Origin of the sequence: Duganella sp. CF517, assembly GCF_900110275.1 — a bacterium.
Taxonomy (GTDB): domain Bacteria; phylum Pseudomonadota; class Gammaproteobacteria; order Burkholderiales; family Burkholderiaceae_D; genus Rugamonas.
Genome location: NZ_FODC01000005.1, coordinates 228,281 through 285,951, shown reverse-complemented (window position 1 = coordinate 285,951; position 57,671 = coordinate 228,281). Strand labels below are relative to the sequence as shown.

At 65.3% G+C, this 57,671-nt stretch carries 41 protein-coding genes and 1 pseudogene (2 of these 42 running past the window's edge); 21 read left to right on the top strand and 21 right to left on the bottom strand.

Annotated features, from left to right (window positions below):
• Both BMX85_RS20595 and BMX85_RS30560 read left to right on the top strand, forming a co-directional pair.
• Positions 1 to 433, top strand: the 3' portion of a protein-coding gene (locus BMX85_RS20595; protein WP_090323845.1) for a hypothetical protein. It extends 14 nt beyond the left edge of the window; 433 of the gene's 447 nt are visible here — the last part of the coding sequence; its start codon lies beyond the left edge, outside the window; it ends in the stop codon at positions 431 to 433.
• An 88-nt stretch (positions 434 to 521) separates the two neighbouring features.
• Entirely contained in the window at positions 522 to 953 is a 432-nt protein-coding gene (locus tag BMX85_RS30560) for an apolipophorin (RefSeq protein ID WP_177196833.1), read from the top strand.
• 64 nt (positions 954 to 1,017) lie between these two features.
• On the opposite strand, the gene BMX85_RS20585 is transcribed toward BMX85_RS30560, so the two are convergent.
• The 4 genes from BMX85_RS20585 to BMX85_RS20570 all read right to left on the bottom strand — a co-directional run bounded on the left by BMX85_RS20585 (position 1,018) and on the right by BMX85_RS20570 (position 7,847).
• Entirely contained in the window at positions 1,018 to 3,111 is a 2,094-nt protein-coding gene (locus BMX85_RS20585) for a tetratricopeptide repeat-containing diguanylate cyclase (RefSeq protein WP_090323843.1), read from the bottom strand.
• Between the two features lie 171 nt (positions 3,112 to 3,282).
• Entirely contained in the window at positions 3,283 to 5,082 is a 1,800-nt protein-coding gene (locus BMX85_RS20580) for an ABC transporter ATP-binding protein (protein ID WP_090323061.1), read from the bottom strand.
• Positions 5,072 to 6,826 (bottom strand): ABC transporter transmembrane domain-containing protein, encoded by a 1,755-nt coding sequence (locus BMX85_RS20575; RefSeq protein WP_090323058.1) that lies wholly within the window; start codon positions 6,824 to 6,826, stop codon positions 5,072 to 5,074. The genes BMX85_RS20580 and BMX85_RS20575 overlap by 11 nt, the downstream gene beginning before the upstream one ends.
• Positions 6,827 to 6,965: 139 nt before the next feature.
• Entirely contained in the window at positions 6,966 to 7,847 is an 882-nt protein-coding gene (locus tag BMX85_RS20570) for a phasin family protein (protein WP_090323055.1), read from the bottom strand.
• Positions 7,848 to 8,115: 268 nt separating this feature from the next.
• Here BMX85_RS20570 and BMX85_RS20565 point away from each other — a divergent pair, with 268 nt between their 5' ends.
• From BMX85_RS20565 to BMX85_RS20545, 5 genes are all read left to right on the top strand, one after another.
• Positions 8,116 to 9,390 (top strand): amidohydrolase family protein, encoded by a 1,275-nt coding sequence (locus tag BMX85_RS20565; RefSeq protein WP_090323052.1) that lies wholly within the window; start codon positions 8,116 to 8,118, stop codon positions 9,388 to 9,390.
• 87 nt (positions 9,391 to 9,477) lie between these two features.
• Positions 9,478 to 9,999 carry a GNAT family N-acetyltransferase gene (locus tag BMX85_RS20560; RefSeq protein WP_090323049.1) on the top strand — a complete coding sequence of 174 codons (522 nt, stop codon included), beginning with the start codon at positions 9,478 to 9,480 and terminating at the stop codon, positions 9,997 to 9,999.
• A 4-nt stretch (positions 10,000 to 10,003) separates the two neighbouring features.
• Positions 10,004 to 10,528 (top strand): GNAT family N-acetyltransferase, encoded by a 525-nt coding sequence (locus tag BMX85_RS20555; RefSeq protein WP_090323046.1) that lies wholly within the window; start codon positions 10,004 to 10,006, stop codon positions 10,526 to 10,528.
• 103 nt (positions 10,529 to 10,631) lie between these two features.
• Complete coding sequence (locus BMX85_RS20550) at positions 10,632 to 12,260, top strand: methyl-accepting chemotaxis protein (RefSeq protein WP_090323044.1); 1,629 nt, start codon at positions 10,632 to 10,634, stop codon at positions 12,258 to 12,260.
• 115 nt (positions 12,261 to 12,375) lie between these two features.
• The gene (locus tag BMX85_RS20545; RefSeq protein WP_090323043.1) at positions 12,376 to 13,881 is read left to right on the top strand and encodes a putative bifunctional diguanylate cyclase/phosphodiesterase; all 1,506 of its coding nucleotides are present in this window, start codon (positions 12,376 to 12,378) and stop codon (positions 13,879 to 13,881) included.
• Here the strand turns inward: BMX85_RS20545 and BMX85_RS20540 are convergent.
• Complete coding sequence (locus tag BMX85_RS20540; RefSeq protein WP_090323041.1) at positions 13,871 to 17,206, bottom strand: alpha/beta hydrolase-fold protein; 3,336 nt, start codon at positions 17,204 to 17,206, stop codon at positions 13,871 to 13,873. The genes BMX85_RS20545 and BMX85_RS20540 overlap by 11 nt on opposite strands.
• Positions 17,203 to 19,059, bottom strand: a complete 1,857-nt coding sequence (locus BMX85_RS20535; protein WP_090323038.1) for a glycoside hydrolase family 13 protein — start codon at positions 19,057 to 19,059, stop codon at positions 17,203 to 17,205. Before BMX85_RS20535 ends, BMX85_RS20540 begins: the two co-directional genes overlap by 4 nt.
• A 621-nt stretch (positions 19,060 to 19,680) precedes the next feature.
• Here BMX85_RS20535 and BMX85_RS20530 point away from each other — a divergent pair.
• Entirely contained in the window at positions 19,681 to 22,356 is a 2,676-nt protein-coding gene (locus BMX85_RS20530; protein ID WP_229210588.1) for a TonB-dependent receptor, read from the top strand.
• An 88-nt stretch (positions 22,357 to 22,444) separates the two neighbouring features.
• Here the strand turns inward: BMX85_RS20530 and BMX85_RS20525 are convergent, their stop codons facing one another.
• From BMX85_RS20525 to BMX85_RS20510, 4 genes and pseudogenes are all read right to left on the bottom strand, one after another.
• Positions 22,445 to 22,810, bottom strand: coding sequence for a glutathione S-transferase C-terminal domain-containing protein (locus BMX85_RS20525; RefSeq protein WP_373923985.1), 366 nt, complete (start codon positions 22,808 to 22,810; stop codon positions 22,445 to 22,447).
• A 57-nt stretch (positions 22,811 to 22,867) separates the two neighbouring features.
• A pseudogene (locus tag BMX85_RS31520) lies at positions 22,868 to 22,975 on the bottom strand (glutathione S-transferase N-terminal domain-containing protein); the annotation flags it as partial.
• A gap of 320 nt (positions 22,976 to 23,295) precedes the next feature.
• Positions 23,296 to 25,125 (bottom strand): M2 family metallopeptidase, encoded by a 1,830-nt coding sequence (locus tag BMX85_RS20515; RefSeq protein ID WP_090323032.1) that lies wholly within the window; start codon positions 25,123 to 25,125, stop codon positions 23,296 to 23,298.
• Between the two features lie 62 nt (positions 25,126 to 25,187).
• Positions 25,188 to 27,617 carry a TIM-barrel domain-containing protein gene (locus BMX85_RS20510; RefSeq protein WP_229210587.1) on the bottom strand — a complete coding sequence of 810 codons (2,430 nt, stop codon included), beginning with the start codon at positions 27,615 to 27,617 and terminating at the stop codon, positions 25,188 to 25,190.
• A 205-nt stretch (positions 27,618 to 27,822) separates the two neighbouring features.
• On the opposite strand from BMX85_RS20510, the gene BMX85_RS20505 reads away from it, so the two are divergent.
• From BMX85_RS20505 to BMX85_RS20495, 3 genes are all read left to right on the top strand, one after another.
• Positions 27,823 to 29,148 (top strand): MFS transporter, encoded by a 1,326-nt coding sequence (locus BMX85_RS20505; protein ID WP_090323029.1) that lies wholly within the window; start codon positions 27,823 to 27,825, stop codon positions 29,146 to 29,148.
• Between the two features lie 149 nt (positions 29,149 to 29,297).
• Complete coding sequence (locus BMX85_RS20500) at positions 29,298 to 30,929, top strand: alpha-D-glucose phosphate-specific phosphoglucomutase (protein WP_090323026.1); 1,632 nt, start codon at positions 29,298 to 29,300, stop codon at positions 30,927 to 30,929.
• Between the two features lie 18 nt (positions 30,930 to 30,947).
• Positions 30,948 to 32,654: an alpha-amylase family glycosyl hydrolase gene (locus BMX85_RS20495; RefSeq protein WP_229210586.1), complete on the top strand. Its 1,707-nt coding sequence runs from the start codon at positions 30,948 to 30,950 to the stop codon at positions 32,652 to 32,654.
• Positions 32,655 to 32,687: 33 nt separating this feature from the next.
• Here BMX85_RS20495 and BMX85_RS20490 read toward each other — a convergent pair whose 3' ends face one another.
• From BMX85_RS20490 to pulA, 6 genes are all read right to left on the bottom strand, one after another.
• On the bottom strand, positions 32,688 to 34,562 hold the full coding sequence (locus tag BMX85_RS20490; protein WP_090323022.1) for a sensor domain-containing phosphodiesterase: 1,875 nt from the start codon (positions 34,560 to 34,562) through the stop codon (positions 32,688 to 32,690).
• A 285-nt stretch (positions 34,563 to 34,847) separates the two neighbouring features.
• Positions 34,848 to 37,157, bottom strand: a complete 2,310-nt coding sequence (locus BMX85_RS20485; protein WP_090323020.1) for a GH92 family glycosyl hydrolase — start codon at positions 37,155 to 37,157, stop codon at positions 34,848 to 34,850.
• Positions 37,158 to 37,202: 45 nt separating this feature from the next.
• A complete protein-coding gene (locus BMX85_RS20480) occupies positions 37,203 to 37,571 on the bottom strand; it encodes a DUF3325 domain-containing protein (protein ID WP_090323018.1) in 369 nt (122 codons plus the stop codon).
• Positions 37,568 to 39,151, bottom strand: coding sequence for a PepSY-associated TM helix domain-containing protein (locus BMX85_RS31095; RefSeq protein ID WP_090323015.1), 1,584 nt, complete (start codon positions 39,149 to 39,151; stop codon positions 37,568 to 37,570). The genes BMX85_RS20480 and BMX85_RS31095 overlap by 4 nt, the downstream gene beginning before the upstream one ends.
• A complete protein-coding gene (locus BMX85_RS20470) occupies positions 39,148 to 39,426 on the bottom strand; it encodes an iron transporter (protein WP_373923927.1) in 279 nt (92 codons plus the stop codon). The genes BMX85_RS31095 and BMX85_RS20470 overlap by 4 nt, the downstream gene beginning before the upstream one ends.
• Positions 39,427 to 39,689: 263 nt before the next feature.
• A complete protein-coding gene (gene pulA / locus BMX85_RS20465; protein ID WP_090323011.1) occupies positions 39,690 to 42,419 on the bottom strand; it encodes a pullulanase-type alpha-1,6-glucosidase in 2,730 nt (909 codons plus the stop codon).
• A gap of 290 nt (positions 42,420 to 42,709) precedes the next feature.
• Here pulA and cysC point away from each other — a divergent pair, with 290 nt between their 5' ends.
• Both cysC and BMX85_RS20455 read left to right on the top strand, forming a co-directional pair.
• A complete protein-coding gene (gene cysC, locus BMX85_RS20460) occupies positions 42,710 to 43,267 on the top strand; it encodes an adenylyl-sulfate kinase (RefSeq protein ID WP_090323009.1) in 558 nt (185 codons plus the stop codon).
• Entirely contained in the window at positions 43,257 to 44,141 is an 885-nt protein-coding gene (locus BMX85_RS20455) for a hypothetical protein (protein ID WP_090323007.1), read from the top strand. The genes cysC and BMX85_RS20455 overlap by 11 nt, the downstream gene beginning before the upstream one ends.
• Here BMX85_RS20455 and BMX85_RS20450 read toward each other — a convergent pair.
• Together BMX85_RS20450 and BMX85_RS20445 are read right to left on the bottom strand one after the other, a co-directional pair.
• Positions 44,107 to 44,499, bottom strand: a complete 393-nt coding sequence (locus BMX85_RS20450; protein WP_090323004.1) for a hypothetical protein — start codon at positions 44,497 to 44,499, stop codon at positions 44,107 to 44,109. The genes BMX85_RS20455 and BMX85_RS20450 overlap by 35 nt on opposite strands.
• Before the next feature lie 110 nt (positions 44,500 to 44,609).
• Positions 44,610 to 46,160 carry a POT-type proton-dependent oligopeptide transporter gene (locus BMX85_RS20445; protein WP_090323840.1) on the bottom strand — a complete coding sequence of 517 codons (1,551 nt, stop codon included), beginning with the start codon at positions 46,158 to 46,160 and terminating at the stop codon, positions 44,610 to 44,612.
• Between the two features lie 241 nt (positions 46,161 to 46,401).
• On the opposite strand from BMX85_RS20445, the gene BMX85_RS20440 reads away from it, so the two are divergent.
• The 4 genes from BMX85_RS20440 to BMX85_RS20425 all read left to right on the top strand — a co-directional run bounded on the left by BMX85_RS20440 (position 46,402) and on the right by BMX85_RS20425 (position 51,992).
• Positions 46,402 to 48,039, top strand: a complete 1,638-nt coding sequence (locus BMX85_RS20440; RefSeq protein ID WP_090323002.1) for an alpha-amylase family glycosyl hydrolase — start codon at positions 46,402 to 46,404, stop codon at positions 48,037 to 48,039.
• Between the two features lie 111 nt (positions 48,040 to 48,150).
• The gene (locus BMX85_RS20435; protein WP_090323000.1) at positions 48,151 to 50,025 is read left to right on the top strand and encodes a glucokinase; all 1,875 of its coding nucleotides are present in this window, start codon (positions 48,151 to 48,153) and stop codon (positions 50,023 to 50,025) included.
• Positions 50,026 to 50,289: 264 nt separating this feature from the next.
• Positions 50,290 to 50,727 carry a PadR family transcriptional regulator gene (locus BMX85_RS20430; RefSeq protein WP_229210585.1) on the top strand — a complete coding sequence of 146 codons (438 nt, stop codon included), beginning with the start codon at positions 50,290 to 50,292 and terminating at the stop codon, positions 50,725 to 50,727.
• 2 nt (positions 50,728 to 50,729) lie between these two features.
• Complete coding sequence (locus tag BMX85_RS20425) at positions 50,730 to 51,992, top strand: MFS transporter (protein WP_090322996.1); 1,263 nt, start codon at positions 50,730 to 50,732, stop codon at positions 51,990 to 51,992.
• Here BMX85_RS20425 and BMX85_RS20420 read toward each other — a convergent pair.
• A complete protein-coding gene (locus BMX85_RS20420) occupies positions 51,989 to 52,555 on the bottom strand; it encodes a hypothetical protein (protein WP_229210584.1) in 567 nt (188 codons plus the stop codon). The genes BMX85_RS20425 and BMX85_RS20420 overlap by 4 nt on opposite strands.
• 80 nt (positions 52,556 to 52,635) lie before the next feature.
• Positions 52,636 to 53,436 (bottom strand): class I SAM-dependent methyltransferase, encoded by an 801-nt coding sequence (locus tag BMX85_RS20415; RefSeq protein ID WP_090322994.1) that lies wholly within the window; start codon positions 53,434 to 53,436, stop codon positions 52,636 to 52,638.
• A 201-nt stretch (positions 53,437 to 53,637) separates the two neighbouring features.
• Between BMX85_RS20415 and BMX85_RS20410 the strand changes: the two genes are divergently transcribed.
• The 4 genes from BMX85_RS20410 to BMX85_RS20395 all read left to right on the top strand — a co-directional run bounded on the left by BMX85_RS20410 (position 53,638) and on the right by BMX85_RS20395 (position 57,231).
• A complete protein-coding gene (locus BMX85_RS20410; protein WP_090322991.1) occupies positions 53,638 to 54,555 on the top strand; it encodes a 2-dehydro-3-deoxygalactonokinase in 918 nt (305 codons plus the stop codon).
• A 2-nt stretch (positions 54,556 to 54,557) separates the two neighbouring features.
• Positions 54,558 to 55,178, top strand: coding sequence for a 2-dehydro-3-deoxy-6-phosphogalactonate aldolase (locus BMX85_RS20405; protein ID WP_090322988.1), 621 nt, complete (start codon positions 54,558 to 54,560; stop codon positions 55,176 to 55,178).
• A 25-nt stretch (positions 55,179 to 55,203) separates the two neighbouring features.
• The gene (locus BMX85_RS20400; RefSeq protein ID WP_090322985.1) at positions 55,204 to 56,088 is read left to right on the top strand and encodes an SMP-30/gluconolactonase/LRE family protein; all 885 of its coding nucleotides are present in this window, start codon (positions 55,204 to 55,206) and stop codon (positions 56,086 to 56,088) included.
• 153 nt (positions 56,089 to 56,241) lie between these two features.
• Positions 56,242 to 57,231: a glycoside hydrolase family 53 protein gene (locus tag BMX85_RS20395; RefSeq protein ID WP_090322982.1), complete on the top strand. Its 990-nt coding sequence runs from the start codon at positions 56,242 to 56,244 to the stop codon at positions 57,229 to 57,231.
• 18 nt (positions 57,232 to 57,249) lie between these two features.
• On the opposite strand, the gene BMX85_RS20390 is transcribed toward BMX85_RS20395, so the two are convergent.
• Positions 57,250 to 57,671 carry the 3' portion of a VOC family protein gene (locus tag BMX85_RS20390; protein WP_090322979.1) on the bottom strand. Its footprint extends 13 nt past the window's final position, so the window shows 422 of its 435 coding nt (coding positions 14-435); its start codon lies beyond the right edge, outside the window — the gene reads right to left on this strand; its stop codon occupies positions 57,250 to 57,252.

The following is a 57,671-nucleotide window of genomic DNA, read 5'->3' as shown; positions in this document are numbered from 1 at the left end:
GGGACAGGATTTGCCGCTGGAACGCCCCGACGCGAACGGACGCGCCGCGTTGTTCGTGCCGACGGCCAGCATCAAGGAGGACGTGCTGGAGACGGTGCGCAAGGGCTCGGCCATTGTCGGTTTCGGCAACCACGACCGGACGTTGACCATCTACTACGAGAGCAACCGCTTCAACGAGCCGAACCTGGTCAAGTGGGAGCAGAAGGCGCGCAAGGCGTTCGAACGCCTGGCCGACAACTTGCCGACCGTGTCCAAGATGGTCAGCAAGCCGGAGAATTTCGAGCAGGTCGGCTATATCAGCAGCAAGGGCATCCTGATCCGCCGCATGGAAAAATTGATGAACTGGCTGGAGACGTCGGACGCGAGCGATACCGCGCCGACGTCCGAAAACATCGTCTTCACGCCGCCACCGCCGCCCAAGAAAATCGCCTGATCCGCCGCCCTCCTGTCATGATGTCCCGTGCGCTGCATCGGCGCGGGATGTTGTATGTTAATGACAATGATTCTTGAGGGAGACTAAGATGGCTACTAATACAAGCACGACCATTCGCGGCGCCGGCGCCCTGCTGCTGGCGGTGGCGGCGCTATTGGGCGGTTGCCAGAAGGACGATCCGAGCGAGGCCGGTCCGGCCGAACGCGCGGGGCGCAAGGTCGACCAGGCCACGGCCAAGGCCGGCAGCGAATTGAGCCAGGTGCGCGACAACGCCGGTCAGCAGATGAGCGAAGCGGCCAGGGACACCGGCCAGAAGATCGACCGCGCCGCCGAGACGGCCGGGGCAAAACTGGACCGCGCCGGCGAGACGGCGGGCCAAAAGCTCGACAGCGCCGCCACGACGGCCGGGCAAAAGTTCAACGAGGCCACCGATGCCGCCGGCCGCAAGCTGGAACAGGCCGGCGAGAAGATGCAGGAAAAGGCGCGCGAGCGCGAGGCGGGCAGCACGCCGGCCAAGTGACGCGCGCGACGGCTGCAAGCTAGCGGCTGGACGATAACGGCCGGCGGATGGCGCGGCGGCAGGTTCAGGCGGCGGCCGGTGCCAGCGCCTGCGCCGCCGTCTCGCCCGACACCACGCTCAAATCGACGAAGCCGTCGCGCCACGCGCGTTCCAGGTCCTGTTCGATCGCCTCCATCGACGTGCGCTCGAGGTTGGCGAAGCCGCGCACCCCGTACGCGCGGTTGCGGCCGTGCGACTTGGCCATGTACAGCGCCATGTCGACCAGGTTGACCGCCCGTTCCCACGGCAGCGGCGTGCCGCCCGGCGTCAGCGGGAACGGCGAGAACCCCAACGACACCTTCACCGAGATCTCATGCCCCTGATAGCGGATCGTCTGCGACGAGATCCCCGTCAGGATCCGCTTGGCGATGTCGTCCAGGCCGTGGCGCGGGCTGGCCGGCAGGAACGCCAGGAATTCCTCGCCGCCCCAGCGCACGATCATGTCGGTCTCGCGCAGCGCGATGCGCAGATTTTCCGCGATCATCTTGAGCACCGCGTCGCCGGCGGCGTGGCCGTAGGTGTCGTTGACGTTCTTGAAATGGTCGACGTCGAGCAGGAACAGCGCGCCGACGATGTCGTTGCGGTGCTCGGCGCGCTTTTCGATTTCCGGCGGCAACTTGTCGTGCGGCTTGAGCCCGCGCATGAATTCCTGGAAGTGGCGCCGGTTGTACAGCGACGTTAACGGATCGAGCGTCGATTGCGCCTTGAGCTCGAGGTTTTTCTCCTCCAGCTGGGCGTTGGCGTTGCGCACCTTGCGGTACAACATGCCGATCATCAGCGAGGCCAGCCCGAACACCAGCGCCAGCAGCCACCAGATGCGCTGTTGCAGCCGGCGGTTATCGATTTCCACGCCCTTGAGCTGGTTCTCCCGGCTCAACAGTTCGATCTGGCGCTGCTTTTTCTCGGTCGCGTACTTTTCCTGCAGCTCCAGCACCGCTTTCTGGCGCTGCTTTTCGAACAGCTCGTTTGATAGCTCGCGCTCGCGGTGGTAGGCCGACAACGCACCGGCCAGGTCGCCCGAGCGTTCCAGCACCTCGCCATATTCGCGCAGCACCTGTTGCAGATAAGGCTTGTTGTTTTCCCGCTCATAGCGCGCCATGCCGGCTTCGTACTCGGCCTTGCCTTCGGCGATGCGGCCCATCGCCAGGTAGGCCTGCGCCAGGTTGATGCGCGCCACGGCGGTGCTCGATTCGTCGTTGCTGCGCTGTGTCAGGCGCAAGGCTTCCTGCGCGTACTGGGCCGCGCGCGGGTAATCGCGTTCCTTCAGGTAGCTGTCGGACAGGTTGACCAGGGTCGAGCCGACCATCCGTTCGGCGCCGAGCTTGCGCACCAGCTCCAGGGTGCGCAGCAGCGCCGCCAGCGCGCGCTTGTTTTGGCCGGAGTCGATCGCCAGGCCGTATTCGGTGGTCTTGGCCATCGCCATGCGGCCCGGCGAGTTCAGTTTTTCGGTCTCGGCCAACAAATCGGCCAGGCTGGCGGACGCCTTGTCGAATTCCTTCATCTGGGTGTACAGCGTGGTCAGCGCGTTGAGGGCGGCGGCCGGCATCGCCGGATCGTCCTTGACGGTGCGCGACAGGTCCAGCGCCCGCTGCAGCGTGATCAGCGCCGGCGGGAAGTTGCCCTGCTCGGCGTAGCACTGGCCGGCGGTGATGGTGGCCTGGGTGCGCAGCGCGGCGTTGTCGGTGCTCATGGCCAGTTTTTCCGCCTCGAAGGCGAGCGCGTGCGCGGCTTCGATGTCGGCCTTGGCGGACAGCACATACACCTTGTTGAGCATGCCCTTGGCGATGATGACGTTGTCTTTGAGGCTTTTGCCGTAGGCGATGACCTGCTCGGCGCCGGCCATGGCCCCGGCGTTGTCGCCCAGGCGCATGCGCGAGGCGCTGATCTGCACCAGCAGTTCGGCGCGGGTGTACGGGGATTTGCCGTCGGCTTCGGGCTGCAGTTTCAGCAGCTCGGCCAGCGCCTTGTCGGGGACGAAGCGGCTTTGCTCGCGGATGTCGAACAGGCGGCCGTTCAGCGTGGCCTCGTCCATCTGGGCGAAGGCCGCCGAGGGGCATAGCGTGAGAGCCGCCGCCAGTGCGCACGTACGCGCCTGGATCAACCACCAGCTGTTTCTCATCACCACCAACGCCAAGCCCCCTGAAAGCGCTCCGCCACTGCGGAGTCATCCGGGTAATTATATTCTTGTTGCAACTACCAAAGACGCAGTGCGCGTATTTTTCATCGAAAAGCGCACATGTTGACAAATCAAGATGACCAGGGCGGCCATCCCGTGGCGATCCCGTGCCGGTTACGCGGCCAATTGCTGCAACAGGTACAGCCGCTGGTACAGCCCGCCGTCGATCTGCATCAGTTGCTCGTGCGGCCCGGTCTCGGCGATGCGGCCGTGATTGAGCACGATGATGCGGTCGGCGTCGCGGATCGTCGACAGCCGGTGGGCGATGGCGATCACCGTCACCTTGCCGCGCAATTCGTCCATCGCCACCTGCACGATCTGCTCGGTTTGCGAGTCGATGTGCGAAGTCGCCTCGTCGAGCAGCAGGATGCGCGGCTGCCCCGCCAGCGCGCGGGCGATGGCGATCAGCTGCTTCTGGCCGACCGACAGGCGCGAACCGCCTTCGCCCAGCGGGGTGTCGTAGCCCTGGTCGAGCGCGGTGATGAAGTCGTGCGCGTGCGCCGCGCGCGCCGCCGTCTCGATCTGTTGCTGCGTCAGTCCGCGTCCCATGTCGATGTTCTCGCGGGCCGAGGCGGCCAGCAGGAACGGGTCCTGCGGCACCAGCCCGACCTCGGCGCGGAAGCGCTCGTTGTCGATCTCGTCGAGCGGCACGCCGTGGATGGCGATGCTGCCGTGGTGCGCCGGATAAAAGCGCAGCAGCAGCGACAGCAGGGTCGACTTGCCGCTGCCGGTGTGGCCGACGATGCCGAAGAACGCCCCCTGCGGGATCTCCAGCGACAGGTCGTGCAGCACCGTCTGGCCTTCGTTGTAGGCGAAGTTCAGATGGCGGATCGCCACCGCCGGCCGGGCGCCGTCGTCGTCGCGGTCGGCGCCGGCGTGGCGGGCGTTGCCCGGCGCCGCCGCGCTATGCTCGTTGGCGGCCGCCTCGTCGAGCAGGGTGGCGACGCGGGCGCTGGCCACCACCGCCTGCTGCAGTTGGCTGAACTGCATGGTGATCTGGATCAGCGGCTCGATCACGCGCGCCAGGTAGCTGATGAAGGCGTACAGCACGCCGACCTCGGAGGCGGTCATCTCGCGGTTGCCGAACATGAAGATCACGGCCGCCAGCAGGATGATGTTGAACAGGTCCAGCGCCGGGCGCAGCAGCCAGGCGTTGGCGCGCAGCTCGGCCAGGCGCGCCGTGTAGTGGTCGTGGTTGGTGGCGGCGAAGCGGGCGCCGAAGCGCGCCTCGGCGTTGTTCGCCTGTAGCACGCTCATGCCGCCGATCGATTCGGCCATCTGGCCGTTGATGTCGCTGCGCAGCGCGCGGGCGCGGGTGACGGCCGGCGCGCTCCAGCGCTGGTACAGCCAGACGATCACCAGCACCGCCGGCAGCAGCGCCAGCACCATCGACATCAGGCGCCAGTCCAGGAACGCCATGGCGGCGATGGTGCCGACCAATACGATGGTGCTGTCGAGCATGACGAACAGCACCTGGATGTACAGGTTCTTGACCGCCTCGGTGTCGTTGGTCACGCGCGAGACCAGCTGGCCGGTGATGGCGCGGTCGAAGAACGACATCGGCAGCAGCAGCACGTGGCCGTAGACCATCTGCCGCAGCCGCATCACCGAGCGCATCGCCAGGCCGGACAGGCGCACCAGCTGCAGGTAGCGCAGGCCGCTGGCGATCCAGCCGGTCAGCAGCAGGCCGGCCAGCAGCGCGGCCATGCGCGGCCAGTCCAGGTGGCGCGGCAGCAGGTGTTCGTCGATCAGCGCCTTGCCCATGATCGGGCCGAGCACCTCGAGCAGCGCGGCCAGCATCAGCCACATCACGGCCCAGCCCAGGTGGTGCTGGTCGGGGCGGGCGGCGCGGTGCAGCAGCGCGAACGCCTGGCGCGTCTGGCCGCCGGTTTTTGGTTCGGTATTAGAGGGCATCGAGACTGGCTTCCAATTGTTGATAGCGCCACTGGCTGGCGTACCAGCCGTCCTGCTCCAGCAGTTGTTCGTGGCTGCCGGTTTCGCTGATGCGGCCGTCGCGCAGCACGACGATCAGGTCGGCGTTGACGACGGCGCTGAGGCGGTGGCTGGCGATGACGGCGCTGCGGCCCGGGCGCGCCCGGCGCAATTCCTCCAGGTGTTCGAGGATGCGCGTTTCGGTGCCGGTATCGACCGCCGACAGCGCGTCGTCGAGCAGCAGCAGGTCGTTGTCGGCCAGCAGCGCGCGGGCGATGGCGACGCGCTGGCGCTGGCCGCCGGACAGGGTAATGCCTTTTTCGCCGACCTCGGTTTCATAGCCGTTCGGGAAGTTGAGGATGTCGTCGTGGATGGCGGCCAGGTTGGCGGCGTGTTCGACCTGCGCGCGGGTGGCGCCGGGACGGGCCAGCGCGATGTTGTCGGCGATCGACGACGAGAACAGGAACGACTCCTGCGGCACCCAGCTGATGGCCGCGCGCAGCGCGTGCAGCCGGTACTGGTCGAGCGCGTGGCCGCTCCAGCGCACGTTGCCCGATTGCGGCGTGAGCTGGCGCATCAGCACGCGCAGCAGGGTCGACTTGCCGCTGCCGGTGGGGCCGACCAGGCCCAGGGTCTGGCCGGGTTTGAGTGCGAGCGTGATGCCGCCCAGGGCCGGTGTCGATTGCTCCGGGTAGGCGTAGCCGACCCCGGACAGCGTCAGCGCGCCCGGCTCGACCTTGGTCAGGCTGCCGTGGTCGTCGATGGCCAGCGGCGCGTCGAGCATCGGCTGCAGGCGCGCCCAGGCGGCGCGTCCGCGCTCGATCAGCGACAGCACCCAGCCGGCCGCGAACATCGGCCAGATCAGCTGGCCCAGGTACATGGTGAAGGCGGTCAGCGAGCCGATGGTCAGCTGGTTCTGCCACACCAGGTAGCCGCCGACGCCGATGGTCAGCGCGCTGGCGGCGGTCAGGGTCAGGCCGACGGCCGGCTCGTACGCCGCTTCCCACACTTGCGCGCGCAGGCTGGCGTCGGACGCGTGGCGCGCCAGTTCGCCGAACTGCTCGGCGCTGCGCTGCTCCAGGCCGAGCGCGCGCAAGGTGCGCACGCCGGACAGGGTTTCCTGCACGTGGTCGTTCAGGTCGCTGAAGCGCTTGAGCGAATCGGTCGAGGCGGTGTGGATGTGGCCGGAAATGTACCAGAACGCCCAGCCCATCAGCGGGAACGGCAGCAGCGCCACGCAGGCCAGGCGCCAGTCGACGCCGAGCAGCATCACGCCGAGCACCAGCACCAGCGTCAGCGCGCCGTCGAAGCCGGCCAGCATGGCCTCGCCGGCGGCCATTTCGATGGCGTCGATGTCGTTGGTGGCCAGCGCCATCAGGTCGCCGGTGCGCTGGCGCTGGTAGAAGCCGGCGCCCTGCAGCGACATGCGGGCGTACAGGCGGGTGCGCAGCGACACGCCCAGCTTGTAGGCGGCGCCGTACAGGATCTGGCGCCACGCCACGCGCAGGAAATAAATGGACAGGCCGATCAGCAGCAGGCCGCCGATTTCCATCAGCAGGGCGCTGCCGGACAGGGTGTGGGCGGCCAGGCCGTCGATCATGGAGCCGACCTTGCGCGGCACCCAAACGGTGAGCGTCGCCACGCCGGCCAGCATCAGGCCGGAAATGGCATAGGCGCGGCTGTGCTGGCGTACAAAGCCGCCAATCAGCGCTGAGAGTGTAGACATGTTGCCTCGGAATAGCGTGGGGCCGGCGGAACGTTGCCGGCGCGTAGTCCGCTAGGATACAGCAAGGCAAAGAAAAGCGGGCCGGAGCCCGCTGGTTTGAAGCGTGTGCGTGGCGCGCGCGGCCGGTGCGCGCGGCCGGTTATTTCTTGCCTTTGTTTCCGCTGACCATGTCGAGCGGCTTGCCCGGCGCCGGTTTGCCTTTCGGCGCCACTTCCTTCAACTTGGACGGCTTGGCCTCGGGCGCCAGCGCGATCGGTTTTTGCGCCGGCGCGGGGAAGGACGATTTCACGGGGTCGGGTTTGACTTCGGCCTTGACCTCGATCGGCGCCGGCGGCTCGATCGGGGCGGCGGCCGGCTTCGGCTTGACCGACGTCTTGGCCGCTTTCTGCGGCGGCGAGGCCAGCGGTTCGTTGGCCGAGGCGGTCGACGCTTCGGCGATCACGGGGGCGTTGTCCGGCGTGGCGACGGCGGCCGAGACGGCGGCGGCCAAGGTCTGCGGCGGCGCGGCCGGTTCGCTGGCGTGCGCGGCGGGAGCGGCGGGAGCGGGTTCTGGCTCCGCGACGGGGGCGATCGACGCCAGCGGCGCCGGCTTGGGGACGACTGCCGGGGCGGCCGGCTGCGCCGCCCTGGCCGGCGCCGACAACGACGCCAGCGGCGCGGCCTTGGCCAGCTCCTGCGCTTGCTCCTGCGCCTGTTTGATGCCGCTCTGCGCGCTGTGCAGCAGCTCGGTCTGGGCGGCGGTGGCGATGCTCACCAATTGGCGGCCGTAGGCCAGCAGATTGTCGAAGCCGGTCGGCTGGCCCGCGTTCAGGCTGAACAGCTCCTGCGGCCCCTTGGCTTCCAGCAGCTTCCTGGCGGCGGCCGACGATTTCTCGACCGAGGCCTTGGTGGCGTTGAGGTTGAGCGCGATGACTTTTTCGGCGCTGTCGACGGCCGTGCTGGCGAAGGTGTTGAAAATCTTAAACTGTGCTTCCAATTGCGATTTCGTGACGGCGGAAAACTGTTCGGTAAGCGAAGACATGGTTTCTCCTGGACGACGGTGGAACGTCTGTTGCGATGCAATATGAGAACATTCTAGCGACGAACAACAGCCTTGGAAAGTTATTTTTTGGACCATTCAGGAAAGAGTGCTGTTAGGAAAAATGCGGGGTGGACACTATTTCACCGAAGTTTGATCCAGCGCAAAACATCGGTCGAACGCCGCGTGATTGCTGCGGCGCAACAAGTGGTGTGTTCGGGGGAAAGTGACTACAATCGGCTTACTGTATAACAACGCCGGGAGCGTCTCCATGGATGTGGTCATCCGCAATGCCAATCTGGCCGACGGCCGGCAAGGTGTCGATATCGCCATCGAAGCAGGGCGCATCGCCGCCATCGGGCCCGCGCTGGCGGTGACGGCCGGGCGCGAGATCGACGCCGGCGGCGATCTGGTCAGCGCACCGTTCGTCGACGCCCACTTCCATATGGACGCCACGCTCAGCTATGGCCTGCCCCGCGTCAACGCCTCCGGCACCTTGCTCGAGGGCATAGCGCTGTGGGGCGAGCTGAAGCCGGACCTGACGCAGCAGGCGCTGATCGGGCGCGCGTTGCAGTATTGCGACTGGGCCGTGGCGCGCGGGCTGCTGGCGATCCGCTCGCATGTCGACGTCTGCGACGACCGCTTGCTGGCGGTCGAGGCGCTGCTGGAGGTCAAGCGGCTGGTGGCGCCGTACCTGGATTTGCAGCTGGTGGCGTTTCCGCAGGACGGCGTGCTGCGCAGCCCGACGGCGCTGGCCAATCTGAAGCGCGCCATCGCCATGGGTGTCGACGTGGTGGGCGGCATTCCGCACTTCGAGCGCACCATGGCCGACGGCGCCGAATCGGTGCGCATCCTGTGCGAGTTCGCCGCCGAGCAAGGCTTGCGTGTCGATATGCACTGCGACGAATCGGACGACCCGCACTCGCGCCACATCGAGACGCTGGCGTACGAAAGCAACCGGCTCGGGCTGCACGGCCGGGTGACCGGCTCGCACCTGACGTCGATGCATTCGATGGACAATTATTACGTCAGCAAGCTGCTGCCGCTGATACGCGAGGGCGGCGTGGCGGCCATCGCCAATCCGCTGATCAACATCACCCTGCAGGGCCGCCACGACACCTATCCGAAGCGGCGCGGCATGACGCGCGTGCCGGAGTTGCTGGCGGCCGGCATCGACGTCGCCTTCGGCCACGATTGCGTGATGGACCCGTGGTACAGCCTGGGCTCGGGCGACATGCTGGAGGTGGCGCAGATGGGCCTGCACGTGGCGCAGATGACCGGGCAGGACGCGATGCGCGCCTGCTTCGAGGCGGTGACGACGACGCCGGCGCGCATCCTCGGACTGGAGCAGTACGGCATCGCGGTCGGCAACCACGCCGACCTGGTGCTGCTGGACGCGGCCGATCCGGTGGAGGCGATCCGGTTGCGGGCGGCGCGGCGCCTGGTGATGCGGCGCGGCGCGGTGATCGCCGAAGCGCCGCGCGCGAATGCGCGGCTCGACTTGCCGGGGCGGCCCGACAGCGTCAATTTCCGCCTGAACCGGTAGCGGCTGGACTTGCCGGCGGAAATCCATGACAATTGAATACGATTTTCCCGGATAATGACTCACCGTTTGCCGTCCCCTGGAGCCCACTTGAAAGAAATCGCCATCCGCGCCGCCACGGAAGCCGACTTCGGCGCCATGTGGGACATTTTCCAGCAACTGATCGCCAGCGGCGACACCTATTACTTCGCCGCCGACACCAGCCGCGACGATTGCCACGCCTACTGGTTCGGCCCGGGCGTGCAGTCGTACGTCGCGCTGCTCAACGGCGAACGCCTGCTCGGCATGTACCGCCTGATCGCCAACCAGCGCGACCGTGGCGCCCACGTCGCCAACGCCTCGTTCATGGTCAGCCCGGCGGCGCAGGGCGTCGGCGTCGGCAAGCTGCTCGGCGGCGATTGCCTGGACCGCGCCCGCGCCCAGGGCTACCTGGCGATGCAGTTCAACTACGTGGTCAGCTCCAACGTCGCCGCCGTGCTGCTGTGGAAAAAACTCGGCTTCTCCATCGTCGGCACCTTGCCGCGCGCCTATTACCACCAGTACCTGGGCTACGTCGACGTCTACGTCATGTACCAGCTGCTGGAAGACCCTTCCCATTGGCCCGACGCCTGAGCTCATGAACATACTGGATACCGAACGCCTGCGCCTGCGCACCATCGAAGTCGACGACGCCGCGTTTTATTACGACCTGGTCAACGACCCGACGTGGCTCGAATTTATCGGCGACAAGGGCATCCGCAGCCTCGCCGACGCGCGCGCCGCCATCATCGACGGCCCGCGCGCGATGCAGCAGCGCTGCGGCCACTCGCTGTATGTGATGGAGCGCAAGGGCGACGGCCGGGCGCTCGGCTTGTGCGGCCTGATCCGGCGCGATCCGCTGCCCGAGCCCGATATCGGCTACGCCATCCGCCCCGAGTTCTTCGGCCAGGGCTACACGCACGAGGCGGCGGTCGCCGTGCTGGCCTACGCGCGCGGCGTGCTGGGCATCAAGCGCGTGCTCGGTTTGACGGACCCGGGCAACGTCAATTCGATCCGCCTGCTGCACAAGCTGGGCTTGACCTTCGTCGAAACGCGGCCGTTGCCGCCGAATGATCGTCCTACCAATATTTACTGCATCGAGTTTCCTCCCCGGTCGATCTGATCTGTTGCAACGGAGCGAATCGGGCCGATTTCTGGCGTGCCGGTCTTGGCATCCTTGCGCGGCAAGCGCATGATGAAAGCCAATTCTTGCCACGGGAAAAATTATGAAACTCGGCGATTTGAAGATCGGCATTCGACTCGGCTTGCTGGGCGCGTTCTTTTTTGTCGCGCTGGCGGTCGTCGCCACCGGCGGCTGGCGGGCGCTCGACAGCAGCACGGCGCAAAGCGCGCAGGCCTTGCAGCGTTCGCTGGCGCTGAGCCACGCCATCGACACCGCGCGCGGCGCCCAGGTCGAGTTCAAGATCCAGGTGCAGGAGTGGAAGAACATCCTGATACGCGGCAACGATCCGGCGCAGCTGGACCGCTATACCAAGGCCTTCGTCAAGGCCGGCGAGGGCACCCGCGCCGCCCTGAAAAAACTGGACGGACAGCTCGGCGCTTTGAAGCTGGGCACGCCGCTGGTCGACGACGCCATCAAGACCCAAACCGAACTGGGCGCGCGCTATCTGGAGGCGCTCAAGCAATACGATTCCGCCAATCCGGCCAGCGCCAACGTGGTCGACAACCTGGTCAAGGGCATGGACCGCGAGCCGACCAGGAAGATCGACGACATCGTCGTCTACATCGGCAAGGAATCGAGCCGCCTGATGCAGCAGATGGAGGAGGAAAGCCGGGCCGCGCACGCGCAGGCCATACTGGTCATGGGCGTCACGCTGGCGGTGACCCTGGTGGTCGGCTGCGTGACCGTGTTGTGGCTGATCAAGAGCATCACCGTGCCGCTGCACGCCGCCGTGGGCGTGGCGCAGACGGTCGCCGGCGGCGACCTGCGCAGCGAGGTGCGGGTCGATAGCAAGGATGAGATCGGAGAGCTGCTGGGCGCGCTCAAGACCATGCAGAGCAATCTGAGCGGCATCGTCGGCAAGGTGCGCGCCGGCACCGAGACCATCCACGGCGCGACGGTGGAGATCGCCGCCGGCAACCTGGACCTGTCCGGCCGCACCGAGCAGCAAGCCAGCTCGCTCGAGGAAACGGCGGCGGCGATGGTGGAACTGACCACCACCGTCCAGCAGAACAACGCCAACGCCAACGAGGCCAGCAAGCTGGCCGACGTCGCCTCGCGGGTGGCCGCGCGCGGCGGCGACGCGGTCGAACAGATGGTGCAGACGATGGGCTCGATCAACGAGTCCTCGCGCAAGATCGTCGACATCATCGGCGTGATCGACGGCATCGCGTTCCAGACCAATATCCTGGCGCTCAACGCGGCGGTCGAGGCGGCGCGCGCCGGCGAGCAGGGGCGCGGTTTCGCGGTGGTGGCGTCCGAGGTGCGCAACCTGGCGCACCGCTCGGCGTCGGCGGCCAAGGAGATCAAGGAATTGATCGGCGACTCGGTCAGCCGCGTCGAGGCCGGCAGCCGGCTGGCCGGGCAGGCCGGCGAGACGATGGGCGAGGTGGTCAGCAGCGTGCAGCGGGTGACGGCCATCATCGGCGAGATTTCGGTCGCCAGCGGCGAGCAGCGCGACGGCATCGAACAAATCAGCATCGCCATCAGCCAGATGGACAGCGTGACGCAGCAGAACGCCGCGCTGGTGGAGGAGGCCGCCGCCGCCGCCGATGCGTTGACGCAGCAGGCGGCCAGCCTGTCGGAAGCGGTCAGCATCTTCAAGCTGCAGGAGCAGGGGCAGGGTCCCGCCGTGCGCCTGGCGCCGACACGGCGTCCGCTGTTGCCGGCTTGAGCGCCATCTGACGCGGGTTTGACGCCGGTCAAGCGGCCCGCCGAACGCCCATTGTTGACCGGCGGTATCCATTATGATTTCCCCTTCACCGCTGTAGCAAAAGAAGAGGGATCCCATGGAGCTGCTGTGGCCGGCATTGATAGGCATCGGATCGTGTCTGTTGGCGCTATGGTATGGCGAAATGCGCGCGCGCGTGCTGCGGCGCCGCTGCGCGCGTTTGCAGGGCGCGCTCGAAGCGCAGCGCGAGACCGAAATGCGGCTCGACTTCATCGCCCACCACGACTGCCTGACGGGCCTGCCCAACCGCCTGCAATTCCAGCTGCGGCTCGAGCACGGCGTGGCGTACGCGCGGCGCCACAAAAGCCTGCTGGCGGTGCTGTTCGTCGACATCGACCACTTCAAGCGGATCAACGACACGCTCGGCCACGACGCCGGCGACCATGTGCTGGTGCAGTTCTCGCAGCGGCTGCGCCAGTGCGTGCGCGAGGTCGACACCGTGGCGCGGCAGGGCGGCGACGAGTTCATCGTGCTGCTGACGGAGCTGCGCGAGGCCGACGACGCGCTGCAGGTGGCCGGGAAGATCATCGCCGCCCTCGGCGCGCCGTTCGCCATCCACGGCCAGTCGCTGGCGGTGGCCGCCAGCGTCGGCGTGGCGGTCTATCCGGATGACGACGAAAGCATCGACGAGCTGGTCGAGAAGGCCGACCTGGCGATGTACGCGGCCAAGCAGCGCGGCAAGGGCGCCAGCGTGCGCTTCGCGCCGAGCATGCAGGTCAAGGCGTACTCGCGCCTGATCCTGGAGACGGCGCTCCGGCATGCGCTCGACCACCACGAATTCGTGCTGGCCTACCAGCCCAGGCTCGACCTGCGCGCACAGCGCATCACCGGCGTCAAGGCGCTGCTGCGCTGGAACCATCCGGAGCTCGGCGTGGTGATGCCGCTCGATTTTTTGCCGGTGCTCGAGGAGAGCGCGCTGATCCTGCCGGTCGGCGCCTGGGTGCTGGCGACGGCGGCGGCGCAGGCGCGGCTCTGGATGGATAGAGGGCTGCCGATGACCGTGTCGGTGCATGTGTCGCCGCGCCAGTTCTACCAGAAGGACATCGCCCAGACCTTCGCCACGATACTGGCGCAGGCCGGCGTGCCGGGCCACTTGATCGAGCTGGAAATCAGGGAGGGCATGCTGATCGACCGCAACCAGAATTGCGAGGCGACGTTGCGGCAGCTGAAGGCGCTCGGCGTGCGCATCTCGATCAGCGATTTCGGCACCGGCTACGCCTCGCTCAATTACCTGCGGCGCTTCCCGGTCGACGTGGTCAAGATCGACAAGAGCTTCATCGACGAGCTGCAGGGCGTGCGCCAGCCGGCCGATGCGCCCGGCGCCGTCAATGCGGCCAAGGGATCTGGCGACGGCGCCATGGTGCGCGCCATCATCGCCATGGCCCACACGCTGGACATGCGGGTGATCGCCGGCGGCGTCGAGACCGGCGAGCAGCTGGCGCGCCTGATGGCGATGGACTGCGACGAGGCGTTCGGCTTCTGCCTCGGCCCCGCCGTCCCGCCCGGCGAGGTCGACACCTTGCTGGCCAACCGCGAACGCCGCATCGAACTGATTACTTCGTAGCGGCGAAGAACCAGGTCAGCGGCAGATGCGCGCGCGCGGCCCACGATTTCTCGTTGTGGACGCCGTCGGGCGACTCGTAGAAATATAGATCCTCATTCAGCTTGTAGCCTTGCGCCAGCATGGCGTCGCGCATTTTGAGCGTGTGCTCGATGCCGTCCTTTTTGGAGCCGGCGTCGATGTAGAACCTGACCGGCTGGCGCGCCGGCACGTTCTTCATGAACGCGCCGTCATTCCACCAGAACGAACCGGATACGCCGCCGGCCTTGGAGAAGATCTCCGGATGCCGTTGCGCGATGTACACCGAGGCCAGCCCGCCCAGCGAAGAACCCATGATGGCCGTGTGCTCGCGGCCGGGCAGGGTGCGCAGGTTGGCGTCGGCCCAAGGTTTGACCGTATCGACGATGAAGGCCATGTAGGCGTCGATTTTTCCGCCGCCGTGTTTCGGATCGCAGCAGGGCGTGTATTCGTCCATGCGGTCCTTGGTGTTGTCGATGCCGACCACGATGGCCGGTTCGATGGCGCCTTCGGCGATCAGGCGGTCCATCGTGGCGCCGATGTCCCAGGCGACGCCGAAGGCTGCGGTCCTGGCGTCGAACAGGTTTTGGCCGTCGTGCATGTAGAGCACCGGATAGCGGCGCCGCGGCGTGTTTTCGTAACCCGGCGGCAGGTAGATGCGCAGGTTGCGGCTGTTGCCCAACTGCGGCGACGCGAAATTTTCGACGATGCGGACGGCGCCGGCCGGCGCGCTGGAGGCGTCGGCGCTGGAGCCGGCGGCGGCCTGCGGGGCGACCGGCATCACGCGCACGCCGTGGATGTCGAATTTGTTCGACGCCCCCTTCACGCCGCCGGCGTCGCTGTAGGTGGTGTTACTTTGCAGGTAGGTCATGTTGTAGTGGTCCTCCAGTTCCAGGCGATAGCTGCCGGCTTTGAGCGCGGCGCTGATCGGCGTCGAATACGACGGGCCGGCGTGCTCCGGCGAATGCGGCAACTGCACCACGCCGGCGGCCACGATCTTGCCGCTGTCGTCCTTCAACGACAGCCATTTTACGCCGCCGCTGATGCCCAGGTTGATCTGGTGCGCGGTGTTGCGGTATTTGACCTGCACAGCGTAGCTGCCGTCGTGCGCCACCTTGATGTCGCGCACCGCGAACTTGTCCGCCGGCGCGCCCCAGCCGGCGATGCGTCCGCCGCCGGCCGCGATGCTGGACTGGACGCGGGCGTCGCCGGCGCCGATCTCGATGCCTGTCTCCAGGCAGACCGGCGCGCTGTGGTGGCTGCGGTTGCCGGAGCCGGCGTACATCGCCTCCACCGCGTAGCACAGGTTGCCACCGCCGCCCTGGCCGGCGCGCGGCGCGCGGCGGTCGGCCCACTTGTTCGCCGTGATGCGCTGCGACGCCGGTTCGCCGTTGCGGTAGATGTTGTACACCACGCCCTTGCTGGCGCCCGGATAGGCGATGTGCAGGGTAGGGAAGCCGTAGGTGCCCCGTTCCAGCTTGACGATGCGCGGCTCGGACGGCGCGTACACCGAAGGGTCTTCGGCCAGCGGCTTGGCGCGGACGTCGTGCTTTTCCTGCCGTCCCGGCAGCAGATCGCCCAAACGGATGTCGATCTGGTTGTCGTCGGCCAGCGCGGACCAGTCCAGCGATTGCGTGGCGGCCTTGCCGTTGACCGTCACGCTGTCGATCGCGTAGTAGCCTTGCGTGCCGGATGGCGCGGCGGCGGGGAGCAGCAGACGCACCCGCAGGCGCTTGCCGCGCACCGTCAGGTTGTCCAAGGTCGCCACGTCGTTGCCGGCGAAGGCCTCGCGGCGCAGCTTGGCCGTGACGAAAGGCCGCAGCGCGATGCCGGTGTCGGTCGTCCGCACGCCGAACACCTCGCCCACCACCATGCCCAGATAAGCGCCCACGGACCACAGCTGCCGGCGCGAATTGACCACCGGTCCGCTCAGGTCGGCCTGCTTGCCGTCCACCTTGCGCTTATCCTCCAGCATCGGCTGGCCGGAGATCCATTCCAGGTTCTCCATGTTCGACAGGTTCAGCGCGGCGCCGCGCATCAGCGTGTCGTAGGCCGCGTCGGCCACCGCCACGTTGTCGTGCATCGCCGCGGCCTTGAGGCCATAGGCCGTCACGAAAGGCCACATGGCGCGGTTGTGGTAGACGGCCATGCCGGCCTGCTGCGGAAAGATCACCGGCGCGCCGAGCGGACCATGCGGATAGCGCGCCAGGATGCTTTGCGCCTGCCGTTCGTCGGCGATGCCGGTGACGATGGCCAGCGACTGTCCCAGCCAGTCGTACTTGTACAGCGGCGCGCCGTCGAAGTGGCCGGCGGCCAGGCTGCTGTACATGCCGGTGTCGGCCTGCCAGAAGCGCTGGTTGATGGCGCGCTTCAGATCCGCCGCCCACGCCGAATATTTATCCGCCAAGGCCTGGTCGCCTTGCTCCGCCGCCAGTTGCGCGGCCAGTGTCAGCGCCTTGTAATGGCCGGCGTTGGTGGACAAGGCCTTCGACGTCGCCATGCTGGCCAGGTCGCCCGGGATCCACGCCGCATAGCTTTGCTCGCGCCAGTCGAGGAACGATTCTTCGCCGTTGTACAGGCCATCGGCGCGGTCGTAGACGGCGATCCGGTCGTTTTCCAGCGTGTTGGTCAGCGCCTTGAGCGCGGTGGCGGCGAACGCGCGGCGCTCGTCCGGCGCCAGCGCCTTGAGCGCCTCGTCGGCGCCGAAGGCCCAGCTGACGCGGTCGGTGCTGACCGGCCAGCTGCCGCCGCTGCCGGTGTCCTGGATGATCTGCGGGCCGTCCGCACCGCCGGCCACGTGCGCGCCCGGCTTGACGCCGTCGCGATAGCCGGAGAGCTTGAACAGCAGCGAGTTGCGCACGCGCCGCGGGTCCAGCATGCCGAGGCCCAGCGACGCCGCGTAGGACAGGTCGCGGGTCCACACGTAGTGCCACAATTCGCCGGTCTCGAAACACTCGCAGGCAATGGCGTTGCCGCCGTTGTAGCTGCCGTCGCGGATCTCGCGCACCGAGTCCTGCGTCATCTCGACGCCGGCCAGCGCGAACAGCGCGTCGAAGGCCAGGCTGCCGCTGCGAACCGTCGGCAGCGCCGCCGATTCCCGATACGCCACTTCTTGCTTGCCGCCTTCGCGCACGCGCATCGTGGTCGCCTGCGTATAGCTGCGCAGCGCGGCGCCCGCATCCGGCGTCGCATAGCGCACGGTTTCCTGTTTGCCGTCCCAGGTCGGATAGTTGGCGGAGGCTGTCGTCGCGGCCGATGCCGGCGTGGCGAGGGACATGGCGGCGCACAGCGCGGTCAGGCGAATAATCATTGTTCTATCTCCAGTATCAGCGCCGAACGCGCCGGCAGTGTTATTTCACCATCCAGCGCGACGCGCCGGCCGGTCGGGACATCGACGCCGGCGCGCGCGGCGCCCAGTATCTCGCGGAAGCGCGCCGTCTTCAGTACCGTGTCGGTCTTGTTTTTGTTGAGGGCGACCATCACCTTTTTTGTATCGTCGTAGCGGAAGTAGACATAGGTGTTTTGCTCCGGCCCGAAGTGCATGGTCCGGCCATGGTGGATGACGGCCGCGCCCTTGCGCCAGTTGAGCACTTTCTTCACCCAGGCCTGCGCGGCCGCCTGCGGCGCGCTCAAGCCGGCGCCGGTGAAGGCGTTGACGGCGTCGCCGCGCCAGCCGCCGGGTAAGTCCTGCCGGTACGACGGATCGTCGCGGCCCTTGGTGGTGCTGGTCATCAGGATCTCGCTGCCGGTGTAGAACTGCGGAATGCGCGGCGCCGTCGCCACGAAGGCCATCGCCATGCGGAACAGGCCCTCGTCGGCATGCAGTTCGCTGTAGATGCGCGACATATCGTGGTTGCCTTCGAAGAGCACCAGATTGCCCGGGTCCGGATACACGTGATCGAGCGACAGCGCCTCGTACAAATCGGTCAGGCCGCGCTCATCGCCGTCCGGCGCCGCCAGCGCGCGGCGCAGCGCGTCGGTCAGCGGGAAGTCCATCATGCTCGGCATGTGCGACACGTAGCCGTCGAAATTCCGTTTGCCCCGCTGCCAGTGGGCGACCACCGGCGCCAGCGTGCTCCATTCCTCGCCCACCAGGTTCAGTCGCGGATACTCGGCCATCAGGCTGCCGGACCAGCGGCTCAGGAAGGCGGTATCCGAGTAGCCGTAGGTGTCCACGCGCAGGCCGGCCAGGCCGGCGTACTCGATCCACCAGATATTGTTCTGGATAAGATAAGTGGCGACGAAGGGATTGGCCTGGTTCAGGTCCGGCATGCCGCGCGCGAACCAGCCGGCGGTGAAGTTGCGCCTGTCCGCGGCGGACGCATAGGGGTCCTGCACCGCCGTGCGGTGGTGCGCGGTCGGCACGAACCGGCCCTGGTAGGTCAGCCAGTCCGGCGTCGGCAGGTCTTGCAGCCACCAGTGCCTGGCGCCGATGTGGTTGAGCACAACGTCCTGTATCACCCCCAGTCCCTTGGCGCGCGCACGCGCCACCAGGTCGCGGTATTCGGCGTTGCTGCCGTAGCGCGGGTCGATGCGATAGTGGTTGGTGGTGGCGTAGCCGTGGTACGAATGGGCCGGCATGTCCGATTCCAGCAGCGGCGTGGGCCAGATGACGGTGTAGCCCATGTCCGCCACATAGTCCAGGTGATCGGCGATGCCCTTGATGTCGCCGCCATGCCGGCCGGAGCGCTCGGCGCGGTCCGCTTTGTCGGCCATCGCGGCGACGCTGTCGTTGGCGGGATCGCCGTTGGCGAAGCGGTCCGGCATCACCTGATAGATGGCGTCGGCGCTATTGAAGCCGATGCGTTGCGCCGAGTTCCGGTCGCGGGCCAGCAGCTGATAGGGATGGCGGAGGATCTGGCCGGCGCGGCGGAAGGTGAGGTCGAGCTTGCCGGGGGCGGCATCCGGCGCGATGTCCACGTCGATAAACAGGTAGTTTTTATTGGCCACGCGCGACACCGAGGCGATCCGCACGCCCGGGTAATCCAGCGACGGCTCCAGGTCGGCGATGGCCGGACCGTGCACCATCAGCTGCAACTTGCCGCTATGCATGCCGGTCCACCACAGCGGCGGCTCCATGTGCTCGATGCGGTAGCCGGCGGTGTCGGCAAACGCCGGCAGCAGGGCGCCCAGCAGCACGCCGGTCATCAGGATTTTCTTCATACGGTCTCCGCGTACCGCCTCAAGTAGTCGTACTACACGGCGGTTTTTCGTCTGTGGTGGATGCTTTATTCTCGTTTGGGCCAGAGAATACTCTAAATGCCGGCGCGTATCAAACAAGCCGCCAAACCGAAATTTACTCGAAATACAAAAATCTTGTGGTTTTCCGGCCGCATCGGCGTATCGCCCGCTTTTTCGCGGAGCGCGGTGGCATCGGGACGCCTTCAACCAGGCAATAAACTGACATTTGCTTTCAAAAACACGTCGTTTTTTCGGAAAATATGTAGTTCTACTACATATGATTCGGTCGCATCTTGTAGTGGAAATACAACGGGAAAAGCGTTCTCATAGGGAAGCCGCATGTCTCCGGGCCCGGCAATCCGTAGGTAAACAGAAGTTCAATTGACAGTGAATCTAGTTTTAGTACAAAATTCTTGCCAGAACGTCTTGAGAACGTCAGCTTTCCTTGGATTCCCGTGTAGTTGTGACGCCCCGATGCGGTGCGCCTGATGTTGCGGGAAATTAATTTATGTCGTGTTGAGGGGACATTGAATGAGTATTTTCGCAAATAAGCGCAGCAAGACCGCTGCATTTCCATTAAAGCCGGTCGCAGCGGGTTGCGCTTTGTTTGTAGCCGCGCTCGCCAGCCCGGCGTACGCACAGACCAGCGCCGCCGACCAGGCTCCGGCGGCGACCGAGGCGCCGATCGCGTCCGTCGTCGTGTCCGGTATCCGTCGCGGTATCGAGGGCGCCATTTCGGTCAAGAAGGATTCCAATTCCATCGTCGAGGCGATCTCGGCCGAAGACATCGGCAAACTGCCGGACGTTAGCATCGCCGAGTCGATCTCGCGCCTGCCGGGCCTGTCCGCCCAGCGCGTCGCCGGCCGTGCCCAGGTCATCAGCGTCCGCGGCCTGTCGCCGGACTTTTCCACCACCTTGTTGAACGGCCGCGAGCAGGTCAGCACCGGCGACAACCGCAGTGTCGAGTTCGATCAATACCCGTCCGAGCTGATGAGCGGCGTGACCGTCTACAAAACCCCCGACGCCGGCCTGGTCGGCCAGGGCCTGTCGGGCACCATCGACATGCAGACCGTGCGTCCGCTGAACTTCTCCAGCCGCACCGTGGCGCTGAACGCCCGTGGCGAGAAGAATTCGCTGGGCAAGATCGGCAACGCCAAGGACACCGGCAGCCGCTTCAGCGCCAGCTACATCGACCAGTTCGCCAACCGCACGATCGGTATCGCGCTCGGCTACGCGCGCCTGGAAACCCCGATCCTGTCCAATGAAACCGGACTGTACGAGCCATGGAAACGCGACGCGCGCAACGGCCTGCCGGCCGGCACCTTCGCCTCGAACGGCATCAAGGCCGTGGCCCGCAGCGGCGAGAACCAGCGCGACGGCGTCATGGGCGTGCTGCAATACCGTCCGAACAAGCAATGGACCAGCATCCTGGACGTGTACGCGTCGCGCTTCAAGGCCGAGGAAACCGCCAACCAGCTGGAAATCTCGCTGGAGCAGAGCGAATCGAACTACAACCCGGTCCAGGTCAACAACGGCACCATCGCCGGCGGCACGCTCAACAACGTGCGCCCGCTGGTGCGCGGCATGTACAACAAGCGCAAGGACGATATCCGCGCGGTGGGCTGGAGCAACGAGTTCCGCAACAACGACTTCACCATCTTCGCCGACCTGAACTACTCGAAGGCCAAGCGCAACGAGCTGAGCCTTGAAAACAACCTGCAATACAGCAACGGCGGCGCCTCGGCGCTGCTGGACAAGGTCAACCTGGGCTACGGCAACGGCGGCTACTCGCAGCTGACCACGGGCCTCAATTACAGCAACCCGGCCAACCTGTTCGTCGGTAACACCATCTACGGCTCCGGCTACGGCAAGGTGCCGAGCGTGGAAGACGAACTGAAAGGCGCCAAGCTGACCGCCAACGTGCGTGCCGCCGGCGCGCTGGAAAAAGCGTTCTCCAGCTTCGACTTCGGCGTCAACTACGCCGACCGCAGCAAGAGCAAGCGCCAGCCGGAAGGCAGCATCAACCTGGTCGGCGCGCCGGTCTCCGTGCCTGGCAGCCTGCAGTATGGCAATGTCGACCTCGGCTTCGCCGGCGCCGGTTCGATTCCAACCTGGAACGTGCCGGGCATGGTCAGCCAGTTCATGTCGTTCCAGCCGAGCGAAGACCTGACCTACCTGATCCCGAAAGCGTGGACGGTCAACGAGAAAGTCGTCACCAGCTTCGCCAAGGCCAACATCGAAGCCGAGCTGAGCCCTTCGGTCAGCCTGCGCGGCAATATCGGCGTGCAGATGCAAAACACCAGCCAGTCGTCCGATTCGCGCTATGTCGACAATAGCGCCCCGGTCGGCAGCCAGATCAAGCCTGTCCACGACGGCAAGAGCTACACCGACTTCCTGCCAAGCATGAACCTGGCCTTCGGTTTCGACCACGACCAGACCGTGCGCGTCGGCCTGGCCAAGCAACTGGCGCGTCCACGCGTCGACCAGATGCGCTCGGCGCTGGAAATCAACGTCGACACCACCAAGCGCGAGCCAAGCGCCAGCGGCGGCAACGCCCAGCTGGACCCATGGCGCGCCAAGGCGTTCGACATCTCGTACGAGAAGTACTTCGCCAAGAAGGCGTATGTCGCCGCCGCCGCGTTCTTCAAGAAGCTGGACACCTACATCTTCACGCAGACCAAGAGCTACGACTTTTCCAACTACTTCCCGGCAGGCTACCTGATGCCGGACGGTCGTCCGCTCGCTTCGCGCATCGGCAACTACACCGCCGCCTACAACGGCAACGGCGGCATCCTGAAAGGCGTGGAGCTGTCCGGTTCGATGCCGCTGAACATGCTCACGCCGGTGCTTGACGGCTTCGGCGTGAGCGCCAGCACCACCTACACCGAGAGCAAGATCGCCATCGAAGATCCAAGCGGCAGCATCGGTTCGAACATCCCGCTGCCGGGCTTGTCGAAGCGCACCACCAACCTGACCGCTTACTACGAGAAGAATGGTTTTGAAACGCGCATCAGCCAGCGTCGTCGTTCCGACTTCGTCGGCGAGATCGGCAACTTCTCGAACGACCGCGCGCTGCGCTACGTCGTCGGCGAGAACGTCGTCGACTTCCAGATCGGCTACACGTTCAACAGCGGCGCGATGAAGGGCGTTGGGCTGGTCCTGCAGGTCAACAACCTGCGCAACGCCGCGTATGAAACCTATAACGGCGACCGCGCCCAGCAGCTGGAATACGCGAAGTACGGCCGCACCGTGATCGCGGGCATGAACTACAAGTTCTAAGCCGGTTGCATCTCCGTTCCTCAGCCCCCGCCAGCGCAAGCCGGCGGGGGTTTTTTTACGTGTTTAAATACTTATCGGCGTCCGACTGTCAATGCTGGCCGCTGCGCTGCTTGACGCTAGGGCGCTCCGAGATGCGCGCGTGCCAGGACGCCAATGCCGTCAATTCGTCCGGGATGCCGACGCCGGCGGCCGCCGCATGCAGCAACGCGCCGTAGGCCGTGATGTCCGCCATCGAAAAGCGTTCGCCGGCGATGTACGGCTGCGTGCCCAGCACGCCGTTGAAGTAGTCCAGCCCGCGCTGGAACTTGGCGAACTGGCGCTCGCCCCATTCCTTGCGATGCGCCCACTCCGGGCTCTTGTACGCTTCCAGGACCGGTCCCAGGCCCGGCGTCGCGTGATGGAACCAGTTGCCGATGGCGTCGATCAGCTGGTCGTCGGCGCGCTTTTGCATCATGTGGATGACGGCCTTTTCGCGCGGCGTGCTGCCGGTCAGGATGGGATTGCCATCGAGGTTGTCGAGGTATTCGGTGATGGCGACGCATTCGGAAATGAAGGTGCCGTCGTCAAGTTCGAGCACCGGCACCACGCCGGACGGATTCTTCGAGAGGAAGGGAGCCCAAGATGGCGCCGGCGGCGGTTAAATCGTGGGCGTTTGCGGTGTTCTCGGCGGTGGAGGGGGCGCAGCTGGTGGCGCGCGGTTGCGATGATGTGGCGGTGTTCGATCGGACCCTGGAGGCGTATCGGGCGGCGGGGTTGCTGCCCTGAGCGCGGTGGGGGCGAGAGCGGCAACGTGATTCCGCGGCACTTGAACTCTCGGGGAGATACGTAGGGCGGATTAGGCGGAACGCCGAAATCGGCCATGTGCGAGCCGCTGTCGGCGCTTGCATGGTCGATTACGCTGCGCTAATCCGCCCTATGTGTTTCCGTGGCTTTTTTCGCTTACTGCTTCTGCGCGGCGGCGAAGGCCGCGTTCTGCTGGTCCAGCCAGGTTTTCAACGGCGCGAAATACTCCAGCAGCGCGCCGCCGTCGATCTTGTCCTCGCCCGATATCGCCTTCAGCGCTTCCGGCCACGGCTTGCTCGCGCCCATCGCCAGCATTTGCTGCAGCTTGGCGCCGGCCTTGGCGTTGTCGTACACCGAACAGCGGTTCAGCGGACCCGTATACCCGGCCTCGCGGCACAGCGCGCGGTGGAACTGGAACTGCAGCATGTCGGCCAGGAAGTAGCGCGCGTACGGCACGTCCGCCGCCACGTGGTACTTGGCGCCGGCGTCGAAACCGCCGGCCACCATCGCGGCCGGACGCTTCATCCCCATGTACTGCTCGCGCAGCTGCCACCAGGTTTTGTCGTAGTCGTCCGGCTTGGTCTTGCCGGCATAGACATCCCAGCGCCACTTGTCCACCGAGTAGGCGAACGGCAGGATCGCCACCTTCGACAACGCGCGCTTGAGCAGGTCGCCGACATCGGCGTCGGCTTCCGGCGCCTGCTCCATCAGCCCGGCCTTCTTCAGGTAATCCGGCGTGATCGACAGCGCGACCGTGTCGCCGATGGCTTCATGGAAGCCGTCGTTGGCGCCATTGCGGAACAGGAAGGGCTGCTTGTTATAGGCCAGGAAGTAGTACACGTGGCCGAGTTCGTGGTGGATGACGGTGAAGTCCTCCGCCGTCGGCGTGATGCACATCTTGATGCGCACGTCGTCCTGTTCGTTCAGCGGCCAGGCGGAGGCGTGGCAGACGACGTCGCGGTCGCGCGGCTTGGTCAGCAGCGAGCGTTCCCAGAACGTGGCCGGCAGCTTCTGCATGCCCAGCGAGGTGTAGAAACGCTCGGCGTATCGCGTCATCTGCGTGGCGTCGGTCTTGCGATCTTCCAGCACCTTGGTCAGGTCGTAGGCGCTGGCGCCCGTCTTCGGCTTAAGGATGGGGTACAGGTTGTCCCAGCTCTGGCTCCACATATTGCCGAACAGGTGCGACGGAATGGGACCGGTCAGCGGCACCACGTCCGGGCCGTAGGTTTCGCGCAGCTTGTGGCGGGTGTAGGTGTGCAGCGATTCGTACAGCGGCTTGACCTGCTGCCACAGGCGCTCCATCTCGGCGGCGAAGGCTTCCGGCGGCATGTCGTACTGCGCGCGCCACATGGCGCCGGTGTCGGCGAAGCCCATTTGCTTGGCGCCCTTGTTCGACAGCGCGATATATTCGGTGTACTTGTTCTTGTACGATGGCGATTGCGCGTGCCAGCCCAGCCACATTTCCTTGAGCTTGGGCTCTTCGCGGCTGTTGGCCAGCACCTTTTCCATTTCGCCCAGCGCCATGCAGGCGTCGGCGGTGCCGTCGTCCTTCTTGACGCAGTATTTGGCCTTGCCGTAGGCGCCGTTCATCGCCGCCTGGAGCTGGGCGTATTGTTCGCGTTCCTTCGGATCGGCGAAGACCAGCGTTTGCTGCAGCAGCATCAGCTTGCGCGCCGCTTCGGCCGGCAGTTTCAGGCCGTTGAAACGGCGCGCGCCGATCGCCGCCTCGCCGGACGCGGTCAGATAGCGTTCGGCGAAGTAGGAGGCGATCGCCTCGGTGTCGTCGGTGATGAAGTTGGAACCAACCCAGGCGCCGCGCGCCTGTTCGTTGTTCAGCTTATTGAGGCGTTCTTCCGTGTCGGCCAAAAAGCGTTCGGCTTCGGCGACGGTGGGTTTTTTTGCGGGGGCGGCCAGCGCGGTAACGCTGGCGGCTGTCATGGCGGAAGCCGCGAGCAGCGTGCTGATAATTTTTGGTGTCAAGTGCATCTCCCTGGGTAGTCGTATCGGCGATCGGATCCCTGGATTCGATCGCAGATAATCATACACGCTTACAGGGCGATGGAGACGGTCCTTGAAGGCATGGCGCTGGGCGGCAGCACCAGTGTCAGCAGCTTGCTGCCGGCGTCCCAGGCGAACGTCGCCACCTTGCCGTCGACCCGCACCGACGCCGGCCTGGCGCCGACATTGTGCACCGTCAGGTCGACGCTGCGCTCCGGCCGGCGCCAGTTGTCGCCGATGGCCGAATCGATGTTGATGGACAGGCCGCGGCGATACACCTTGCTGGTGAAGGTCACCAGCTCGTACTTGCCATGCTCGAAGGCCCGCGCGGTCAGGCCGTCGTCGTCATACAGCTTGCCGGCGGCGGTTTTCACCGAGGCGTCGTGGTAGTAGTGCAGCTCGATGTTGCTGGTGGTGTAGTCGCGCGTGGTCTGCACCACGCGCGTCATCGGGATGAAGGCGCCGGCGCGCACGTACACCGGCACGTGGTCGGCGCTCAGTTTCACCGAGCGGGTGGCGCCGCCGGCCTGCCGCTCGCCGGTGTAGAAATCGAACCACGCGGCGGTGGCGGGGAAGTACACGTCGGCTTTGGCGGCGCCGGCCTTCATCACCGGCGTGACCAGGAAGTCCTTGCCCCACAGGTAGGTCGACGACATCGCCCGCACCTTGGCGTTGCCCGGCTCCTCGTACACCATCGGGCGCATCAGCGGCAGCCCTTTCTGGTTGTTGTCGAAGGCGAGCGTGTAGTTATATGGCAGCAGGCGGTAACGCATGCGGATGGCGTCGCGCGCCAGCGCCTTGGTCTTGTCGTCGCGGAAGATCGGCTCGGACGGCACTTCCTCCTGCGCGTGCGGGCGGAACACCGGCTGGAACACGCCGTACTGCAGCCAGCGCGCATACAGTTCGTTGTCCAGCACCGGGTTGGCGAAGCCGCCCAGGTCCGAGTGCATGTAGCCGGCGCCCTGCATCCCCATTTGCAGCGAGATCTCCGGCTGCGATTGCAGTCCGGCCCAGCTGCGATCGACGTCGCCCGACCATGGGATGATGCCGTAGCGTTGCGTGCCCGAGTAACCGGCGCGCATCAGGATGAACGGACGCTCGGTGGGGAAGTCCTTCTCGTAGCCCTCGGCCACCAGCCTGGCCCACTGGTGGCCGTAGATGTTGTGGACCTCGTCGGCGCCGCCGGTGGCGTGGCGCATCCCGGTCGGATGCAGTTCCGGCTCGCCCAGGTCGCCCCAGACGCCGGTCACGCCCTGCAGGCGCAGATCGCGGTAGATATTCCACAGCCAGTCCTTGCCGGACTGGCCGAAGATGTCGATCAGGCCCGTATGGCCGAAGAAGAAGTCGTAGGCCAGCGGCTTGCCGTCGGCGTCGGTGCCGAGGATCTTCTTGTCGACCGCTTCCTGCCAGCGGCTCGAGGTGTCGACCACGAACGGCTCGCTGATGACCACCGTCTGCACGCCTTTTTGCTTGAAGTCCGAGATCATGCCGATCGGGTTGGGGAAGTTGTCCGCGTCCCAGGCCAGGTTGCCCATCGTGCCCTTGACCTCCTTGCCGAACCAGTACAGATCGAAGACGATGGCGTCGAGCGGGATGTCGTCGGCGATGAACTTGTCGACCACCGCGCGCGCCTCGGTTTCGCTGTGGTAGCCGAAGCGCATCGCGAAGTTGCCGAAGGCCCAGCGCGGCGGCATCGGCTGCTTGCCGGTCAGGTAGGTGTAGTTGTCGACCACGTCCTCCCATTTGTCGCCGGCGACGATTTGATAGGTCTTGCGCCCGCCGATGGTTTCCCAGCGCAGGCTGTTGTCCTTCCTGCTGTCGAAATCGAGGTAGCCGGTGCGGGCGTTGTCGAAATGGAGCGCGTACAGTTTGGACGACAGCGCGATCGGCATGCCGTAGTTAAGCTGCTTGGAGGTCGCGCCGTAGCCGTAGTCCGCCTTGTTATACAAGGTGAAGCGGTTGCCGCGCCGGTTCATGCCGACCGCGCGCGCGCCGGCGCCGTACAAGGCTTCGTCCTTGTCGAGCGCGAATTCGATCGCCTCCAGCACGCGCGGCGCGCCCTTGTTGATATCCTTGCTGCCGGTCGCGACGTCGTCGGCGACCTTCATGTAGCCCTTTTTTTCCGCGACCAGCTGCTTGCCCTTGTACGCGTAGGAGATCTGGAACGGCGACTTGGTCACCGTGACCACCAGGCCCGGTGTCGCGTATTCGATCTTGTTGGCCTTGTCGGAGAACGAGGTGGTCACCGCCGCCGGCGCCAGCACCACCGCGTGCGAGGATGGATCGGCGGTCTCGCCCTCGGGGATGAAGGTGGTTTCGATGATGCTGCGGGTGTAGGGCTTGATCAGATAGACGCCGTCGCTGGTGCGTACTTCCATATAGCCGCCATGCAGCTTGGCGCTGGCGAAGATACGCCCGGCGTTCTGCGCCAGCGCGGACGGGGCGGGGGCTGCAAGCAGGGTGAGCAGGGCTAGTGGCAAAACGGCAAGTTTTAGAAGGGAATTGCTTGTCATGTCGGGAAGGAGTCTCGTGGATGTTATGTGTTCTGTTGTTTGGCTACATTTGGCTATAAAATTTGGTCCAAGGCGCGCCGTTTGGCGTTATTTTACCTCGGTATCCTTTCAATTGACACACATAGGGTGCCGTGTTATTTTGCTACAAATTTCAATAATCGGGACGCGTCGCATGAAATCATCCAGCAGCAAGCCCATACTGTCGTTCTGGCAGCTATGGAATATGAGCTTTGGCTTTTTCGGTATCCAGTTCGGCTTCGCGCTGCAGAATGCTAACACCAGCCGGATTTTCTCCACGCTGGGCGCCAACCCCGACGACTTGTCGCTGTATTGGCTGGCCGCGCCGGTCACCGGCCTGCTGGTGCAACCGATCATCGGCTACCTGAGCGACAACACCTGGCACCCGCGGTGGGGCCGCCGCCGCCCGTTCTTCTTCGTCGGCGCCGTGCTGGCGTCGCTGGCGCTGTTCCTGATGCCGAATTCCTCGGCGCTGTGGATGGCGGTGATCGTGCTGTGGATGCTCGACGCCGCGATCAACGTCTCGATGGAACCGTTCCGCGCTTTTGTCGGTGACAAGCTCGGACCGTCGCAGCAGACCGCCGGTTTCGCGATGCAAACCTTCTTCATCGGCTGGGGCGCGGTGATCGCCTCGCTGCTGCCGACCATTTTCGCCGACTACCTGGGCGTGAGCAATGTGCCGATCAACGGCGCCATCCCCGACACTGTCCGCTATTCGTTCTACGCCGGCGGCGCGATTTACATGAGCGCCGTGATGTGGACCGTGCTGACGGCCAAGGAAGAACCGCCAAGCGACCTCGAAGCGTTTCGCGCCGGGCAGCAGGGCAGCCGTGGCCTGGGCCGCGCGCTGACGGAAATCTTCAGCGGCTTTGGCCAGATGCCGAAGACCATGGTGCAGCTGGCGGCGGTGCAGTTCTTCACCTGGATCGGCCTGTTCGCGATGTGGATCTACACCACCAACGCCATCGGCGAAAGCGTCTACGGCACCACCGACGCCCAATCGGCCGCCTTCCAGCAGGCCGGCAACCATGTGGGCGTCATGTTCGCCGTCTACAGCGGCGTGTCCGCGCTGGCCGCGTTCATGCTGCCGGTGTTCGCGCGCCACACCAGCCGCAAGTTCGTGCACATGACCTGCCTGGCCATCGGCGGCGCGAGCCTGATCAGCCTTTTCGCGATCCGCGATCCGAACATGGCCTTCGTGCCGATGATCGGCGTCGGCATCGCCTGGGCCAGCATCCTGACCATGCCGTACGCGATCCTGGCCGGCGCGCTGCCCGCCAGCCGCATGGGCTACTACATGGGCGTGTTCAATTTCTTCATCGTGATCCCGCAGATCGTCAGCGGCCTGCTGCTCGGCTTTATGACCAAGCAGGTGTTCGACGGCCACGCCGTCAAGACCCTGATGCTGGGCGGCGTGTGCATGCTGGTGGCGGCGATATTGACGATGTCCGTTCAAGATAACGCGGACCCCCAGGGCTGATGCTGTAATATTGTTCGTGAGACAAGTATGTTGTGCGACGCGATTTGGCCGGAACAGGTACAACCGTCGCAGCGCGGTGGTGCGCGGCTGATTTGCCGTGGTCACCCCGATGTCACCAATTTGTCATTCTTTATCTACGCGGAGCGAACATGAGCATTCAGACAGTCACCACCACACCTTTCCCTGGCCAGCGGCCGGGCACTTCCGGCCTGCGGAAAAAAGTCACCGTCTTCCAGCAGCCGTCCTATCTCGAGAATTTCGTGCAAAGCGTGTTCGAGACGCTGGGCGACGTCGCCGGTAAAACGCTGGTGGTCGGCGGCGATGGCCGCTTCCACAACCGCGAGGCGGTGCAGGTGATCCTGCGCATGGCGGCGGCGCACGGCTTCGCCAAGGTGCTGGTGGGCCAGGGCGGCATCCTGTCGACGCCGGCCGTCAGCTGCGTGATCCGCAAGCACGCGGCGCTGGGCGGCATCGTGCTGTCGGCCAGCCACAATCCGGGCGGACCGGATGGCGACTTCGGCATCAAGTACAACATCGCCAACGGCGGCCCCGCGCCGGAAAGCCTGACCGAGGCGATCTACCAGCGCACCGAATCGATCGCCGCCTACCGCATCAGCGACGCCGCCGCCATCGACCTGAATAAAATCGGCGCCTCGCGCATCGAGCAGATGGACGTCGAAGTGATCGACTCCGTGGCCGACTACGCGGAACTGATGCAGGAGCTGTTCGATTTCGACGCCATCAAAAAACTGTTCGGCGGCGGCTTCCGCATGTGCTTCGACGGCATGTCCGCCGTCTCCGGCCCGTACGCCAAGGCGATCCTGGAAGGGATGCTGGGCGCGCCGGCCGGCACCGTCATCAACGGCGAGCCGCTGGAGGACTTCGGCGGCCATCATCCGGACCCGAATCCGGTCAACGCCGCCCAGCTGATCGAGCTGATGGCCGCCGACAACGCGCCGGACTTCGGCGCCGCGTCGGACGGCGACGGCGACCGCAACATGATCGTCGGCCGCAATTTCGACGTCACGCCGTCGGACAGCCTGGCCGTGCTGGCCGCCAATGCGACCCTGGCGCCGGGCTACAAGGCCGGCCTGAAAGGCATCGCCCGCTCGATGCCGACCTCGCAGGCGTCCGACCGCGTGGCCGCCGCGCTGGGCATCCCGAGCTTCGAGACGCCGACCGGCTGGAAGTTCTTCGGCAACCTGCTCGACGCCGGCCAGGCGACGCTGTGCGGCGAAGAGAGCTACGGCACCGGCTCGGACCACATCCGCGAAAAGGACGGCCTGTGGGCCGTGCTGTTCTGGCTTAACCTGCTGGCCGTCACCGGCAAGTCGGTCGAGCAGCTGGTCGGCGAGCACTGGGCGCGCTTCGGCCGCAACTACTACTCGCGCCACGACTACGAGGGCGTGCCGGTCGAAGGCGCCAATGAGCTGATGGATTCGCTGCGCATCAAGCTGGCGACCCTGAAGGGCCAGGACCTGGGCCACTACGTGGTCGATTTCGCCGACGATTTCGAATACACCGATCCGATCGACGGTTCGGTGTCGAAGAAGCAGGGCATCCGCATCGTCATGACCAACGGCTCGCGCATCGTGTTCCGTTTGTCGGGCACCGGTACGGAAGGAGCGACCTTGCGCGTTTATCTGGAACGCTACGAGGACGATCCGGCCATGCACCACCTGCCTACCCAGCAGGCGCTTTCCGCATTGATCCTGATCGCCGAGCAGGTCGGCGGGATCGAAGGATGGACCGGACGCGCGCGTCCGACCGTCACCACGTAACTACTAAAGGACGACAGCATGGAATGGACGCAGTGGAGCAAACGTACGACCCTTGGAATGGCTTTGGCGCTGGCCTTCGGCGCGCCGGCGGTGGCCGCCGAACCGGCGGCAAAATCGGCGGCGACGCCGGCGGCCGCGAAAAAGCCATTCCTGTGGGAGAACGCCACAGTCTATTTCCTGCTGACGGACCGCTTCAACAACGCCTTCACCGGCAATGACCTGGCCTATGGCCGCAACGCCGACGCCGCGCCGCTGCGCGGCTTCATGGGCGGCGACCTGGCCGGCATCACCAACAAGATCAACGACGGCTACTTCGACAGCCTGGGCGTGAACGCGATCTGGCTCACGCCGCCGGTGGAGCAGATCCACGAAGGCACCGACGAGGGCACGGGAAGATCCTACGGCTTCCACGGCTACTGGGCCAAGGACTTCACCACCGTCGACGCCAACCTGGGCACCGAAACCGATTTCCGCAATTTCGTCGAGGCCGCGCACGCGCGCGGCATCCGCGTCATCCTCGACGTGGTGATGAACCAGATCGGCCCCGAGACGACGATCGACAAGGCGTGGCCGCAGCAGTGGGTGCGCACCGAACCGGTATGCACGCACAAGGACGCGAAGAGCACCATCGAATGCACCCTGGTCAAGAACCTGCCGGATCTGCGCACCGACAGCGACGAGGAGGTGGAGCTGCCGCCGCAACTGGTGGAGAAGTGGCGGCGCGAAGGCCGCTACACGAAGGAGGTCGGAGAGCTCGACGAATTCTTCAAGCGCACCGGCTACCCGCGCGCGCCACGCTATTACATGATGAAGTGGCACACGGACTGGATCCGCAAGTATGGCGTGGACGGCTTCCGCGCCGACACCGTCAAGCACGTGGAGGCCAAGGCGTGGAAGGAATTGCGCAGCGTGGCCGATGCGGCGTTCGCGGACTGGAAACGCGCCAATCCGGACAAGAAGCTCGGCGACGACAAGTTCTACATGACGGCGGAAGTCTATAACTACGATATCGCCAACGGCCAGACATACGATCTGGGTGGACAGAGCGCCAATTACTATCAAAACGGTTTCGATAGCCTGATTAATTTCGGCCTGGTGCGCGATGCGAACAAGGATTACGAGTCGTTGTTCAGCAGTTATTCGAGCATGCTGCATGGCGGCGCCCTGAACGGCTACTCGGTGCTCAACTATATCGATTCGCACGATTACGACCAGCCGTTCGACCGCGAGCGAAAACGGCCGTTCGAGAGCGCGACCAAGCTGCTGCTGGCGCCCGGCGCCGCGCAAATCTACTACGGCGACGAAACCGCGCGCAGCCTCGATCAGGCCGACGCGGTGGGCGACGCCAGGCTGCGCACCTTCATGAACTGGGATGAGCTGGAGAAGAACACGGCGCGCGACGGCTACAAGATCGCCGACGTGCGCGCGCACTGGAGCAAGCTCGGACTGTTCCGCCAGGCGCATGTCGCGGTGGGGGCGGGCGCGCACCAGCAACTGCAGGCCAAGCCATATGTATTCAAGCGGACTTACGACAAGGGCGGCTTGCGCGACAAGGTGGTCGTCGCGCTGGAGCAGCCGACCGACAAAGCCAGCACGATCAACGTGCACGGCGTGTTCGCCAACGGCCAGAAGGTCAAGGATTACTACTCGGGCAAGACGGCCGTGGTCAAAGGCGGCAAGGTCGGTTTCGGCACGCGCAACGCGATAGTGCTGATCGGGGAATAGCGGCGGCCCGCAAGCTCCGAGCGGTTTAACGTTTCAACGCGACTGATGGCGGCGGCGTGACGCCGCCAGACTGGCGTTCGGCCGCGCCAGCGAGCACAATGCGCGCGCTTCGCGCCGTGGAATGCTCGCGGCCACCGCGTCGTCCCACGCGCTGCTGTCGCGGCACCACGCCGCGAACGCCTCCACTTCCAGCGGACGCGCGAACAAATAACCCTGCGCCTCGTCGCAACCGGCCGAGCGCAGGAACGCCAGCACGTCGCCGCGCTCCACGCCTTCCGCCACCACCCGGTGTCCCAGGTCCTGCGACATCGTGATCATCGTCCGCACCAAGCCCTGTTGGCGATGGTCGTCCTCCAGTCCAAGGATGAACGACTGGTCGATCTTGACCACGTTGGCCGGCATGCGCTGCAGGTACGACAGGCTGCTGTAGCCGGTGCCGAAGTCGTCGATCGCCAGGTGCACACCGGTGCCGGCCAGCGCTTCGAGCATGGCGTTGGCTTTGAGCGGCTGCTCCATGATGGCGCTTTCGGTGATCTCCAGCTCCAGGCATTCCGGCGGCAATCCATATTGTTCCAATCCGGCGACCACGCGGTCGGCCAGGTCCGGCTCCATCAGGTTGGAGGCCGAGACGTTGAGCGACAGCTGCAGCTCCAGGCCGGCCTTGCGCCATGCCTGCTGCTGGCGCAAGGCGCGGTTCAGCACCCACTCGGTCGTCGCCTGCGCCAGGCCGGAGCGCTCGATGATGGGAATGAATTCGCCGGGACCGATCGCACCGAGCGTCGGATGGGTCCAGCGCAGCAGCGCCTCGGCGCCGACGCATGCGCCGCTGGCGATGTCGATGCGCGGCTGGTAGACCAGGCGCAGTTGATCGCGGCCGATCAGCGCCGCCGCGAAGTCGTTGAGCAGGTTGAAACGGCGCCGGTACGCGCGGTCTTCCACCGCCGAGTACACGGCGACGTGGGTGGGGCTGTCGATGGCGTCATGCGCGGCGCTTTGCGCCTGGCGCAGGATGTTCAGGCCATCGGCCGTGCCGACGTCGAACGGCGTCACGCCGATCGACGGCGTGGTGACGAAGCGCATCTTGCTGATGCTGACGCCCACCTCCAGCTTCTCCTCCAGGATCGGCACGTACCTTTCAAGGCTCATGCCCGGCTCCGACAGCAGCGCGAACTGCATGGCGGCGACGTGGTAGACCTTGCGGCGCGGCCCCGTCTCGGCGCGTATCCAGGCCGCCGAATCGATCACCAGTTCGTCGAGGAAGGACGGATTCAAGGCGCGCGCGGCGTGCGAAATCTGGTCGGGCGTGGCGAGGTTGATCAGCACCGCCAGCCGCTGCTCGCCGGCGGGGCGTTCGCGCTGCATGTCCTGGAAGTCTTCGATGAACTGGTTGCGGTTCGGCAGGCCGCTGAGCGGATCGACGCGGCCGAGCGCATGCTGCATCTCGATCTGCGCCATGACCATGGCGGCGAGGTCGGACAGGATGTCGAGTTCCGCCTGCGTGGTCTCGCGCGGCTCGGTGCCCAGCACGCACATCGCGCCCAGGCAGTGGCCGTCGATGGTGGTCAGCGGGGCGCCGGCGTAGTAGCGGATGCCGCTGGCGGCCAGCGGGCTGTCGCGGAACAACGCATCGTCGAGCATATCCGGGATCACCAGCACGCGGCTGCTGTCGGCCACTTCGCCGCACGGCGCGTGCAGGCGGGGGATCGACGTATGCTCGACGCCGACGCGCGACTTGAACCATTGACGGTCGGCGTCCGTCAGCGACACCGCCGCAATCGGCAGGTCGAACAGGCGCGCGGCCATGCGGGTGATGCGGTCGAAGGCATCGCTGGGCGGCGTGTCGAGCAGATTGAGTTTGTTCAGTGCCTCCAGCCGGCGCGCTTCGTTGAGTTGGCAAGAAATAGTCATGATCCGGTCATTCGTTAATTGGTCGACAAGGTGCTATTCAATGCGGGGTGGGGCACTGGCGGGCGAATGATGACGGAAAGGTCACCAACGCCTGTCGAACGGCAAGAGTTGAGCGTGTTTGGGGCTCTGCGGCTCTGAATTTGTTTGCAACAAGGAAAACATTATTGCGCTAATGAAATAAATAATAGCACGATTTAAAAATCGCTGCGCACGATACGCGTAAAACTTGCTTTGGGATAAGCCAGGAGGGCGGAAGGCGGGCGGGCCGACGCCCGCCGTGTGGCTTTATGGATACTGTGGATCGGTGGAGAGCGAGTACGGCGCGTCGGCCGGGGCGACGGCGCGCCGGGTTTCCGGCCGCTGCCCCATGTCGAAGTCCAGCGTCGCGCCGCGCACCAGGTCTGCGTGACCGAGCCAGTTCTTCGAGGTGGCCTTGCCGTCGACCTTCAGCGCGCGCACGTAACGGCTGCTGTCGCTGTTGGCCGGCGCGTTGATGACGATGGTTTTGCCGTTTTCCAGCGTCAGGGTGGCCTTTTTGAACAGCGGCGCGCCGATTACGTACTGCGGCACCGCCGGCGTGACCGGGTAGAAGCCGAGCGCGGAGAACACGTACCACGCCGAGGTCTGGCCATTGTCCTCGTCGCCGCAGTAGCCGTCCGGTGTCGGTTTATACATGCGGTTCATCGTTTCGCGCACCCAGTACTGGGTTTTCCACGGAGCGCCGGCGTAGCCGTACAGGTAGATCATGTGCTGGATCGGCTGGTTGCCATGCGCGTACTGGCCCATGTTCGCGATCTGCATTTCGCGGATCTCGTGGATCACGGCCTTGTAGTAGCTCTCGTCGTACACCGGCGGCAGCGTGAAGACCTCATCGAGCCTGGCGACGAATTTTTCGCGCCCGCCCATCAGCTCTATCAGCCCGTTCACGTCCTGGAACACCGACCAGGTGTAGTGCCAGCTATTCCCTTCGGTGAAGGCGTCGCCCCATTTGAAGGGGTTGAACGGCGACTGGAAGCTGCCGTCCCGGTTCTTGCCGCGCATCAGACCCGTCTCCGGATCGAACAGATTTTTGTAGTTCAGCGCGCGCTGGCCGTAGATGGCGATCTCCGAGCGCGGCTTGCCCAACGCCTTGCCCAGCTGGTAGATGGCGAAATCGTCGTACGCGTATTCGAGCGTGCGGGCGGCGTTTTCGTTGATCTTCACATCGTACGGGACGTAGCCCAGATCATTGTAGTAGCCAACGCCGGCGCGCCCGACCGCGCTCATCGGGCCTTCGTTGTCGGCGCCGTGCTTGAGCGCCTGCCACAGCGTTTCGATATCGTAGCCGCGCAGGCCCTTGATGTACGCCTCCGCCACCACGGAGGCGGAGTTATTCCCGATCATGACGTTGGCGTAGCCGGGGCTCGACCACTCGGGCAGCCAGCCGCCTTCCTTGAAATCGTTGGCCAGGCCGGCCTGCATTTCACGGTTGATCGACGGGTACATCAGATTGAGGAAAGGGTAGAGCGCGCGGAAGGTATCCCAGAAGCCGGTGCCGGCGAACATATGGCCAGGCAGGACCTGGCCGTTGTACGGACTCCAATGGACGATCTGGTTGTCGGCGTCGATCTCGTAGAGCTTATTCGGGAAGAACAAGGTGCGATACAGGCTGGAATAGAAGGTGCGCGTCTGCTCCTCGCTGCCGCCTTCGACGCTGATGCGCCCCAGCGTCTTGTTCCAGATATTCCTGCCTTTTTGCGCGGTCGTGTCGAAGCTGTCGTTGGCCAGTTCGCGGTTGAGGTTCAGCTCCGCCTGTTCTTCGCTGATGAAGGAGGAGGCCACCTTCATGCCGACTTTTTCGCCTTTGGCGGTCTTGAAGCCGACCAGCGCGCCGGCATGGTCGGCCGCCAGTTCCAGCACGTCCCCGGCCAGCTGGTCGCCGTTCCACAGCCGGGTGGAGGCGAACGGCTTGTCGAAGTGGATGACGAAGTAGTTCTTGAAGTTCTTCGGCAGCGGGCCGCGCGCGTGGCGGGTGCTGTAGCCGACGATTTTGCGTTCGGCCGGAATGACCTTGATGTACGAGCCCTTGTCGTAGGCGTCGACCACCACGTATGCCTCGTCGGTTCGCGGGAACGTGAAGCGGAACTGCGCGGCGCGCTCGGTCGGCGCGATCTCGGCCGTGACATCGGCGTCGGCCAGATAGACGCTGTAGTAGTAAGGCTTTGCCACTTCGGCCTTGTGCGAAAACCAGCTGGCGCGGTCGTCCTGCGTGAATTTCGGTTTGCCACCGGCCTGGCCGACCACCGGCATGATGGCGAACTGGCCGTAGTCGTTCATCCACGGCGACGGCTGGTGCGTTTGCTTGAAGCCGCGGATCTTGTCGGCGTCGTAGGTGTAGGTCCAGCCGTTGCCCATCTTGCCGGTTTGCGGCGTCCAGAAATTCATCCCCCACGGCAGCGCGATGGTCGGGTAGGTGTTACCGTTGGAGAGTTCGGGCTTGCTGGCGGTGCCCATCAGCGGATTGACCCAGTCGACCGGATCGACGACCGGCGCCGCCGCTGCCCATTTCGTAAGCGCGAACAACACGGCGGACAAATAAAGTGCGTTCAGTTTCATGATCTGATCGGACGATGGAGAAGCCGAAAAGATACCATGTAACGGTCAATGCACCAGCATCGCCACCCCGGCCCCCAGCACGGCCAGGCCGCCGGCCGCCATACCAGTGCGCGGCAAGCGCCGCACCGCATACGTCATCATCAGCACCGCCATCCATCCGGCGGCCGTCAGCGCGCCGAGCCACAGCACCCAGCCCTGCGAACTGCCGCGCAGCGCCAGACATGCCAGCAGCGACAACAACAGCTGCCCGCCACCGTACCATTGCAGCCGGCGGCGCTGCGCCGGCGACGGTTCCGCGCCGCGTCCGTGGACGTCGGCCCAGTGGCGATCCATCGCCAGGCCAAGAAAAGCGAAGCCCGAAAAGGCCCCGGCCACCGCCGCGCATCCCGTCATTACCGCGTAAATCGTAGTCATGCCGCATTCCCCGCAAGTCGAGTTTTTGTCACTGGCGCACGTCCCAGCCGCGCCGAAGCATATAGCAGCAGGCCGCCGATCAGCAAGGTCACGCCATCGAATCCGGCCAGCGCCCACAAGCCATTGGGGATGCTGACCAGCAGGTGGGCGCCGCCGGTCGCGCCGTTCAGCACCGGCAGCAGCGCGAACAGCAGGCCGCCCACCAGCAGTTGCAGGCGCCACATCGGGCGCGCCGGCCAGGCCAGCGCGGCCACCATCGCCACCGCCCACGCGACGAAGAACCAGCTGGCCTCCGCCGCCGGACGTTCGGCCAGCCCCACCGGCAGCAGCCGGTTGGCCCAGAAATAGGCCGCCATGGCCAGCGGCAGACCGGCGACCGCGCCGATGTTGAGGCCCTCCACCAGCCGCAGGCCGAAGCCGATGCGGCCCGCCTTCAGATGCTTGGGTTTTTCCTTGACGGCCCACAGCAGCAGGCCGGTGGCCACCATCGCGCTGCCGGCCAGGCCGGAGATGAAGAACAGCGCGCGCAGCAGCGGATCGGCGAAGCGGCCGATGTGCAGCCCGTACATGACGCCGCGCGTGGCTACGGCGGCGCCGCGTCCGGCGTCGGGCGACGGCAGCGGCCTGCCGGTGGCGCCGTCGTAGATCAGCGTCGGCAAGTCCGAGCTGACGCCGCGGCCCTCCTGCCGGGTGACGGCGATGGTGGACGCCGCGTCGTTGGGGAAGTTGACCGTGATCCTTCCTGCCGGCGCGCCGCCCCAGGCCTGGCTGGCGTGGGCGATCACGGGGCCGAGCGGCGTCAATGGCGCGGCCACGCCGGAGGCTTTGGCGCCCTGCGGCAGGCCTGGGAACAGCTCCGCGAAGAAGGCCTTGTCATTGTTGTTGTAGGCGACCTTCACGCCCCACGGCATGTACATGAACATCAGCGTCACCAGGCCGGTGTACGTGATCATCAGGTGGAAGGGCAGCGCCAGCACCGCGCTGACGTTATGGAAATCGAGCCAGGAACGCTGGCCTTTGCGGGGGCGGAAGGTGAAGAAATCCTTGAAGATGCGCTTGTGGGTGACGATGCCGGACAGGATCGCCACCAGCATCGACATGGCGCAGATGCCGACGATCCAGCGCGCCACCGGCACGGGCATGTAGTGCAGGTCGAAGTGCAGGCGGTAGAAAAAGTCGCCGCCGCGCGTGGAGCGCGCCTCGGCCAGTTCGGCGCCGGTGGCAGGGTCCAGCAGGGCCTCCTGGAAGCGGCGCCGCCCCTTGCCCTTGGCTTTGCCTTCGCCGGCCGGCGGCGCCCACATCGTTTGCACCGCCGGCTCGCGCTCGCTCGGCATGGACAGGAACCAGCGCTCGCTGTTGGGCGCGCGCTTTTGCAGCACGCGCGCGGCTTGATCGGCCGCCACCGCCGGCGTCACCGGCGCGATCGCCGTCCGGTGCAGCTCGGGTTTCATCCACAGCGTGATCTCATCGCGGTAGTAGCTGGAAGTGCCGGCCATGAAGATCAGCATCAGCACCCAGCCCACCAGCAGGCCTGACCAGGTGTGCAGCCAGGCCATCGATTGACGCAAGCCTTCCTTCATGCCGGCGCACCTTGCGCGCCCAGCGCCAGCAGCAGCGCCAACGGCAGCGCCGCCAGCAGCAGGCCGCCCAGTGCGCGCAGGGGCGTGCGCGCGGCGAAGCACCACATAATCGCGCACGGATAAACGATCAGGCCCGCCATGGTGGCGGTCAGCGCGGCTTCGACGCGGGCGATGGGCAGCCACATGGCCAGCACCGCCGCGATCGCGGCCGCCACTGCGTAGCCGCCGAAGATGGCGACCAGCGCGCGCAACGCGACGCCGGCGCGGTAACGCAATTGGGGCGCTTTCTGGGACTGCGACACAGTCATAGGGGTCTTTCAAGGGAGAAGGGAGATTTCTCTCTTTGACGGCGGTGACGTGGCTGGAGCGGAACGGGCTGCGGGCGCAAACGCAAATGAGAATTATTCCATTATCGCGGGAGTCGCCCAATTTTGCAAGCCGAGAACAAAACCGGGGTCAGTGCCGACATTCGGACACGAACTGAGCGCCAATAAGGCTGTGCTCGTGTCCGAATGTCGGCACTGACCCCGGGTGGGGGTTATTCGACGAATACGACTGCGCTGCGCGCGGGGAGCGTGAAGGTGCCGGAGGCGGCGTCGTACCGCGCTTCGCGCGCGATGCGCCGGTCCGCCGCGCCGGCCCGCAGGTGCACCGGATGCAGCTGGTAGCGGCGATTCTTTTCGTCGTCGACGGTGATGCGCTGGGCGACCTTGTCGACGTTGATCAGGTATGTGACCGACTTGAAGTTGGCGCCCGCGTAGCCGGCGCCGTCCAGGTGCGCGGCGATCACCGTCGGCACTTGCGCCGATCCGGTGTTGTGGAAGCGCAGGCGTTGCGCGATGTCGGCCGAGGTCCGCATGCGGAACAGCGTGCTGCTCGAGCGGATCGCCAGCAAATCGCGGAAGGCGTCGCGCGACCAGGCGATGTCCGCCGGCGCCGGCTTGATCGCGGCGTTGGCCAGCAGGGGCTTCATCAGCGCGTAGTCCTTACCGTTGTCCTCCTCGCGCGGCAGGCCGGTGCCGTAGTAGTTGTCCTGGTAGGTCCAGTCCAGGCGATTGAACCAGTCGCCCGATTCGAAGCTGTTGCGGTCGAGCGATTTGGAGCGCAGGATGTCGAAGCCGGCGTGGAAGTAGGCCACGCCCTGGCTGAAGGCGTTGACGGCGGCGCCCAGCATTTGCACCTGCGCGCGCTCGGCGCCCGTGGTCTCCAGCGGCAGCTTGTAGACATTGATGTCGAACAGCGTCTGGTTGTCGTGGTTCTCGACGTAATTGACGGTTTCCGATGGCTCGCTGGCGTAACCGGCCGGCTGGTTGCCGCCGTAGACGATATCCCGCAGCTGCCTGGTCTCGTCCTGCCAGGTGCGCATCGTGTAGTTGCGCAGCGAGCCGGCCAGGCCGACCTTGACCATGTCCGACGCTTGCAGCAGGTCGGCGGTGGGGCGCGCCGGCGCTTGCGCGTTCGGTGCGTAGACCAGGCCATTGATGTAGCCCTGCTGCGCGATAATCTGCGCGCTGCCGTCGCCGCCGTTGCTGCCGGCGCCGCCGCCGCGCATGGCGTCGCGCGCGCGGTCGCTGAAGGTGCCGATGCCGCTGCCGTTGAGCGACAGCTGCGAGGCCTGCACGAAGCGGGCGCCGTCGGCCACTTCGCCGAAGTTCCAGCCTTCGCCGATCAAGTCGATGCGGCGGCCGGTGGCGCGGTTGACGCGCGCCTGCAGTTCCTCCATCGCGGCGCGCGGCTGGTGGCCCATCAGGTCGAAGCGGAAGGAGTCGATCTTGTACTGCACCGCCCATGTTTCGACCGAGTCGATCATCAGCTTGGCCATCATCAGGTTTTCGGTGGCGGTGTTGTCGCAGCAGGTCGAGCGTTCGATGCCGCCGCTCGCGTTCAGCCGGTGGTAGTAGCCGGGCACCACGCGGTCCAGCACCGACTTCTCATTCTGGCCGGCGATGAAGGTGTGGTTGTAGACCACGTCCATGCCCACGCGCAGGCCGGCCTTGTGCAGCGCCTGCACCATCTGGCGGAATTCGACGATGCGCTTGGCGCCGTCGGCCGGATCGGTGGCGTAGCTGCCTTCCGGCGCGGTGTAGTGATACGGGTCGTAGCCCCAGTTGTAGCAGTCGGTGAACTTGACCTTGGTCACTTCCGCCTGCTGTTCCAGCCCGTCCGGCGTGAGGTCCGGCAGGGCGGCGATGTCCGGCGCCACGCAGCCCTGTTCCGGCACGGTGGCGATGTCGTAGACCGGCAGCAGGTGGATGTCGGTCAGGCCGGCGCGGCTCAGCGCGGCCAGGTGCTTCATGCCGTTCGAGCCGGCTTCGGTGAAGGCGGTGTACTTGCCGCGGTTGGTCGCGCTGACGGTGCCGTCGTTGATCGAGAAGTCGCGCACGTGCAGTTCGTAGACCGTCATGTCGGTCGGCGCGGCGACCTTCTTCGGCGACGGCGTCCTGTCCCAGCCGGCCGGCTTGAGTTTGGCGGCGTTCAGGTTGGCGATGTAGCTGCGTTTGGAGTCGGTGGTCAGGCTGACCGAGTAGGGATCGGTGACCAGGTTGCGCACGATGCCGGCGGTCGGCGTCATGACGTCGACCAGGTATTGGTAATAGGCGCCGTTGGCGCGCGCGGACCAGACGCCGGTGGCGTCGTCGCGTTCCATCGGTGTGATGGCGCTGGCCTTGGACGAGCCGGTGGCGTAGGTGCATACGGCGACGTTCTGCGCGGTCGGCGCCCACAGCTTGAAGGCCGCGCCGCGCGCATTGGCTGTCGCGCCGAGGTCCTTGACCTTGGCGGCGCCGGCGTAAAGGTCGTCCAGCGCGCCGGCGATCTGCAGCGACGTCACGTCGAGCACGACGCCGTCCCCGCCTTCCCGCACCAACAGCACTTGCTGCGTCAGCAGCCGCGCCGCGTCGGGAACGCTCAGCACCGCGCCGTCGCCGGCAAACTTGAAGCGCCGCGCGACCTCGGACGGCACGGCGCCATCGAAACGCGGCAGCGTCAGCACGCCGTCCTCGCCGGTGACGCGCGCGCCCGGCGCCGCGCGCAGCAAGGCATTGGCGGAATAATAGAGCTTGAACACGCCGTTGGCGGCATCGGCGCCCGGCCATTTGATCAATTGACGGTTGAGCCAGTACGCGCGGGCGTCGGTGGCGGGCGCCGCGTGCAGCGCGGTCGCAAACGCCCCGTCGCAATCGGCCAGCACCGGCGCCGCCGAGGCCGTCAAACATGTCAGCGCCAGCGCGCCCCCTAACGAACCCGCCACCAAACGCTTACCAGCCATATCCCGTCTCCAAACCGTTAATTTAGTAGTGCGACTACAAATAAACCGCAGTTCCCTTAAATTTCGCGGATATGGTACTCCAGAATCTGTAGTTTCGATACGAATCACCGGCGCTCGGCTTTGATTTCTTATCAAAAATTAACACAAACCTGAATGGTGTAGGATTTTGATTGCCGCTTCATTTACACCCTGTGCCGTACTGTACGCCCTGTATCAAGCGGTAATTGTCGGGTCGGTGCAGCCGTTGCGCTGCTAGTCTTGGCCGCATTCGTTTTTCAAGGAGGGCTAACATGATACTGCTATTTTGCGGCCTGTCCGGCGCCGGCAAGTCGACGCTTGCCAACAGCGTCAAGGACAGTCTCGGCCGACAGTCGATTCCTGTCGAAGTCATCGACGCCGATCCGTATCGCGCGCGCTTGTTTACCGACCTGGGATTTTCGCGTGGGGACCGCAGCGAGAATCTGCGTCGCCTCGGCTATCTGGCCGATAAATTCGCCGCGCACGGCATCGTCACGATCGTCAGCGCCATCAGCCCATATGACGACGTGCGCAAGGAACTGGTGGCGCTCTATCCCGACGTGAAAGTGGTGTTCATCGATTGCTCCCTCGACGAACTGCGGCGGCGCGACACCAAGGGCTTGTACCGGCGCGCCAGCCTGCCCGACGATGCGCCCGACAAGTTAACGTGCCTGACGGGCGTCAACGACCCGTTCGAGCCGCCATCCGAACCGGACCTGCACCTGGATACCCGCGACAGCGGCATCGAGGAGTGCACCGCGCGCATCTGCGAGTATGTGCGGGGTCAGACCGCTTTCGTTCGAAGCAGGAGGGCGGGGCATGGCCAGTGATGTCCTGGTGATCGCGGGGATGCACCGCTCGGGCACATCGCTGATTACCCACTGGTTGCGTGATTGCGGCCTACAGGTCGGTGAACGCCTGGTCGGCGCGGGCACCGGCAATGTCGAAGGCCATTTCGAGGACGAGGACTTCCTCCGGCTGCACCAGCAAATCCTGATCGACAAAGGGGTTCATCCCGACGGCCTGCATCCGCCCGGGGCGGTGACGCCGAGCGCGCGCGAGCGCGAGGAAATAGGCTCCCTGATCGACGCCAGGAATGCCAGCTTTCCGCAATGGGGTTGGAAGGAGCCGCGTACCTGCTTGTTCCTCGATACCTACGCGGCCTTGCTGCCGCAGGCGAAGTATCTGGTGCTGCTGCGCGGTTACGAGGAGGTGGTGCATTCGCTGCTCAAGCGCGACTTCGGCCTGCTCGACAAGCGATACCAGGCCAAGAGCTGGCCCTATCGGATGGCCTGGAAGTGTTTTTACCGGTCGATGCGGCTGGCGCGGCATCGCCGCAAGCACCGCGACCGCTACTTGAGGGCCTGGCTGGTGTACAACCGGATGATCTTGCAGACCCTGGACACGCTGCCGAAGCACCGCTATCTGGTGGTGAGCTATAAGTCGATGCGAAGCCAGTGCGCCGAGGTGTTTGGCTTCCTCGCGTCGCACTGGTCGTTCAAGCTGCGCTACAAAAAATTCACCAGCGTCTACCGCGAGGAGCTGATCAGCCGCCGGGCCGACGTCGCGCCGGTGGCGGCCGATCCCTGCTTGCTGGACGAGGCGCGGCAAGTCGCCGCCAACCTGCAGCAGTACCTCGATTGCAGCCAGCGGCGCCTGGCCGCCGTGCCTATTTTTTGTCGGCCTTCTTCGCCGGCTGGTTAGTGCAGGTCGTGTTGTCTTTATGCGCGGTGGCGATGTTTTCGCCGCCGCTGGCATCGACGCCGCCTTGAGGGCGATGGCAATCTTCCCTGGCGCCCTTGGGCGGCTTGTTGTCGAAGCCAGGCTTGCTGGTCGGCTGCATGCCGGCGTTACCATTCTGCGCGCCGGTATTGGCCTCGGCCTCGCCCTTGGCCGCGCCCTTGGACTGGAAGGCCGTGGCGCCGGTGCTGCCGGTGGGCTGGACGACATCCTTGTCGGACATCGGTTTGCTTTGCGCGTGCGCGGCCGCGCTGAAGGCGGTCGCCAGGCAGAACGCCGCCAGGCCGATGGCGGTTTTGGTGGTGGTGAATGGGGTAGGCATGATCGTCTCCTTGAGTGACTCCGATAACCAAACGATTGTTGCACACCCCAAACACTTCCCAAGTAGGATACCTGCCCGTGTGCAAGTCGGACTCGGCCCGGCCTGCCGGGTTATTTCGACGCGACGCGGTAATTATCGACCATCTTGTAGCGCATCGCGTACAACGCGAACACGCCGGCCGTGAGCAGCGCGAAGCCGGCGAAGAAGAACATCTGGAACGCGATGGAGCTCATGCCGCTGGTGGCGATGTGCGCGCTGACCGCGTCGTTCTTCACCCCCGAATTGACGATCAACACCCACAGGTTGCCGACCGTGACAGCCAGATACCAGAAGCTCAGGATGATGCCCTTCATCGGCGCCGGCGCCTGGCTGTAGGCGAATTCCAGGCCGGTGGCCGACACCAGCACCTCGCCCAACGTCAGTAGCGCGTAGGGCAGCAGCTGCCACAGGATCGAGACCTTGTCGCCGCCGTCCATTTGCAGCTGGATGGCGCCGATCACGATCCACGCCGCGCCGGACAGCGCGATGCCCATGCCCATGCGGCGCAACGGCGTCGGCGTGATGCCGATGGCGCGCATCAGCGGGAACAGCGCGATGTTATTCAATGGGATCAGCAGCATCACCAGGATCGGATTGATGGCCTGCATCTGTGCCGGCAGCAGGGTGAATTCCCAGCCGAAGATCGACAGCAGCGGGCTGTCCATCGCGTTGGCCTGCACGATCCAGGTCGACGCCTTCTGGTCGAACAGCGACCAGAATGGCGTGATCATCGCGAACACGATCAGGATGCGCAGCACGGCGCGCACGCCTTCCACCGCCTCGTCGGTGTGCAGGCCGCGCGCGCGTTCCAGTTGCATCGACACGCCGATGCCGCCGAAGGCCAGCAACAGCACCAGCGCGGTGCAGGCGGCGATGACGAAACCCCACTGCGGCGACATGCACAGCGACAGCACCGCGCCGGCCGCGCCGATGCCGGCGACGATCAGGCCCGGGCGCGATTTGCCGGGCGCCTCGGCGAACAGCGCGGTGCGGGCGACGCTGCTGAACGAATCCGGATTGGGCGCGGCCGGCGGCACGTGCACGTATTTTTTGCGGCCGATCCAGAACACCAGCGTGGCGATCGCCATCAGGATGCCGGGGATGCCGAAGGCCACGGCCGGGCCGTAGTCGCGCAACATCACCGGCATCAGCAGCGAAGCGAAGAAGGAGCCGAAGTTGATGATCCAGTAGAAGGCGTCGAACACCAGCTTGGCGCGGTTCTTGTTGGTCTGGTCGAACTGGTCGCCGACGAAGGCCACCACCAGCGGCTTGATGCCGCCCGAGCCGAAGGCGATCAGCGCCAGGCCGAAGTAAAAGCCTTTGAGGTTGTCCTCGAAGATCGCCAGGCAGGCGTGTCCCGCCACGTAGATCAGGCTAAACCAGAACACCGTCTTGTACTTGCCGAAGAAGCGGTCGGCCAGCCAGCCGCCCAGCAGCGGGAAGAAGTACACGCCGATGACGAAGGTGTGGAAGACGTGCTTGGCCTCGGCGGTGCGGTCTTCCATCGGGATGAACAGCAAAAGCGTGCTCAGAAGAAACGGCGTGAGGATGTTGCGCATGCCGTAGAAGCTGAAACGCTCGCAGCCTTCGTTGGCGATGATGTAGGGAATTTGTCGGGGCATCGGCCCGTTGCCGTTGGCGATCGCGCTGCTAGTCACTGGTTTCTCCTAAAATTTGTGTAGTTTGACTACTCATTTTTGTTTTATGAATTCCGATAAAAACTCATAACTAATTGATTTAAATGGATTAATTGTGATAATCCCAAATCTGGTACACGATTGAAAAAAACAATATCGTGATGTATATTCTCTACAAACTCAGCCGCACACCTTCCACGACACGCAGCCAACCCCGGATTCTCTTATGACTAAGCAACTAACTCAAGTTTCCCCGCACGCTAACGACTGGTATCGCGAGGCGATCATCTACCAGGTGTACCCGCGTAGCTTCCTCGACACCAACGGCGACGGCATCGGCGACATGCCCGGGATTACGGCAAAGCTGGACTATATCGCATCGCTGGGCGTGGACATCGTCTGGATTTCGCCATTTTTCAAATCGCCGATGAAGGACTTCGGCTACGACATTTCCGACTACTGCGACGTCGATCCGATGTTCGGCACCTTGGCCGACTTCGACGTCATGATCGCCAAGGCGCATAGCCTGGGCCTGAAGATCATGATCGACCAGGTGATGGCGCACACCGCCGAGGAGCATCCGTGGTTCAAGGAGAGCCGGTCGAGCCGCGACAATCCCAAGGCCGACTGGTACGTATGGTCCGACCCGGCGCCGGACGGCAACCCGCCGAACAACTGGATGTCGGTGTTCGGCGGCTCGTCGTGGCAGTGGGATACGCGCCGTCGTCAATACTATTTACATAATTTCCTCGTCAGCCAGCCGCAGCTCAACTTCCACAACCCGCAAGTGCAGCAGGCGCACCTGGACGCGCTGCGCTTCTGGCTCGAGCGCGGCGTCGACGGCATCCGCCTGGACGCGTCGAACTTCCACTTCCACGATCCCGAGTTGCGCAGCAATCCGCCGGCCGTCAACCGCGACACCGCCACCGTCTCGGACGTGAACCCGTACGGCATGCAGGCCCACGTCTACGACAAGAGCCGTCCGGAGAACCTGCCGTTCCTGCAAAAGCTGCGCACCCTGCTCAACGAATACCAGGCGGTGTCGATCGGCGAAGTGGGCGCCGACGATTCGCTGGCCGTGATGGCCGAATACACCGCCGGCGGCGACAAGCTGCACATGGCCTACAGCTTCAACCTGCTGGTGCCGACGTGCTCCTCGCACTACATCCGCAAACAGGTGGAGCAGTTCGAGGCGCGCGTCAAAGGCGGCTGGGCCTCGTGGTCGGTCGGTAACCACGACGTGCAGCGCGTCGCCACGCGCTGGGGCGGACCGGGCGCGCCGAAGGCGTTCGCCAAGATGATCCTGGCGATGCAGCTGTCGCTCAAAGGCACGCCGTGCCTGTACCAGGGCGACGAGCTGGCGTTCGCCGAGGCGGACGTGCCGTTCGAACTGCTGCAGGATCCGTACGGCATCACCTTCTGGCCGGAGTTCAAGGGCCGCGACGGCTGCCGCACGCCGATGGCGTGGACCGGCACCGCCGATGGCGGCTTCACCACCGGCAAGCCGTGGTTGCCGCTGTCGCCGGACCATATCGCCAAGGCGGCGGCGGTGCAGGAGTCGGACGCCGAATCGTCGCTGGCGTTCACGCGCAAATTCATCGCCTGGCGCCGCAAGCTGCCGCAGCTCACGCGCGGCGACATCCAGTTCTTCGATACGCCGGAGCCGGTGCTGGCGCTGCGCCGCGACGCCGACGGCGAGCGCGGTATCATCGCCGTGTTCAATCTGGCCGGCGAGGCGGTCAGCTTCCCGTTGCCGCAGGTGGCGGGCGCCGAACAGATGGAAGGTTACGACCTGCCTGGCACGGTGGACGGCGCGCAGGTGCGGTTGCCGGCCTTCGGCGCCTGGTTCGGCTACGCCAAATAAGGGCGGACGGCGGCGATTTGCCGCCGTTTGCTTTCAGTTCGCGCTCTCTTAGCTTCTTAACACCAGATATTTCGGGTATGCTTCCGCCAACTGTTTTGACTGAATCGAACGATGAAACAAGCTGAAGTAGACCAAAAACTCAACCGCACGGCGTTCGCCGACGGCCCGCGCCTGCTGGCCGACATCGGCGCGACGCACGCGCGCTTCGCTTTGCAAACGGCCCCCGGCGAATTCCGCGCCGTGCGTGTGCTCAAGTGCGACGACTTTAGCGACATCGTCGCCATGCTGCGATCGTACCTGTCCGACCACGCCGACATCACCTTGAACCACGCCGCGCTGGCGGTGGCCAACCCGGTCAGCGGCGACCATGTGCGCATGACCAACCGCGATTGGGAATTCTCCACCGACGAAGTGCGCCGCGCGCTCGGCCTGCACACTTTATTAGTGGTCAACGACTTCACGGCGCTGGCGATGTCGCTGCCGGGCCTCAAGCCGGCGGACCTGATGCAGGTGGGCGGCGGCAAACCGGCGTCGAACTCCGTCATCGGCGTGCTGGGACCGGGCACCGGCCTTGGCGTGTCCGGCGTGATCCCGACCGTCGACGGTTTCGTCACGCTCGGTTCCGAGGGCGGCCACACCAACTTCGCCCCGGCCGACGAGCGCGAATATTCGATCCTGCAGTACGCGTGGCAGACCTGGTCGCACGTCTCGACCGAGCGCCTGATTTCCGGCCCCGGCATGGAGATCATCTACCGCGCCATCGCCAAGCGCAATGGCCGCCAGGTGCGCGACCTGACGTCGCAGGAGATCATGGCCGGCGCGCTGACCGACAAGGACCCGCTGTGCCTCGAAGTGTTGGAATGCTTCTGCGCGATGCTGGGCGGCGCCACCGCCAACCTGGCCGTCACGCTGGGCGCGTTCGGCGGCATGTTCATCGGCGGCGGCATCGTGCCGCGCATGGGGGATTGGTTCGCCACTTCGCCGTTCCGCTCGCGCTTCGAAGCCAAGGGCCGCTTCACCAGCTATTTGTCGGAGATTCCGACCTACGTGATCACGACGCCGAATCCGGCCTTCTACGGCGTGGCGACGATCTTGTCCGAGCACCTGCGCGGACGCAGCGGCGCCAACACGCTGATGGAGCGCGTGCAGCATCTGCAGCACGAACTGACGCCGGCCGAGCAGCGCGTCGCGCAGCTGGTGCTGGAGCAGCCGCGCCTGGTGCTCAACGAACCGATCGCCGACATCGCGCGCCTGGCGGAGGTGAGCCAGCCGACCGTGATCCGCTTCTGCCGCTCGCTCGGATTCCTCGGCCTGGCCGATTTCAAACTGAAGTTCGCCAGCAGCCTGACGGGCGCGATCCCGGTCCGCCACAGCCAGGTGCGGGTCAGCGACAGCACGCACGACCTGAGCGCCAAGGTCATCGACAATACCGTTTCCGCGATCTTGAAATTCCGCGACCAGCTGGACGTGCGCTCGCTCGACAAGGCGATCGCGCTGGTGGCCAAGGCCAAGCGGGTCGAGTTTTACGCGATGGGCAATTCGCGCGTGGTGGCGCTGGACGGCCAGCACAAGTTCTTCCGCTTCCGCATTCCGACGTCGGCCTACGGCGACTCGCACTTGCTGACGTTGGCGGCCGAGCTGCTCAATCCGGGCGACGTGGTGATCGCCATTTCCAACTCCGGCAAGCTGCCGGACCTGCTGGAAGCGGTCGACGCGGCGCGCGCGGCCGGCGCCGACGTCATCGCCATCACGGCCAGCAATTCGCCGCTGGCCAAGAAGGCCAGCGTCTGCCTGGCGGTCGACCACACCGAGGACAGCACCACCTTCCTGTCGATGATCTCGCGCATCCTGCAGCTGCTGCTGATCGACATCCTGTCGGTCGGCATCTCGCTCGACACGCAGAACTCGCGCGTGGTGGTGCAGCCCAAGGCCAAGAGCGGCGAAACCGACAACCGGCGCCTGCTGATCTCCCACCTCGACAGCTAGGCGCCCAACGTCCCCCACCAAAAAGCAGACCCGACGGTCTGCTTTTTTCGTTCCGGCGTTGCTTGTTACAAATCGCCGCTTGAACTCTGCTAAAAATAGGATAAGATATATCTTAATAAGTTATATCGTAATAATTTATATCTTAACGTGTTATATCGAAGGGAGTTCAAAATGTTTGGTTTTTCACATCATCATCATCATCATCCGCGCGCGGCGCATGGTCCGCATCATGGCGGCGGAGGCGGTCGCGGCCGCGGCCCGAAAATGTTCGATGCCGGCGCCATGCGCTACATCGTGTTGCAGTTGATTTCGGAAAAGCCGCGCCATGGCTACGAGATCATCAAGGAACTGGAGCAGCGTTCCGGCGGCGGCTACACGCCCAGCCCCGGCGCGATCTATCCGCTGCTGTCGATGCTGCTCGATATGGGCCATGTCTCGGCCAGCGCCGACGGCAACAAGAAGCTGCATACCATCACCGCCGAGGGCGAGGCCTTCCTGGCCGAGAACCGCCAGTTCGTCGACGCCATCGTGGCGCGCATGAGCGATCCGGCCGAGTCGCGCGACGACCTGCGCACGATCATGCATGAGCTCAAGCACGCGGTCATCGCGCAGGGCCAGGAAAACCACCCAAGTGCGGCCAAGCTGGAGCACATCCGGGCGATCCTGCGCCGCACGACGGCCGAGATCCTGGCGCTGGAATGAGCATGACCGTTCCTCCCTCGCCCACCCTGGCCCCGGCGCGCGAGCGCCTGGTCCTGTGGCTGCTGGCGCTGACCCAATTCACCGTCATCATGGATTTCATGGTGATGATGCCCCTCGCGCCGCAGTTGATGCAGGCGTTCGCGATCACGCCGGCCGCCGTGTCCGGCGCGGTGTCGGCCTATGCGTGGTGCGCCGGCCTGTCCGGCCTGCTGGCGGCGATGTATATCGACCGCTTCGACCGCAAGCAATTGCTGCTGTGGATGTTCGCGCTGTTCACCTTGTCCAACCTGGCGTGCGCCATCGCCCCCAATTTCCACGTGCTGGTGCTGTCGCGGGCGTTCGCCGGCGTGACCGGCGGCGTGCTCGGCGCGATCGTCATGGCCATCATCGGCGACCTGATTCCGGCCCACCGGCGCGGCGCGGCCACCGGCATCGTGATGACCTCGTTCAGCCTGGCGGCGGTGGTCGGCGTGCCGGCCGGCGTGATGCTGGCCGCGCACTTCGGCTGGGCGTCGCCGTTCTATCTGCTGGTGCTGTTCTCGTTGGTGATCTGGGCGCTGGGCGCGCGCACGCTGCCGTCCATTACGGGCCATCTGACGCATCGGGTGCCGCTGTCGGCCGTGCTGCCGAATTTGATCGCCCTGTACCGCGTGCCCAACCATTTGAGGGCGTTCGCGCTGTCCTTCGTCAACATGATGACGGGCATGCTGGTGATCCCGTTCATCTCGCCGGTGCTGGTCAACAACCTGGGCGTCAAACCGGCGGAGATCACCTATGTGTATCTGGCCGGCGGCCTGGCCACGCTGGTCAGCGCGCGCCTGGTGGGCAAGTGGTCGGACCGCGCCGGCGCGCACAAGGTCTACCGCTATCTGGCGCTGCTGTCGGTGCTGCCGATGATGTTCATGACGCACATGCCGGTCATGCCGCTGGTGGCGGTGATCCTGTTCTTCCCGTTCTTCATGACGGCGGTGTCCGGGCGCACGATTCCGTTGCAGGCGTTGATGACGACCGTGCCGGAGCCGTCCAAGCGCGGCGCCTTCCTCAGCGCCAACGCGGCGATCCAGCAGCTGGGCAGCGGCGTCGGCGCCTTGCTGGGCGGACTGACCCTGCATACGGACGCGGCCGGCCACATTGTCGGCTACGCGTGGAACGGCTGGATCGCGGCCGGGCTGACCGTGTTCTCGGTGCTGTGGGTGGGGACGGTGGCCAGCGCGGCGGGCGCGACGCCGGCGCCGCGGGAGCGCAAGGCGGCGTCGGCCGCTTAGCCGTCGATGTTGATGCGCTTTTCCGGATGCTTTTCCCGGCGCCAGCGCGCCAGGCTGATGACCTCGTCGTTGGTGGCGTCTTCGACCAGGATCTCGTCGTCGCTCGACGAGACCAGGAAGCTTTCCCAGCGCTGCGCCGATTCGGCGCTGTTTTCGACAAAGCTGAACTGCCAGTAGCTTTTGCCGTTGAGCTTGCGCGGGGTCGGATCGTATTCGATCAGCGCGCCGCGCACTTTGCCGCCGGAGCTTTTCTCCAGCATCGACGACCACTGTTGCAGTTCCGGCAGCGCCATCAGCGCGGCCGACGCTTGTTCCTTGGTGCGGGTGGCCTTCGGTTCGGCCTGCGCGGCCGGTTCGCTGGCGGCCGGACGCGGCGGCGCGGGGCGCGGCGCCTTGGCCGGCGGCGCCTTGCTGGCGACGACCGGCTCGGCCGGCTTGACCGGCGCCGGCGGCGCCGCCACCGGCGCCGTGTTGTTCAAATAAACACCCACGCCGATGGCCAGCGCGACGGCGGCGGCGCCGGCGATGGCCAAGGTGCGGGGGGACGGAGAGCGAGATGCCATAAGGGATAGCCTGGACTATTTTGTTGACGGCCATACTAAACCAAAGGCATCCATCGGGCAACTTGAACCCTCCAGTTCGCCTATGAAAGCGCGTGTTTTTGCAGGAAACAGCAGATATTGGGCGTCAGCATGCCCGGGCCGATGCCCAGCCGGCGCGCCAGCCACAACAGCGGCTGCAGGCTGCGGACGTCGGCGCCGCCGCGCAAACGCGAGCGCAGCAGGAAATTGTCGGGGTGGGCGGTGTCCAGATTGTCGTAGTGGGGACCGAAGCCGCGCCGCATCGCCCACGGCCAGACGCCGCGCGGCAGCGGCTTGCCGAGCACGCGATCGATCCAGCGCGGCAGGTAATTCACCAGCCAGCGTCCGCTGTGCGCTTCGCGCGGCCAGATCCGGTTGCTGGACCCGGTCAGCAAGATCAACCCGCCCGGCGCGAGCACGCGGTCGAGCTCGCGCTGCACGGCCGACAGCTCGGCCGGCGCCACGTATTCGAGCACGCTGTTGCAGGCGATCAGGCTGAACTGGCCGTCGGCGTAGGGCAGGCGGCGCGAGTCGGCGACGTGGGCGAAGTCGATATTGTCGATGCCGTAGCGCGCGGCGTTCAGGCGCGCCAGCGCGACCCAGTCGGCCGAATCGTCGGTGGCGCTGACCTTGGCGCCCAGGTAGGAAAACAGGATGGCCGAGGCGCCGATGTTGCAGCCGAATTCGAGGATCTGCATGTCCGGCAGGCGCAGCGGCATGACGTCCAATACCATGCGCAGCTGATCCCATTCATAATCGACCCTGCCGCCCACCCACGGGTCGCGCGGCTTGAGTCCGAGCTGGCGCGCCAGCGTGTCGAAGTCTTGCTGTTTGGTATGTTGGTGGACGTCGGCCGCGCTCATGGAACCTCCCGTGTTGAATAACTATAGGAGGCTAGCCGCCGGCACCGCTTGTCGTAGCGCAAACCGGCCGGGCGTCACGGGATGCTCAAGGTCTATATTATTGTCTATATTATTTTGGTATCAGTTGCGCGAGATAATTCATTGGCGGCACTATAGCCATTTTTGTACCATCTTCGCACCATAAGAAAAGGACACCGACTAGTGGAAAAGACAATTCTGGGCGTCGACTGGGGCACCAGCAACCGCCGCGCCTATCTGATCGACCAGCAAGGCAACTGCCTGGCGGAACATGAAGACGGCCAGGGCATGCTGGCGGTCGGCGGCCGCGAGCGTTTCAGCGCCTCGCTGGACGGCTTGCTCGATGCCATGCACCTCGATAGCGACGTGCCGGTGATCATGTCCGGCATGGTCGGCAGCGCCTCCGGCTGGCAGGAGGTCAACTATCTGGACGCCGCCGTGCCGCTGACCGAGTTGCCGCAACACCTGGCGCCCGTCATCGATCCGGCCTGGGCCGGCCGCTGCCACATCGTTCCCGGCTATTGCTACCGCGACGGCGCCGCCGTCGACGTGATGCGCGGCGAGGAAACGCAACTGCTCGGCGCCGTGGCGCTGGGCAAGCGCGACGGCTGGCTGGTGTTGCCCGGCACCCATAGCAAATGGGTGCTGCTGCGCGACGGCGTGATCCAGTCCTTCGCCACCTACATGACCGGCGAATTGTTCGCCATGTTGTCGGCCGGCGGCACCCTGTCGTCGATGATGGCCGGCGACACCACCGACGCCGAAGGCTTCGCCACCGGGCTGAACCAGGCCGCGCGCAACGAGCCGCTGTCGAACACCTTGTTCCGCGTGCGCGCCGGCGTGGTCTCGCGCACCTGGCCGCAGCAGCAGGCCGCCGCCGTCGTCAGCGGTTTGCTGATCGGCGCCGAGTTCGCCGATGTTGCGCATTCTGCCCGCGAACTGCCGGCCGACGGCAACGGCGCCGGCATCACCGTTATCGGCTCGCCGGCGCTGGCCGCCCGCTACGCCGCCGCCGCCGCCCACTTCGGCTTAAAATGCGAAGTGCTCGATCCCCATCACGTGTACTGCACGGCGATTTCCCAATTCATCAAGCAGGGCTGATCATGACTATTTCCCATCCAACCACTCCGCTGGTCGCCATCCTGCGCGGCCTGCAACCGGCCGAGGCCGTCGCGGTCGCCCAAACGCTGTACGACGCCGGCTTCCGCGCGCTCGAGGTGCCGTTGAACCGTCCCGGCGCGCTCGAGTGCATCGCCTCGATGGTCAAACTGAATTTGCCCGGCACCCTGGTCGGCGGCGGCACCATGCTCAACGTCGGGCACGTCGAAGCCGTGTACGAAGCGGGCGGGCGCCTGCTGGTGTCGCCCAATTGCAATCCGGCGGCGATCCGCCGCGCCGCCGACCTGGGCATGTATTGCGCCCCCGGCGTGGCCACGCCGACCGAGGCGTTCGCCGCGCTGGACGCCGGCGCCCACGCGCTGAAACTGTTCCCGGCCGAGATGATCGGCCACGGCGGCCTGAAGGCCATGCTCAGCGTGGTGCCGGCCGGCACCCCGATGTGGCCGGTGGGCGGCGTCACACCCGAGACGATGCCGGGCTGGGTCAAGGCTGGCGCGACCGGCTTCGGCATCGGCGGCGCGCTCTACACGCCCGGCGTGACGATCGAGCAGCTCGGCGAACGCGCGGCCGCGTTCGTCAACACCTGGCGCGGCCTGGCCGCCTGATTCCTTTCATCCTGGGATAAAACCAATGAGCAAGCATGACGTGCAATGTCTGTGGGAAGTGGGCGCGCAACTGGGCGAGGGCCCGTTGTGGGTGGCGGAGCAAAACCGCCTGTATTTCGTCGACCTGAAAAATCAAACGTTGCATGCGCTGGACACCGCCAGCGGCGAGCGTCACAGCTGGACCATGCCGGACTACATCTGCTGGCTGATCGCCCGCCGCGACGGCGACGGCTTCATGGCCGGCCTGCGCGACGGCATCGCCCGCGTCTGGCTCGAGCCCGAGCTGCGCATCGAATACCTGGCGCGGCCGTTCCCCGAAGGCAGCGGCCTGCGCATGAACGACGCCAAGGTCGACGGCGCCGGCCGCATCTGGGCCGGTTCGATGCACAACACCGATTACGCGCAGGCGATCGGCATGTTGTTCCGCCTCGACAAGGACTTGAGCTTGACCGTGGCCGACGACGGCTATCACATCTGCAACGGCCCGGCGTTCAGCAACGACGGCGCCACGATGTACCACACCGACAGTTTCGAAGGCCGCACCTACGCCTATCCGCTGGCGGCCGACGGCACGGTGGGCGAGCCGCGCGTGTGGCGCCAGTTCGAATTCGACAAGGAAGGCGCGCCGGACGGCATGACGGTCGACAGCGAAAACTGCGTCTGGGTCGCGCAATGGGGCGGCTCGCGCGTGTGCCGCTACTCGCCGCAAGGCGAACTGCTGGAAACCATCCCGGTGCCGGTGCGCAACCCGGCCTCGTGCACGTTCGGCGGCCCGGACCTGAAAACCTTGTTCATCACCACCGCCAGCGAAGACAACACGCCCGAGGAGCTCGCCAAGTTCCCGCTGACGGGTTCGCTGTTCTCGGTGCGGGTGGAAGTGGCCGGCGTTCCCGCCGCGCGCTTCGGTTAATCGGCGGTTCAGCAATCGCAGCGCCGGCCCGAGGCCGGCGCGCTATCCCGCAGTCAAAAATGTGCCGCGCGACGCGGCAGGGGGAGGTGCGCACAGGTGGCAGGCAGCACAGCGTAATACAACCATAAAAATCAATAAGACACTGGAGACACAATGACATTCAAGAATTTGCTCGCCGCCATCTGCGGCGTGGCGATGGGCCTTGCCGCGTCCGTCGGTTGCGCACAAACGTTCGCCAACGGCGCCGACGTCGGCTGGGTCAGCCAGCAGGAGTCGAGCGGCTACTCGTTCCATAACAGCAGCGGCGTCAAGACCGACCCCTTCGTGCTGCTGAAGAACCTGCAAATCAACTCGATCCGCCTGCGCGTGTGGGTCAACCCGAGCGGCGGCTGGAACAACGGCGCCGACGTGCTCTACAAGGCCAAGCGCGCGGCCGCGCAAGGCCAGCGCATCATGATCGACTTCCACTACAGCGACAGCTGGGCCGATCCGGGACAGCAGACCAAGCCGGCCGCCTGGGCCAGCCATACGCTGGCGCAGCTCAATAACGACGTCTACAGCCACACGCAGGGCATCCTCAGCTATCTGAAGACCAACGGCATCAACGTCGAATGGGTCCAGGTGGGCAACGAGATCAACAGCGGCATGCTGTGGCCGGAAGGCAAGACCACCAGCTTTGGCAATCTGGCCGGCCTGATCAATAGTGGCTACAACGCCACCAAGGCCGTCTATCCGAACGCCAAGGTGATCCTGCACCTGGCCAACGGCCACGACAACGCCGTGTTCCGCTGGTTCTTCGACGGCGTGAAAAGCGCCGGCGCCAAGTGGGACGTGATCGGCATGTCGCACTATCCGCCGGCTTCGGACTGGGCCAACTACAACAACAAGATCTCCACCAATATGTGGGACATGGTGTCGCGTTATGCCAAGCCGGTGATGGTGACCGAGGTCGGCATGGACTGGACCCAGGCGGCCACCTCCAAGGCGATGCTCGCCGATCTGCTGAGCAAGACCAAGGCGCTCGGTTCGAACGGCCTGGGCGTGTTCTACTGGGAGCCGCAGGGCTATCCGGGCTGGCAGGGCTACACCATGGGCGCGATCGACGCCAGCGGCAAGTTCACCATCGCGCTGGACCCGTTCTAAGCCGCACCGTCCCGGGACTTACGTCGCGGCTGGTTGGGTCGCGACGCTCAAGGTCCAGTTGATGCCGTAGCGGTCCTTCAGCATGCCGAACAACGGCGTCCATTGCGCCGACTGCAGCGGGGCGGTGACCGTCGCTCCGGCGGACAATTTTTCCCAATAGGCGCGGACGTCGTCCTGCGTTGTCGTTTCCACGGCGACCAGGAAGGCGTTCTCGCCCGGGTTCCAGGGCGTGTGCGACGGCACGTCGTAGGCCATCACGCGGAAGCCGCTATCGGCCATCACCTGGCCCCACATCAGCTGGTCCGCCTCTGCTTCGTTGCTCACCTGGTTGAAGTCCTTGTACGTGATGGCATTGACCTGTCCGCCGAACACGGATTGATAGAAGTCGAGCGCCTCGCGCGCCTGGCCGCGGAAGTTTAAGTGGATGACGGCGCTGGCGG

Bases quoted from the DNA above. Each gene is read 5' to 3' on its own strand.
- BMX85_RS20420 (WP_229210584.1), bottom strand. From the start codon at position 52,555: ATGGCATCTCGCTCTCCGTCCCCCCGCACCTTGGCCATCGCCGGCGCC.
- BMX85_RS20565 (WP_090323052.1), top strand. From the start codon at position 8,116: ATGGATGTGGTCATCCGCAATGCCAATCTGGCCGACGGCCGGCAAGGT.
- BMX85_RS20450 (WP_090323004.1), bottom strand. From the start codon at position 44,499: ATGCCTACCCCATTCACCACCACCAAAACCGCCATCGGCCTGGCGGCG.
- BMX85_RS20440 (WP_090323002.1), top strand. From the start codon at position 46,402: ATGACTAAGCAACTAACTCAAGTTTCCCCGCACGCTAACGACTGGTAT.
- BMX85_RS20550 (WP_090323044.1), top strand. From the start codon at position 10,632: ATGAAACTCGGCGATTTGAAGATCGGCATTCGACTCGGCTTGCTGGGC.
- BMX85_RS20490 (WP_090323022.1), bottom strand. From the start codon at position 34,562: ATGACTATTTCTTGCCAACTCAACGAAGCGCGCCGGCTGGAGGCACTG.
- BMX85_RS20505 (WP_090323029.1), top strand. From the start codon at position 27,823: ATGAAATCATCCAGCAGCAAGCCCATACTGTCGTTCTGGCAGCTATGG.
- BMX85_RS20525 (WP_373923985.1), bottom strand. From the start codon at position 22,810: ATGATGCAAAAGCGCGCCGACGACCAGCTGATCGACGCCATCGGCAAC.
- BMX85_RS20540 (WP_090323041.1), bottom strand. From the start codon at position 17,206: ATGATTATTCGCCTGACCGCGCTGTGCGCCGCCATGTCCCTCGCCACG.
- BMX85_RS20395 (WP_090322982.1), top strand. From the start codon at position 56,242: ATGACATTCAAGAATTTGCTCGCCGCCATCTGCGGCGTGGCGATGGGC.
- BMX85_RS20425 (WP_090322996.1), top strand. From the start codon at position 50,730: ATGACCGTTCCTCCCTCGCCCACCCTGGCCCCGGCGCGCGAGCGCCTG.
- BMX85_RS20585 (WP_090323843.1), bottom strand. From the start codon at position 3,111: ATGAGAAACAGCTGGTGGTTGATCCAGGCGCGTACGTGCGCACTGGCG.
- BMX85_RS20485 (WP_090323020.1), bottom strand. From the start codon at position 37,157: ATGAAACTGAACGCACTTTATTTGTCCGCCGTGTTGTTCGCGCTTACG.
- BMX85_RS20430 (WP_229210585.1), top strand. From the start codon at position 50,290: ATGTTCGATGCCGGCGCCATGCGCTACATCGTGTTGCAGTTGATTTCG.
- BMX85_RS20415 (WP_090322994.1), bottom strand. From the start codon at position 53,436: ATGAGCGCGGCCGACGTCCACCAACATACCAAACAGCAAGACTTCGAC.
- BMX85_RS20435 (WP_090323000.1), top strand. From the start codon at position 48,151: ATGAAACAAGCTGAAGTAGACCAAAAACTCAACCGCACGGCGTTCGCC.
- BMX85_RS20580 (WP_090323061.1), bottom strand. From the start codon at position 5,082: ATGCCCTCTAATACCGAACCAAAAACCGGCGGCCAGACGCGCCAGGCG.
- pulA (WP_090323011.1), bottom strand. From the start codon at position 42,419: ATGGCTGGTAAGCGTTTGGTGGCGGGTTCGTTAGGGGGCGCGCTGGCG.
- cysC (WP_090323009.1), top strand. From the start codon at position 42,710: ATGATACTGCTATTTTGCGGCCTGTCCGGCGCCGGCAAGTCGACGCTT.
- BMX85_RS31095 (WP_090323015.1), bottom strand. From the start codon at position 39,151: ATGAAGGAAGGCTTGCGTCAATCGATGGCCTGGCTGCACACCTGGTCA.
- BMX85_RS20455 (WP_090323007.1), top strand. From the start codon at position 43,257: ATGGCCAGTGATGTCCTGGTGATCGCGGGGATGCACCGCTCGGGCACA.
- BMX85_RS30560 (WP_177196833.1), top strand. From the start codon at position 522: ATGGCTACTAATACAAGCACGACCATTCGCGGCGCCGGCGCCCTGCTG.
- BMX85_RS20545 (WP_090323043.1), top strand. From the start codon at position 12,376: ATGGAGCTGCTGTGGCCGGCATTGATAGGCATCGGATCGTGTCTGTTG.
- BMX85_RS20555 (WP_090323046.1), top strand. From the start codon at position 10,004: ATGAACATACTGGATACCGAACGCCTGCGCCTGCGCACCATCGAAGTC.
- BMX85_RS20575 (WP_090323058.1), bottom strand. From the start codon at position 6,826: ATGTCTACACTCTCAGCGCTGATTGGCGGCTTTGTACGCCAGCACAGC.
- BMX85_RS20515 (WP_090323032.1), bottom strand. From the start codon at position 25,125: ATGCACTTGACACCAAAAATTATCAGCACGCTGCTCGCGGCTTCCGCC.
- BMX85_RS20400 (WP_090322985.1), top strand. From the start codon at position 55,204: ATGAGCAAGCATGACGTGCAATGTCTGTGGGAAGTGGGCGCGCAACTG.
- BMX85_RS20445 (WP_090323840.1), bottom strand. From the start codon at position 46,160: ATGCCCCGACAAATTCCCTACATCATCGCCAACGAAGGCTGCGAGCGT.
- BMX85_RS20480 (WP_090323018.1), bottom strand. From the start codon at position 37,571: ATGACTACGATTTACGCGGTAATGACGGGATGCGCGGCGGTGGCCGGG.
- BMX85_RS20570 (WP_090323055.1), bottom strand. From the start codon at position 7,847: ATGTCTTCGCTTACCGAACAGTTTTCCGCCGTCACGAAATCGCAATTG.
- BMX85_RS20405 (WP_090322988.1), top strand. From the start codon at position 54,558: ATGACTATTTCCCATCCAACCACTCCGCTGGTCGCCATCCTGCGCGGC.
- BMX85_RS20495 (WP_229210586.1), top strand. From the start codon at position 30,948: ATGGAATGGACGCAGTGGAGCAAACGTACGACCCTTGGAATGGCTTTG.
- BMX85_RS20500 (WP_090323026.1), top strand. From the start codon at position 29,298: ATGAGCATTCAGACAGTCACCACCACACCTTTCCCTGGCCAGCGGCCG.
- BMX85_RS20535 (WP_090323038.1), bottom strand. From the start codon at position 19,059: ATGAAGAAAATCCTGATGACCGGCGTGCTGCTGGGCGCCCTGCTGCCG.